At 63.6% G+C, this 57,230-nt stretch carries 47 protein-coding genes and 7 tRNA genes (1 of these 54 running past the window's edge); 25 read left to right on the top strand and 29 right to left on the bottom strand.

From position 1 onward, the window contains the following. Positions 1–414: 414 nt before the first annotated feature. From HNO52_RS07160 to HNO52_RS07140, 5 genes are all read left to right on the top strand, one after another. Positions 415–1,122, top strand: coding sequence for a FadR/GntR family transcriptional regulator (locus HNO52_RS07160; RefSeq protein ID WP_197568470.1), 708 nt, complete (start codon positions 415–417; stop codon positions 1,120–1,122). Between the two features lie 82 nt (positions 1,123–1,204). Beyond that, on the top strand, positions 1,205–2,155 hold the full coding sequence (locus HNO52_RS07155) for a Bug family tripartite tricarboxylate transporter substrate binding protein (protein WP_197568469.1): 951 nt from the start codon (positions 1,205–1,207) through the stop codon (positions 2,153–2,155). Positions 2,156–2,237: 82 nt separating this feature from the next. After that, a complete protein-coding gene (locus HNO52_RS07150) occupies positions 2,238–3,776 on the top strand; it encodes a tripartite tricarboxylate transporter permease (protein WP_197568468.1) in 1,539 nt (512 codons plus the stop codon). Then, entirely contained in the window at positions 3,773–4,228 is a 456-nt protein-coding gene (locus HNO52_RS07145) for a tripartite tricarboxylate transporter TctB family protein (RefSeq protein ID WP_197568467.1), read from the top strand. Before HNO52_RS07150 ends, HNO52_RS07145 begins: the two co-directional genes overlap by 4 nt. Positions 4,229–4,251: 23 nt before the next feature. Next, positions 4,252–5,421, top strand: coding sequence for a mandelate racemase/muconate lactonizing enzyme family protein (locus HNO52_RS07140; protein WP_197568466.1), 1,170 nt, complete (start codon positions 4,252–4,254; stop codon positions 5,419–5,421). A gap of 227 nt (positions 5,422–5,648) precedes the next feature. Here the strand turns inward: HNO52_RS07140 and HNO52_RS07135 are convergent. The 12 genes from HNO52_RS07135 to HNO52_RS07080 all read right to left on the bottom strand — a co-directional run bounded on the left by HNO52_RS07135 (position 5,649) and on the right by HNO52_RS07080 (position 10,706). Next, a tRNA-Ser gene (locus HNO52_RS07135) sits at positions 5,649–5,736 on the bottom strand. Positions 5,737–5,841: 105 nt separating this feature from the next. Further along, complete coding sequence (locus HNO52_RS07130) at positions 5,842–6,345, bottom strand: YiiD C-terminal domain-containing protein (RefSeq protein WP_197568465.1); 504 nt, start codon at positions 6,343–6,345, stop codon at positions 5,842–5,844. A gap of 4 nt (positions 6,346–6,349) precedes the next feature. Continuing rightward, the gene (locus tag HNO52_RS07125) at positions 6,350–6,910 is read right to left on the bottom strand and encodes a nitroreductase family protein (protein WP_197568464.1); all 561 of its coding nucleotides are present in this window, start codon (positions 6,908–6,910) and stop codon (positions 6,350–6,352) included. Positions 6,911–6,981: 71 nt separating this feature from the next. Next, positions 6,982–7,815, bottom strand: coding sequence for an NADPH-dependent 7-cyano-7-deazaguanine reductase QueF (gene queF / locus HNO52_RS07120; protein WP_197568463.1), 834 nt, complete (start codon positions 7,813–7,815; stop codon positions 6,982–6,984). Beyond that, positions 7,812–8,585 carry an ABC transporter permease gene (locus HNO52_RS07115; protein WP_197568462.1) on the bottom strand — a complete coding sequence of 258 codons (774 nt, stop codon included), beginning with the start codon at positions 8,583–8,585 and terminating at the stop codon, positions 7,812–7,814. Before HNO52_RS07115 ends, queF begins: the two co-directional genes overlap by 4 nt. Next, complete coding sequence (locus tag HNO52_RS07110) at positions 8,582–9,544, bottom strand: ABC transporter ATP-binding protein (RefSeq protein ID WP_197568461.1); 963 nt, start codon at positions 9,542–9,544, stop codon at positions 8,582–8,584. The genes HNO52_RS07115 and HNO52_RS07110 overlap by 4 nt, the downstream gene beginning before the upstream one ends. 456 nt (positions 9,545–10,000) lie before the next feature. Next, a tRNA-Gly gene (locus HNO52_RS07105) sits at positions 10,001–10,075 on the bottom strand. Between the two features lie 45 nt (positions 10,076–10,120). Then, positions 10,121–10,196: transfer RNA gene (locus HNO52_RS07100), tRNA-Glu, on the bottom strand. A gap of 62 nt (positions 10,197–10,258) precedes the next feature. Beyond that, positions 10,259–10,333: transfer RNA gene (locus HNO52_RS07095), tRNA-Gly, on the bottom strand. Positions 10,334–10,391: 58 nt separating this feature from the next. Beyond that, positions 10,392–10,467, bottom strand: a tRNA-Glu gene (locus HNO52_RS07090). A 41-nt stretch (positions 10,468–10,508) separates the two neighbouring features. Further along, positions 10,509–10,583 (bottom strand) — tRNA-Gly (locus HNO52_RS07085). Positions 10,584–10,630: 47 nt separating this feature from the next. Next, a tRNA-Glu gene (locus HNO52_RS07080) sits at positions 10,631–10,706 on the bottom strand. Positions 10,707–10,860: 154 nt separating this feature from the next. Here HNO52_RS07080 and msrB point away from each other — a divergent pair. The 4 genes from msrB (at position 10,861) to htpX (ending at position 14,634) form a co-directional block, all read left to right on the top strand. Then, a complete protein-coding gene (gene msrB, locus HNO52_RS07075) occupies positions 10,861–11,262 on the top strand; it encodes a peptide-methionine (R)-S-oxide reductase MsrB (protein WP_197568460.1) in 402 nt (133 codons plus the stop codon). 71 nt (positions 11,263–11,333) lie between these two features. After that, positions 11,334–12,314, top strand: coding sequence for a ribosome biogenesis GTPase YlqF (gene ylqF / locus HNO52_RS07070; RefSeq protein ID WP_197568459.1), 981 nt, complete (start codon positions 11,334–11,336; stop codon positions 12,312–12,314). A gap of 66 nt (positions 12,315–12,380) precedes the next feature. Beyond that, positions 12,381–13,613, top strand: a complete 1,233-nt coding sequence (locus HNO52_RS07065) for a pyridoxal phosphate-dependent aminotransferase (RefSeq protein ID WP_197568458.1) — start codon at positions 12,381–12,383, stop codon at positions 13,611–13,613. A gap of 121 nt (positions 13,614–13,734) precedes the next feature. After that, complete coding sequence (gene htpX / locus HNO52_RS07060) at positions 13,735–14,634, top strand: protease HtpX (protein ID WP_197568457.1); 900 nt, start codon at positions 13,735–13,737, stop codon at positions 14,632–14,634. A gap of 61 nt (positions 14,635–14,695) precedes the next feature. Here htpX and pdxB read toward each other — a convergent pair whose 3' ends face one another. Beyond that, complete coding sequence (gene pdxB, locus HNO52_RS07055; RefSeq protein ID WP_197568456.1) at positions 14,696–15,862, bottom strand: 4-phosphoerythronate dehydrogenase PdxB; 1,167 nt, start codon at positions 15,860–15,862, stop codon at positions 14,696–14,698. A gap of 130 nt (positions 15,863–15,992) precedes the next feature. Here pdxB and HNO52_RS07050 point away from each other — a divergent pair, with 130 nt between their 5' ends. Then, positions 15,993–16,274 (top strand): hypothetical protein, encoded by a 282-nt coding sequence (locus HNO52_RS07050; RefSeq protein WP_197568455.1) that lies wholly within the window; start codon positions 15,993–15,995, stop codon positions 16,272–16,274. An 11-nt stretch (positions 16,275–16,285) separates the two neighbouring features. Here HNO52_RS07050 and HNO52_RS07045 read toward each other — a convergent pair whose 3' ends face one another. The 3 genes from HNO52_RS07045 to rlmKL form a co-directional block, all read right to left on the bottom strand. Next, positions 16,286–19,285 carry an EAL domain-containing protein gene (locus HNO52_RS07045; RefSeq protein WP_197568454.1) on the bottom strand — a complete coding sequence of 1,000 codons (3,000 nt, stop codon included), beginning with the start codon at positions 19,283–19,285 and terminating at the stop codon, positions 16,286–16,288. A 108-nt stretch (positions 19,286–19,393) separates the two neighbouring features. Then, entirely contained in the window at positions 19,394–19,744 is a 351-nt protein-coding gene (locus tag HNO52_RS07040; RefSeq protein ID WP_197568453.1) for a glutaredoxin family protein, read from the bottom strand. 78 nt (positions 19,745–19,822) lie between these two features. Further along, on the bottom strand, positions 19,823–22,024 hold the full coding sequence (gene rlmKL, locus HNO52_RS07035) for a bifunctional 23S rRNA (guanine(2069)-N(7))-methyltransferase RlmK/23S rRNA (guanine(2445)-N(2))-methyltransferase RlmL (protein WP_197568452.1): 2,202 nt from the start codon (positions 22,022–22,024) through the stop codon (positions 19,823–19,825). 281 nt (positions 22,025–22,305) lie between these two features. Here rlmKL and rmf point away from each other — a divergent pair, with 281 nt between their 5' ends. Next, positions 22,306–22,512: a ribosome modulation factor gene (gene rmf / locus HNO52_RS07030; RefSeq protein WP_111412507.1), complete on the top strand. Its 207-nt coding sequence runs from the start codon at positions 22,306–22,308 to the stop codon at positions 22,510–22,512. 125 nt (positions 22,513–22,637) lie between these two features. Here the strand turns inward: rmf and HNO52_RS07025 are convergent, their stop codons facing one another. The 5 genes from HNO52_RS07025 to HNO52_RS07005 all read right to left on the bottom strand — a co-directional run bounded on the left by HNO52_RS07025 (position 22,638) and on the right by HNO52_RS07005 (position 31,424). Continuing rightward, positions 22,638–23,663, bottom strand: a complete 1,026-nt coding sequence (locus tag HNO52_RS07025; protein ID WP_197568451.1) for a quinone-dependent dihydroorotate dehydrogenase — start codon at positions 23,661–23,663, stop codon at positions 22,638–22,640. A 133-nt stretch (positions 23,664–23,796) separates the two neighbouring features. Further along, positions 23,797–28,635 carry an NAD-glutamate dehydrogenase gene (locus HNO52_RS07020; protein WP_197568450.1) on the bottom strand — a complete coding sequence of 1,613 codons (4,839 nt, stop codon included), beginning with the start codon at positions 28,633–28,635 and terminating at the stop codon, positions 23,797–23,799. A gap of 207 nt (positions 28,636–28,842) precedes the next feature. Further along, on the bottom strand, positions 28,843–29,952 hold the full coding sequence (gene trmA / locus HNO52_RS07015; RefSeq protein WP_197568449.1) for a tRNA (uridine(54)-C5)-methyltransferase TrmA: 1,110 nt from the start codon (positions 29,950–29,952) through the stop codon (positions 28,843–28,845). Positions 29,953–29,989: 37 nt separating this feature from the next. Next, positions 29,990–30,766 (bottom strand): glutamate racemase, encoded by a 777-nt coding sequence (gene murI / locus HNO52_RS07010; RefSeq protein ID WP_197568448.1) that lies wholly within the window; start codon positions 30,764–30,766, stop codon positions 29,990–29,992. 112 nt (positions 30,767–30,878) lie between these two features. After that, positions 30,879–31,424 carry a hemerythrin domain-containing protein gene (locus HNO52_RS07005; protein ID WP_197569132.1) on the bottom strand — a complete coding sequence of 182 codons (546 nt, stop codon included), beginning with the start codon at positions 31,422–31,424 and terminating at the stop codon, positions 30,879–30,881. Between the two features lie 248 nt (positions 31,425–31,672). Between HNO52_RS07005 and HNO52_RS07000 the strand changes: the two genes are divergently transcribed. Beyond that, positions 31,673–33,013, top strand: a complete 1,341-nt coding sequence (locus HNO52_RS07000) for a replication-associated recombination protein A (protein ID WP_197568447.1) — start codon at positions 31,673–31,675, stop codon at positions 33,011–33,013. Positions 33,014–33,060: 47 nt separating this feature from the next. Here the strand turns inward: HNO52_RS07000 and lolA are convergent, their stop codons facing one another. Together lolA and HNO52_RS06990 are read right to left on the bottom strand one after the other, a co-directional pair. Next, positions 33,061–33,687, bottom strand: coding sequence for an outer membrane lipoprotein periplasmic chaperone LolA (gene lolA, locus HNO52_RS06995; protein WP_197568446.1), 627 nt, complete (start codon positions 33,685–33,687; stop codon positions 33,061–33,063). A gap of 127 nt (positions 33,688–33,814) precedes the next feature. Next, on the bottom strand, positions 33,815–36,913 hold the full coding sequence (locus HNO52_RS06990) for a DNA translocase FtsK (RefSeq protein ID WP_442907133.1): 3,099 nt from the start codon (positions 36,911–36,913) through the stop codon (positions 33,815–33,817). 181 nt (positions 36,914–37,094) lie between these two features. Between HNO52_RS06990 and aat the strand changes: the two genes are divergently transcribed. The 3 genes from aat to infA all read left to right on the top strand — a co-directional run bounded on the left by aat (position 37,095) and on the right by infA (position 38,966). Next, a complete protein-coding gene (gene aat, locus HNO52_RS06985) occupies positions 37,095–37,835 on the top strand; it encodes a leucyl/phenylalanyl-tRNA--protein transferase (protein WP_197568445.1) in 741 nt (246 codons plus the stop codon). Between the two features lie 12 nt (positions 37,836–37,847). Further along, on the top strand, positions 37,848–38,597 hold the full coding sequence (locus HNO52_RS06980) for an arginyltransferase (RefSeq protein WP_197568444.1): 750 nt from the start codon (positions 37,848–37,850) through the stop codon (positions 38,595–38,597). Positions 38,598–38,747: 150 nt separating this feature from the next. Next, positions 38,748–38,966 (top strand): translation initiation factor IF-1, encoded by a 219-nt coding sequence (gene infA, locus HNO52_RS06975; RefSeq protein WP_010627817.1) that lies wholly within the window; start codon positions 38,748–38,750, stop codon positions 38,964–38,966. Between the two features lie 106 nt (positions 38,967–39,072). Here infA and clpA read toward each other — a convergent pair whose 3' ends face one another. The 3 genes from clpA to icd all read right to left on the bottom strand — a co-directional run bounded on the left by clpA (position 39,073) and on the right by icd (position 43,269). Next, the gene (gene clpA, locus HNO52_RS06970) at positions 39,073–41,349 is read right to left on the bottom strand and encodes an ATP-dependent Clp protease ATP-binding subunit ClpA (protein ID WP_197568443.1); all 2,277 of its coding nucleotides are present in this window, start codon (positions 41,347–41,349) and stop codon (positions 39,073–39,075) included. 140 nt (positions 41,350–41,489) lie between these two features. Further along, positions 41,490–41,873 carry an ATP-dependent Clp protease adapter ClpS gene (clpS, locus tag HNO52_RS06965; protein WP_232090630.1) on the bottom strand — a complete coding sequence of 128 codons (384 nt, stop codon included), beginning with the start codon at positions 41,871–41,873 and terminating at the stop codon, positions 41,490–41,492. A gap of 139 nt (positions 41,874–42,012) precedes the next feature. Beyond that, entirely contained in the window at positions 42,013–43,269 is a 1,257-nt protein-coding gene (icd, locus tag HNO52_RS06960; protein WP_197568442.1) for an NADP-dependent isocitrate dehydrogenase, read from the bottom strand. Positions 43,270–43,387: 118 nt separating this feature from the next. On the opposite strand from icd, the gene HNO52_RS06955 reads away from it, so the two are divergent. Both HNO52_RS06955 and HNO52_RS06950 read left to right on the top strand, forming a co-directional pair. After that, entirely contained in the window at positions 43,388–43,996 is a 609-nt protein-coding gene (locus HNO52_RS06955) for a pseudouridine synthase (RefSeq protein WP_197568441.1), read from the top strand. Continuing rightward, positions 43,993–44,445, top strand: a complete 453-nt coding sequence (locus HNO52_RS06950; RefSeq protein ID WP_197568440.1) for an NUDIX domain-containing protein — start codon at positions 43,993–43,995, stop codon at positions 44,443–44,445. The genes HNO52_RS06955 and HNO52_RS06950 overlap by 4 nt, the downstream gene beginning before the upstream one ends. On the opposite strand, the gene HNO52_RS06945 is transcribed toward HNO52_RS06950, so the two are convergent. The 3 genes from HNO52_RS06945 to HNO52_RS06935 are packed head-to-tail and all read right to left on the bottom strand — an operon-like array spanning position 44,442 to position 49,177. Next, on the bottom strand, positions 44,442–47,444 hold the full coding sequence (locus HNO52_RS06945) for an efflux RND transporter permease subunit (protein WP_197568439.1): 3,003 nt from the start codon (positions 47,442–47,444) through the stop codon (positions 44,442–44,444). The genes HNO52_RS06950 and HNO52_RS06945 overlap by 4 nt on opposite strands. Then, positions 47,441–48,520 (bottom strand): efflux RND transporter periplasmic adaptor subunit, encoded by a 1,080-nt coding sequence (locus tag HNO52_RS06940; protein ID WP_197568438.1) that lies wholly within the window; start codon positions 48,518–48,520, stop codon positions 47,441–47,443. Before HNO52_RS06940 ends, HNO52_RS06945 begins: the two co-directional genes overlap by 4 nt. Before the next feature lie 51 nt (positions 48,521–48,571). Continuing rightward, positions 48,572–49,177: a TetR/AcrR family transcriptional regulator gene (locus HNO52_RS06935; protein ID WP_197568437.1), complete on the bottom strand. Its 606-nt coding sequence runs from the start codon at positions 49,175–49,177 to the stop codon at positions 48,572–48,574. Positions 49,178–49,327: 150 nt separating this feature from the next. Between HNO52_RS06935 and mnmA the strand changes: the two genes are divergently transcribed. The 8 genes from mnmA to HNO52_RS06895 form a co-directional block, all read left to right on the top strand. Beyond that, a complete protein-coding gene (gene mnmA / locus HNO52_RS06930; RefSeq protein ID WP_197568436.1) occupies positions 49,328–50,440 on the top strand; it encodes a tRNA 2-thiouridine(34) synthase MnmA in 1,113 nt (370 codons plus the stop codon). Next, on the top strand, positions 50,437–51,075 hold the full coding sequence (gene hflD, locus HNO52_RS06925; protein WP_197568435.1) for a high frequency lysogenization protein HflD: 639 nt from the start codon (positions 50,437–50,439) through the stop codon (positions 51,073–51,075). Before mnmA ends, hflD begins: the two co-directional genes overlap by 4 nt. Positions 51,076–51,151: 76 nt before the next feature. After that, the gene (gene purB, locus HNO52_RS06920; protein ID WP_197569129.1) at positions 51,152–52,516 is read left to right on the top strand and encodes an adenylosuccinate lyase; all 1,365 of its coding nucleotides are present in this window, start codon (positions 51,152–51,154) and stop codon (positions 52,514–52,516) included. A 24-nt stretch (positions 52,517–52,540) separates the two neighbouring features. Then, a complete protein-coding gene (locus HNO52_RS06915; RefSeq protein ID WP_197568434.1) occupies positions 52,541–53,104 on the top strand; it encodes a cob(I)yrinic acid a,c-diamide adenosyltransferase in 564 nt (187 codons plus the stop codon). Positions 53,105–53,124: 20 nt separating this feature from the next. Continuing rightward, positions 53,125–54,297, top strand: a complete 1,173-nt coding sequence (locus tag HNO52_RS06910) for a cupin domain-containing protein (RefSeq protein WP_197568433.1) — start codon at positions 53,125–53,127, stop codon at positions 54,295–54,297. A 3-nt stretch (positions 54,298–54,300) separates the two neighbouring features. Further along, positions 54,301–54,732 (top strand): GNAT family N-acetyltransferase, encoded by a 432-nt coding sequence (locus HNO52_RS06905; protein WP_197568432.1) that lies wholly within the window; start codon positions 54,301–54,303, stop codon positions 54,730–54,732. A 393-nt stretch (positions 54,733–55,125) separates the two neighbouring features. Then, positions 55,126–56,721, top strand: coding sequence for an isocitrate lyase (locus HNO52_RS06900; protein WP_197568431.1), 1,596 nt, complete (start codon positions 55,126–55,128; stop codon positions 56,719–56,721). 269 nt (positions 56,722–56,990) lie between these two features. Continuing rightward, positions 56,991–57,230: the 5' portion of an outer membrane lipoprotein gene (locus HNO52_RS06895; RefSeq protein ID WP_197568430.1), read on the top strand. The gene runs 228 nt beyond the window's last position; 240 of the gene's 468 nt are visible here — the first part of the coding sequence; the start codon lies at positions 56,991–56,993; the stop codon falls past the right edge of the window.

Genomic DNA, 57,230 nt, shown 5'->3' with positions numbered 1-57,230 from the left:
TGGAGCGCCGGGGAGCATCACTTGGGAGCGAATATTTTTTGACAGTGCCGCACTTGGGCCTCCACAAACAAAAGCCGGTCCGCTCGCGATACAGGTCGAAACGATATGAGTGGTAATAACTGATGGATAAACCCAGCACATTGACGATTCCATAACGGACTTTATTCACTTCAAAAGCCTGAATGAAGTCGGCGGTATGTTGTGGTTTTTTTTCGGTAAAAGCCTTGGCTATAGCCAGATTATGCATTCTTATTCAGAGCATCTTGAAAGCGGTCGGATGTCCACCGAACCGAGTCAAATTCAGGTAAAACTCGGACGGTTCCCGGAATAACTCTAACGTCGCCCCGTCAGGTGAGCACGCGACGGAAAAGCTGGCGTATGCTGAATGGGTACGAAGAGGCAGGGAGGTTGAAAATGGCGTTGGAAAAAGGTTCCCCGCCGGGCAATGGGCAGAAACTGAGTGATCGGGTCTACGGCGACATCATTGATCGCATCATCAACCGTGACTACGTCGAGGGCGAGCGTCTTCCGTCGGAAGAGCTGTTGGCAAACCGTTACGGCGTGTCCCGTCCGATCGTGCGCGAGGCCCTGGCCCGGCTCCGAGATGATGGGCTGGTGCGCTCGCATCGGGGCTCCGGCAGCTTTGTCCAACGCTGTCCGAATCGGGCCATGCTCGACTTCGCCCCCCTGGAGAGCCTGGCAGAAATCCAGCGCTGCTTCGAGTTTCGCATCGCCGTGGAAACCGAGGCGGCGCGCCTTGCCGCGACCAAAGCAACAGAGGATGAGCGCGTGGCACTAACCCGAGCGCTGTCGCTACTCGAGCAGCGCATTCGCGACAATGCGCTGGGTGTCGATGCTGATTTCAGCTTTCACCTGTGTGTCGCGCACGCTACGCATAACCGCTTCTTCTCCGACACTCTACTGTCGCTGCAGGCAGCGATTACCTATGGCCAGAATCTGGCGCGCGGCCTCGGCTTGCGGCGTCCTGAGCACCATTTGCCAGAAGTGCAGGTCGAACACCGCAATATCCACGATGCGATTCTCGCCGGAGACGCAGAGCGTGCCGCACAATGCATGCAGAACCACTTGAGCAATTCCCGTCGGCGCGTCTTCGAGGGATAAAAATTGACAACTTTTACAACTTGGCTAGCTTGAGTGGTGGGGTCGCTACCCCAAAGACACTACAACAACGTTGGAGCATGCCATGACCTTCACCTACAAGACGCTGGCAATGTCCGCGACGGCGGTCGCCGCCATGGGCCTTGCCGGGCTGGCCCAGGCCGAGTACCCGGAAGAAGACATCACCTACATCATTCCCTTCGATCCAGGCGGTGAATCCGATGTGACGGCGCGTTTCCAGGAGCCGATCCTGGAAGAGGAGCTTGGCGTGTCGGTCAACGTCACTCACCGGCCGGGTGGCGGGGGTGCCGTGGCCTGGAGCGAGTTCCAGAACAACGCCGAGCCTGATGGTTACGAGATCATCGGGGTCAATATTCCTCATATCATCGGCCAGCCGATCCAGCGCAATGACGCCGGTTACGAGACCGACGACTGGCGGATCGTGACCTTCTTCCACTCCACGCCCAATGCGCTGATCGTGCCCGACGACAGCCCATACGACACGCTGGAGGATCTCGTCGAGGACGCCAAGGAAAATCCCGAGGCGATCACCCTGGGCGGCAGCGGTACTTACAGCGCCAACCACCTGGACATGCTGCGCTTCGAGGAGGAAGCCGGTATCGACCTGACCTACATTCCCTTCTCCGGCACCGGGCCACTGAAAGGGGCGTTGGAAGGTGGCCATGTCGCGGGTATCTTCAATTACACCATGCTCGGTACCGAGATGGCCGATAGCGTCAAAGTACTGGCCGTGGCCGCCGAAGAGCGTGTCAAGGCACTGCCCGATGCACCGACCTTCAAGGAACAGGGCTACGACATCGTGGGCGGGGCCTATCGCGGCGTCGCGGTGCCCAAGGGGACGCCTGATGAAGTAGTGGCAACCCTGGAAGAGGCCTTCGCCGAGGCCAATCGCCAGATCACCGAAAAGCAGGAGCCGCTGGGCTTCGTGATGGAATACATCACAGGTGACGAAGTCGACGAGGTCATGGCCATGCTGCGCGAAGCCTACGGCCCGATCCTCGAAGAGGCCGAGTAACACCTCTCCCACCGCAGGGCTCCCGGGCGGAGCCCCTTTTCTTGACACCACTGCCACGCGCGCGTGGCCTCGGGGAAGGTGTATGGAGATGTTACTGGAGGCGCTGACCTCCCTTCTCACCGTTGAAAGTATCCTCACGGTTCTGTTGGGCGTCTCGGCGGGGCTCTTCATCGGCGCCATGCCGGGGCTCACGGCCACGATGGCACTCGCCATGCTGCTGCCCTTCACATTCTCGATGGAGGCCCTGCAGGGATTGATCGCACTGGGCGCGGTATACATGGGCTCCATCTACGGTGGGGCGTTCACCGCCATTCTGATCAATACCCCCGGCACCCCCTCGTCCATTGCCACCACCTTCGACGGCTACCCCATGGCACGCCAGGGCCGAGCCTACGAGGCCCTGGCCGCGGCAACCATCGCCTCGGTGGTGGGTGGCATCGTCGGGGTGATCTTCCTGTTGATCCTCGCGCCGCCGCTCGCGCGGCTGGCGGTGGCCTTCGGGCCCTCGGAGATGTTCTGGGTGGCGATGCTGGGGCTGACGTTGGTCGCCAGTCTGTCGAGCGACTCCCTGCTGAAGGGCCTGCTGGCGGGCTGTATCGGCATTCTACTGAGCACGATCGGGGTGTCGCCGGTCGGTGGTGAAAGCCGCTTCACCTTCGGCTATCCGCCGTTACAAGGCGGCATCGAGCTGATCGTGGCGCTGATCGGGCTGTTCGTGATACCCGAACTGTTGACCATGGCGGCGGAAGGGCGTGGGGCCTTACCCGGTGGTGGCGAGCTGCGCAAGAAAGAGGTCTCCATCGCCAGAATCGCGCGGCATATCTTCAGCAAGCCGGTCAATCTGATCCGCTCCTGCCTGATCGGCCAGGTCATCGCGATCATTCCGGGCGCCGGAGGCAACGTCACCAGCCTGGTGGCCTACAACGAGGCGCGACGTTTCTCCAAGGACCCCAAGAGTTTCGGCAAGGGCAACATCGATGGCGTGGTGGCGTCCGAATCGAGCAATAACGTCATGGTCGCCGGTAGCATGGTGCCGTTGCTGACGCTGGGCATTCCCGGGGCGCCTCCCGATGCCATCATCCTCGGGGTTTTGCTGATGCATGGCCTGCGACCGGGGCTCGATCTTTTCACCGAGTCCGGGGTGCTGACCAACGGTTTCATTCTCTCCATGGGGCTGGCGGCGTTGCTGCTGTTGCCCGTGGGGCTACTGGGCGGGCGCCTGATACACCGCGTGGTGATCCGCACGCCCTATTACTTCCTGGTGCCGAGCATCGCCATGGTGACCATTCTCGGCACCTTTGCGTTACGCAACAGCCTGCTGGATGTCGGGATCATGCTGATCCTGGGCACGGCCGGGTACTTCCTGCGACTGATCGGCATCCAGGCCGCACCCATCGTACTTGGCCTGATTCTGGGGGGAATTGCCGAACAGGGCTATGTGCAGACGCTGATGGCGGCGGTGGTCGATCCGATTCCCTGGCTGCGACTGGTGAGCAATCCGCTTTCCATGGTGCTGGCCGGCATGGTGCTGCTGGGCGCGGCCACGGCATTGGTGCCCAAGTGGCTGGCTCGCAAGGGGCTCCTGGACAAAGTCGAAGAGGATAGCGGAGGTTCGGCATGATTGTGCGCATCAATACCGATATCGCCGCGGGCGTCCTCGGCCTGGTATTCGGTTCCGTGCTTTGGTTCCCGCGGGCGGATATCGGCAGGCTGAGCATCATCTTTCCGCGTGCCGTCCTGCTGATCCTCACGCTCATTTCGATCGCCCTGATCGTCAAGGGATTCATCAAGCCGAGTGACCGCCAGATCGAGATCACCGGTAGCCCACGGCGCCTGGTCACGGTCATCATAGGCTTCTTTCTCTGGTGGGGCCTGGTCGAGGTGCTGGGGTTCCTGCTCACGACGCTCCTCGCCTTCTTCGCGCTTACCTGGTACCTGGCCAGGGTCGATACGGTGGTTACCTGGCAGCGCTTGCTGATGTGGAGCCCGATCATCCTGGCGCTGGTTGGCGTCTTTTACCTGGCCTTCACGGAGGTGCTCAATGTGCGCCTGCCCTCTGGCCTGTTCTTCTAGTCAATTCCAATCGGGAGTCATGCATGAGAATCACCGATATTCGTGAGGCGCGGGTGTCGATCGCCTCGGACATTGCCAACGCCTACATTTCCTTCGCCAAAATGGACGTATCGGTGCTGGCGATCTACACCGACGCACGGGTCGATGGCCGTCAAGTGGTGGGCTACGGCTTCAACTCCAATGGCCGCTATGCGCAGAGTGGCCTGCTGCGCGAACGCTTCCTGCCCCGCCTGCGCGAAGCCGACCCGCAAGTCCTGCTCGATGACAGCGGCGCCAACCTCGACCCCTTCCGGGTCTGGGACGTATTGATGGCCAACGAGAAACCCGGCGGCCATGGCGAGCGCTCGGTGGCGGTGGGCATCATCGACATGGCCGTGTGGGACATCGTCGCCAAGGTGGAGAACAAGTCGCTGGCGCAGCTGTTGGCCGAGCGTCACGGGGACGGCACAACCGACGCAAAAGTCTCGGTCTATGCGGCGGGCGGTTATTACTACCCGGGCAAGCAGGTCAGCGCCCTTAAGGACGAGATGCGCGATTATCTCGACCTGGGCTACACCTGCACCAAGATGAAGATCGGTGGGGTGCCCTTGGCGGAAGACCTCGAACGGGTCGAGGCGGCGATCGAGGTCGTCGGCGATGCCTCGCGTCTCGCCGTCGACGCCAATGGCCGTTTCGATCTCAAGACCGCGCTGGCCTTCGCCGAGGGCCTGGTCCCCTATGGGGTGCGATGGTACGAGGAGGCCGGCGACCCGCTCGACTACGCCTTGCAACAGCAGCTTGGCGAGCACTACGGCCCGCCCATGGCCACTGGCGAAAACCTGTTCTCTCATCAGGATGCCCGCAACCTGCTGCGCTATGGCGGCATGCGGGCCGACCGCGACATCCTACAGATGGACCCGGTGCTCAGCTATGGCCTGGTAGAGTACCTGCGCATGCTCGAGGTGCTGAATCAGCATGGCTGGTCATCGCGTCAGTGCATTCCTCACGGCGGTCACCAGTTCGCCCTGAATATCGCTGCCGGCCTCAAGCTGGGCGGCAACGAATCCTACCCGAGAGTCTTTGCGCCCTTCGGCGGCTTCGCGGACTCGACGCCCATCGACGCAGGCCGTGTGGCTTTGCCACAAGTGCCGGGAATCGGCTTTGAGGACAAGCGCGAGTTGATGGAGGTCTTCGACTCGCACCTGCGGCGCTAAGGCCGGGCGCACTGGCCAGACGCCCTGCTCCCGCTTCTGAAGTGCTTGATCCGCCTGCAGCGTTTCTGGGCGGCCTGAAGCAGTTTGGAGACGTCGCTAAGTCGTGTCCCGAAAACGCAGTTCCGGCTACGCTTTTTTCTCAGAAGTTAAACCCATGCGCGAAGTATGGGCTCAGTTCTTGCAGAAACAGAAAAAGCCGCTGAGATCAGCGGCTTTTTCGTAATTTTTGGCGGAGGGGGAGGGATTCGAACCCTCGAAGCCTTGCGACTTACACACTTTCCAGGCGTGCTCCTTCGACCACTCGGACACCCCTCCACATTGTGGTCCTCACGCCCGTTGGCTGTGCCTTGTGCGTCAGAACGGCGCAAAGTCTAACGGCTTAAGTGCGCGTTTGCAAGCCGGTTTTCGGCTTCGGCGCCGTCAGCTAGCGGGCAGTACGGCGTAGTCGCCGCGGGCTTCCAGGCATAGGGTGTCGCCGCACCAGAGCTGCTGCGTGAGAGCGATACGACCGCGCCCGCGGCTGGCCAAGCGCTCTGCCAGCGTTTCGGGGCCGTGCTCGCTTTCCGGGGCGCAAGTAAGCCGGTAGTCGCCGGTGACCGGTGCCAGGAAGCGCTGGCTGGCCTCGGCCACGACGACGTCGCGGGCATGGCCACGCTGGCGCAGCCACAGGGTGGTCCAGCACCAGCCCAGCAGGGTGGTCTGCGCAGTGAGCCCGCCGCCGAAGCCGGTGCCCTTGTCGTTGAGGTTGGGTACGAGAGAGAGCTCCCACACCAGACACTCCCCTTCCCAGCGCATCTCGCGGATACCCAGGTGTTCGACCATGGGAATGGCGTCACTCAACCAGGCGAGGAAGGCCTGAAGGTCGTCCCGCTTGCCGGGTGCGGGCAGCGGCAAGCGTGGATGCGGTATGCCGACGTCACGCATGGTTTCAGGTCCAGCGCTCGACGAAGTCACTGAGGCGATGCTCGGCGATGGGTTTGTGACGCCCCGCGAGCTGGCCGAGGTAGATGAAGGCGATCAGTTCGTCCTCCTCCTCCAGGCCGAGTCCCTTGCGCACGCTGGGGTCGAAGGCGTACTTACCGCTGCGCCACATGGCACCCAGACCCAGGGCGTGCGCCGCCAGCAGGATGCCATGGGCGGCGCAGCCGGCCGAGATCACCTGCTCGATCTTGGGCACCTTCTCCACATCGGGTGTCACCTTGGCGACGACCGCCACGATCATCGGCGCACGCAACGGCTTCTTGCGCGCAGCGTCCAGGGCGGCGTCCTCGATGCTCGGGTCCTCGCGATACTCGGCTTCGGCGAAGAGCTCACCCAACCGCTCGAGGCCTTCGCCGGAAAACTCGATAAAGCGCCACGGACGCAACTCCTTGTGATCGGGTGCTCGTAGCGCGGCGCGGTAGATCGCCTCCATCTGCTCGGGGCTCGGCGCCGGGCCGGTCAACTTGCCCATCGAACTGCGCTGGTGCAGCAGGGTGAGTGCGTCCATACGATTCCCTTGTCAGCCGAAGAAGTATTGATCGAACTTTACCAGTTGGAAATTTGACTGTCGTGCCAGGCCTACTGCCTCGCCAAGCGCAGCGGCTCCGGCGGGCGTTCGCCCGGCGTGGCGCGCCATGGGCTGATATCGAGCCCGCCGCGGCGCACGTAGCGTGCCAGCACCAGCAGCCGCTCAGGCTTCGCCTTGGCCATCAGGTCGGTGAAGATGTGCTCCACGCAGTGCTCGTGGAAGTCCTGATGCTGGCGATAACCGATCAGGTAGCGCAGCAGGCCCTCGCGGTCGAGCCTGCGGCCACGATAGCGGATCAGCACGCTGCCCCAGTCGGGCTGGCCGGTGACCGGGCAGTTGGACTTGAGCAGGTGCGAGTAGAGCGTCTCCTCGACCATCTCTTCGCCGACCTTCAAGTGCTCGGCGCTGGGCGTGTAATCGTCGATCTCGATGTCGAGTTCATCGAGGCACTCCCCGGGTAGCCGGCAGGCGGCAAGCGTCGTGTCATCGACACCGAACAGCTCCACCGCGACGTGCGCCCCGGCCGCCTTGGCCAAGTCGCGCTCGAGCACGTCGATCACCTGCTCGCGACTTTCGAAGCGGGTCTGATTGAAGCTATTGAGGTAGAGCTTCCACGACTTCGATTCGATCAGGTTGGGCGACTCGGCCGGCAGGCGGAAGCGCGCCACGGCCACCAGCGGCTTACCACGAGCATTGAGCCAGCTGACCTCGAAGGCGTGCCACTCGTCCTCACCGACGAAGGGCAGGCTGCCCTCCTCGATACCCAACGGCCCGCGGTTGGCAGCGCGTGGTATGGGATAGAGCAGCCCGGCATCGTAGTGCTCGGGATAAGCGGACTCGCGCCCCAGCGGGGCGTGCTCGAGCGTATCGGGGCGATGTGTCATGACCGTATTCCCTTGCCGCGTTCGAGCATCCACAGCGCGACGGTGAAGAGCACGACGATGAAAGCGACGATAGCGGCCAGCGCCCAGCCCACGGGGATGTCGGAGACACCAAGGAAGCCGTGACGGAACACGTTGACCATGTACAGGATCGGGTTGAGCAGCGAGGCATTTTGCCAGAAGGTCGGCAGCAGCGAAATCGAGTAGAACACTCCGCCCAGGTAGGTCAGCGGCGTGAGCACGAAGGTCGGCACGATCGAGACGTCGTCGAACTTGTTGGCCAGCAGCGCGTTGATGAAGCCGCCGATGGAGAACAGCGCCGCGGTGAGCACCACTACGCCGATGGTCAGCAGCGGGTGCGCCACGCTGATGCGAGTGAAGAATAGCGACACCAGGGTCACGATCAGGCCTACGCCCAATCCGCGCGACATCCCGCCGAGCACGAAGCCGGTGAGGATCACCCAGTTGGGCATCGGCGATACCATCATCTCCTCCACGCTGCGCTGGAACTTGTTGGAGAAGAAGCTCGAGGCCACGTTGGAGTAGCTGTTGGTGATTACCGCCATCATGATCAGCCCCGGAACGATGAAGTCCATGTAGCTGAAACCGTCCATCTCGCCGATGCGCGAGCCGATCAGACTGCCGAAGATGATGAAGTACATGGCCATGGTGATCGAAGGCGGCAGCAATGTCTGTGGCCAGATGCGGGTGAAGCGCTTGATCTCCTTGAAGACCAGGGTCCAGAGGGCGATGGCGATCTGGCTGGCGCTCATTTGCCCACCTCCGCCCGTTCGGCCTCGCGACGCTCATCGTTGCCCTGCTCCACCATCGACACGAACATCTCCTCCAGCCGGTTGGCGCGGTTGCGCATCGAAACCACCTCGATGTCCTGTTCACCCAAGGCAGTGAATACATCGTTCAGGCGCTGTCCGCGGTGCACCACCACGGCAAGCTGCGCGCCCTCCACCTTGTGCACCTCGAAGCCCTCGATATGAGGGGCCTGCTCAACGGGGCGAGCCAGGTCGAGCAGAAAAGTCTCGGTGTCGAGTTCTGCGAGCAGGCCACGCACGCTGGTGTTACGCACGATCTCGCCGTGGTTGATGATCGCCACGTTGCGACAGAGGCTCTCGGCCTCCTCGAGATAGTGCGTGGTGAGGATGATGGTGGTGCCCTCCTCGCGGTTGATGCGGCGCATGTACTCCCACATGCTGCGACGCAGTTCGATGTCGACCCCGGCGGTGGGTTCGTCGAGGATCAGCAGCCTGGGCCGGTGCATCAGCGCGCGGGCGATCATCAAGCGGCGCTTCATGCCGCCCGAGAGCATGCGCGCACTGCCGTTGCGCTTGTCCCACAGGCCAAGATCCTTGAGCAGCGTCTCGGCACGCGGCAGTGCCTCCCGACGCGGCATACCGTAGTAGCCCGCCTGGGCCAGCACGATGTCGACCACCTTTTCGAACTGGTTGAAGTTGAATTCCTGGGGCACCACGCCCAGGTGGTACTTGGCGCGGGCGAAATCGCGGTCGATGTCGATGCCGAAGATCGAGACCTGGCCGGCGGTCTTCTGCACCAGCGAGCAGACCACGCCCAGGGTCGTGGACTTGCCGGCCCCGTTGGGGCCCAGCAGGGCGAAGAAGTCGCCCTGTTCGACGTCGAGGTCGATACCCTTCAGGGCGTGGAAGCCGTTGCCGTAGACCTTGGTCAGGCCACGGATCGACAGCGCCGGTTCGGCCATGGGACATCCTTGCGAAGCGAAAACGAGTTCAAGAGATTAGGGCGCGAAGGAATTTTTCAAGCCTGGCCCGGGAAAAACGCAGCTGCCTCGCCCATGGGCAAGGTAATAGAAATTTTGGGGGGAGGAAAACTGGAGCGGAAAAGGAGATTCGACGGTCCGGCGCCCCGGCTTCCGGCCCGAGCCTTGGCATTCTGGAGAACGGATAAGAAACTGGAGCGGGAAAGGAGATTCGACGGTCCGGCGTTCCGGCTCCCGGGCCGAGCCTTGGCATCTTCGAAACAGGGAAAGAAACTGGAGCGGGAAAGGAGATTCGACCGGGCTGGCGCACCAGATCACGGCCCAAGCCTTGGCATCTTGGAGATTGAAAAGAAAACTGGAGCGGGAAAGGAGATTCGACCGGGCTGGCGCACCAGATCACGGCCCAAGCCTTGGCATCTTGGAGATTGAAAAGAAAACTGGAGCGGGAAAGGAGATTCGAACTCCCGACCCTCGCCTTGGCAAGGCGATGCTCTACCACTGAGCTATTCCCGCTTGATCGGTCTCGGTCATGCCTGCCCATGCAGTATAACCGAAAGGTGGCGTCCCATAGGGGGTTCGAACCCCTGTTCCCGCCGTGAAAGGGCGGTGTCCTAGGCCACTAGACGAATGGGACGCAGCAGCCAGACAATGCGCGATCACCGAGAAGGTGATCTGTACCCCTGCCGAAGCAGGATCTGGAGCGGGAAAGGAGATTCGAACTCCCGACCCTCGCCTTGGCAAGGCGATGCTCTACCACTGAGCTATTCCCGCACGTACGCAAGTCTATGCAATCAGCAATGCAACCGCTACTGCGGATGCAACCGGAAGATGGCGTCCCATAGGGGGTTCGAACCCCTGTTCCCGCCGTGAAAGGGCGGTGTCCTGGACCACTAGACGAATGGGACGCAGTAGGAGCGGAACCTGCTCATTCTGCCGAAGCAGAATTTGGAGCGGGAAAGGAGATTCGAACTCCCGACCCTCGCCTTGGCAAGGCGATGCTCTACCACTGAGCTATTCCCGCACTTCAGTCCCGCACTCCGGTACCTGCTGAACCAGCAACGAAACGAGTGGCGTCCCATAGGGGGTTCGAACCCCTGTTCCCGCCGTGAAAGGGCGGTGTCCTGGACCACTAGACGAATGGGACGCAGCCGTCTCGTTCTCTGCCTCAACGAGGTGGCGCGAATCTTACTCAAGCCCCTGGAAGCTGTCAACTGTCGGCCTGGGTTGGCCGAAGCAATGGAAAGCAGCCAAGCTATGGGTGTCTGATGAAGACGTCGCACCAGCAGGAGAGAAAGGCCATGCGCAAGAAGATCGAGAAGAGCGATGCCGAATGGCAAGCCCAGCTCACGCCGGAGCAGTACCGGGTGACTCGGCAACAGGGTACCGAGCGCCCCTTCAGCGGCGACTATCAGGTCACCGACGAGCACGGCATCTACCACTGCGTGTGCTGCAACGCGCCGCTGTTCGAGAACGAACACAAGTTCGAAGCCCATTGTGGCTGGCCCAGCTTCGACCGCCCGCTTGGCCAGGCTTGCGTCGAAGAGCGCCACGACGACTCCCACGGCATGCAGCGTACCGAGGTCGTATGCGCCCACTGCGATGCCCACCTGGGCCATGTCTTCCCCGATGGCCCACCCAAGAGCACGGGGCTGCGCTACTGCATCAACTCGGTGTCCATCGCCTTCCATCCCGGCGAATAGCCCGTCCCCTGCTCTGCCGAGGCCGCCCATCTGCTATGATGGGCGGCCTCAAACGTTTGCAGGAGTGGTACATGCTCGGCTGGTATCCGGGACACATGAACAAGGCGCGACGCCAGATACAGGAGGCGTTGCCGGAAATCGACGTGGCAATCGAAGTTCTCGACGCCCGCCTGCCTTACTCCAGCGCCAACCCCATGCTCGCCGGCCTGACCCGCCACAAGCCGGTGTTGAAGATTCTCTCGCGGGCCGACCTGGCGGACCCGGAGCGTACCCGTGAATGGGTCGAGCATTTCGACTCGCTGCCGAATACCCGGGCACTGGCCGTTACCACCACCAACGCCCGCGAACTCAAGCGCATTCCCAAGCTGTGCCATGAGCTGGCCGGGCAGGTGCGCGCCGACCGCGACGTGAGGGTGATGGTCATGGGCATCCCCAACGTGGGCAAGTCGACTTTGATCAACGGCCTGGCCGGCAAGGCCATCGCCAAGACCGGCAACGAACCGGCAGTAACCAAGCGCCAGCAGAAGGTACGCATCCAAGGTCGCGTGGCACTGATCGATACTCCCGGGGTGCTGTGGCCGAAGATCGAGGATCAGGCCAGTGCCTATCGCCTGGCCGCCACCGGTGCCATTCGCGATACCGCCATTGACTACGTCGACGTGGGTGTGGTCACTGCCGCCGAGCTGGCCCGACGTTATCCCGAGTCGCTCAAGGCTCGCTACAAACTGACCGAGCTGCCGCCCTACGCCGCCAACCCCCAGGCGGAACAGGTCGAGGCCGACGGCCCCCAGCGCATCGACCTGCTGGCCGTGGCCGGCTTCGACGGCCATGCGATTCTGACCGAGATCGCCAGCCGCCGTGGCGGCCTGCGCCCCGGTGGCGAGGTCGACCTGCACCGTGGTGCCGAGGTGCTGCTGCACGAGCTGCGCGACGGCAAGCTGGGCCGCCTGACGCTGGAGACACCCGCCGACATCCCCGTCCCGGCGGATGACGAGGAAGCGATTGGCGAGGCCGCGAACAACGATAGCGGCAACGCCGATACTTCAGCATAATCACTGAGTTCCGGCAGCTCGCGCCTGGCCGGAACCACCGGACACCACTAGAACCTCGGACACCTCATGGACACGCCCACCACGTTCAGGAAATCGCACAAGCTCGACAACGTCTGCTACGACATCCGCGGCCCCGTGCTCGAACACGCCAAGCGGCTGGAAGACGAAGGCCAGCGCATCCTCAAGCTCAACATCGGCAACCCCGCCCCGTTCGGCTTCGAGGCCCCCGAGGAGATTCTCCAGGACGTGATGCGCAACCTGCCCACCGCCCAGGGCTACTGCGATTCCAAGGGTCTCTATTCGGCGCGCAAGGCGATCATGCAGGAGTGTCAGCGCAAGGAGATTCCCAGCGTCGGCATCGAGGACATCTACATCGGCAACGGTGTCTCCGAGCTGATCGTGATGGCGCTGCAGGCGCTGCTCAACGACGGCGACGAGGTCCTGATTCCGGCACCCGACTATCCGCTGTGGACCGCCGCCGCCAACCTCGCCGGCGGCCACGCCGTGCACTACCGCTGCGACGAGCAGGCCGACTGGGCGCCGGACATCGCCGACGTGCGTGCCAAGGTGACCGGCCACACCCGTGCCATCGTGATCATCAACCCCAACAACCCCACCGGGGCGGTTTATCCCCCCGAGGTGGTGCGCGAGCTGCTGGCCATCGCTCGCGAGCACGATCTCGTCGTGTTCTCCGACGAGATCTACGACAAGATCCTCTACGACGATGCCGAACACGTCTCCACCGGGGCGCTGGCCGACGAGGACCAGTTGGTGGTGACCATGAACGGGCTGTCCAAGAGCTATCGCTGCGCCGGCTTCCGCTCCGGCTGGATGATCCTCTCCGGCGGCGTGGCGATGCAGCGGGCCAGGGACTATATCCAGGGCATCAACATGCTCGCCTCGATGCGGTTGTGTGCCAACGTACCGGCCCAGCACGCCATCCAGACGGCACTGGGCGGCTACCAGTCGATCAACGACCTGATCCTGCCCGGCGGTCGCCTGCTGGCCCAGCGCGATATCACCTATGAGAAGCTCAACGCCATTCCCGGCGTGAGCTGCACCAAGGCCAAAGGGGCGCTCTATGCCTTCCCGCGGCTCGATCCCAAGGTATATCCCATACAGGACGACCAGCGGCTGGTACTCGACCTGCTGCTGCAGGAGAAGATCCTGCTGGTGCAGGGCACGGCCTTCAACTGGCCGGAACCCGACCATGTGCGCATCGTCACCTTGCCCTGGGCCGACCAGCTCGGCGACGCCCTGGATCGCTTCGCCCGCTTCCTGTCGCGCTATCGTCAGTAAGCCCCGTTACGCTTCGATTTACGGCCTAGCCTTGAAACCTCCTTCAACGGGCCGTATCTAATCAGCAGATTTTGCAAGGGCCGCAGCGTCGGCCCGCGCCCTACGAACGGAGACTCCCCCGATGATGAGAATATTGCTCTTCCTGGGCACCAACCTGGCGGTAATCGTCGTTGCCAGCATTACGCTACGCCTGCTCGGGGTGGAGGGTTATCTGACCGAGCAGGGCATGAACTTCAACGCCCTGCTGATCTTCTGCTTCATCTTCGGCATGGCCGGTTCGATGATTTCACTGTTCATCTCCAAGTGGATGGCCAAGCGCTCCACCGGTACGGTGGTGATCACGCAGCCGAGTAACGCCACCGAGAAGTGGCTGCTCGATACCGTGGCCGAGCTTGCGCAGCAGGCCGGGATCAAGATGCCGGAAGTGGGCATCTTTCCCGCACAGCAGTCCAACGCCTTCGCCACCGGCTGGAACAAGGATGACGCCTTGGTGGCAGTCTCCGCCGGTCTGCTCAACCGCATGCGCCCTGAAGAAGTGCGTGCGGTGCTGGCCCACGAGATCGGTCACGTGGCCAACGGCGACATGGTGACCCTGGCGCTGATCCAGGGCGTGGTGAATACCTTCGTGATGTTCTTCGCCCGGGTTGTGGCCCACCTGGTGGACAACTTCCTGCGTTCGCGCAACGAAGGCGCAGGACTCGGCTTCATGGGTTACTTCGCCGTGGTGATCGTCGCCGAGATCGTATTCGGCCTGATCGCTTCGGCCATCGTCGCCTGGTTTTCGCGCTTCCGCGAATATCGTGCCGATGCGGCCGGTGCCCGGCTCGCCGGTTCCGGCGCCATGATCAACGCCCTGGCCCGGCTCAAGGCCGAGAGCAACATGCCCAACCAGATGCCGGATACCCTGACCGCCTTCGGCATCAATGCCGGGCAGACGCGCAAGATCATGGAGCGCCTGTTCGCCAGCCACCCGCCGCTGGACGACCGGATTCGAGCACTCAAGGAAGCCGCCTACCGCTGAGGCGCAGCTTCCAAACGCATCGGGCCCGTCAAATGACGGGCCCTTTTCGTTGGGGATTCGCCTATGCCAAGGACCCGGTCACACCTAGCCCCGCCCCTTGCAGGCAAGGCGCCAGCTGCATGGTATCGGGCCCAAGCTCGACCGTGAGTGTCGAAAGCTCGCGGCGCAGCGGATAGTTCGCCCGGCAGACATCGAAACCTTGGGCAATGCCGAGCCGGCGGCTCTCGCGTTGCAGGCTATCGTGATCACGTCGTACGTCATATACCGTGCGCAGGCACAGCCGCAGTGCCTCATCCGGCGTCAGCCCGCCCTGCAGTGCCAGGCGCGGCACGGGGGGATCCGGCAGCAGATCGGACAGGGCGAGTCGCGTCGACAGCCCCAGGTAGCGCGACAGAGCCGTATAGATCTGATGGGTGCCGCGCAGCTTGCCATCGAGGCTATGGCCGGCGATGTGCGGCGTAGCCAGTGAGGCTAGATCGCGCAACGCCGGATCGATCCCTGGCTCCCCCTCCCAGACATCCAGCACGGCACTGATATCGCCCTGACCCGACAGCCGCTGACGCAACGCAGCACCGTCTATGCAGTCGCCGCGTCCGGCGTTGAGCACTAACGTGCCGGGAGCCAGCTCGACGATTCGCTGGGCGTCGAGCAGGTGATGGGTCGCATGCGGGCCTTCATGTACCAGTGGGGTGTGCAGGCACAGCACGTCGCACTCGCCGATCAGTGTCTCCAGATCGGAGAAACCGTCGCTGCCCTCACGCTGTGCGCGGGGCGGGTCGCAGGCCAGGCACTCGATGCCCATGGCAGCAAAACGTTCACGTAGCCGTCCACCCACGTTGCCCACCCCAACGATGCCGATGCGGCGCTCGGCGAGTCGCCAGCCCTGGCATTCGGCGAGGGTGAGCAGGCTTCCCAGCACGTAGTCGACCACTGCTTCGGCGTTGCAGCCCGGCGCACTGGCAAATGCGATGCCGTGACGCGCCAGGGCTGCCTGGTCGACGTGGTCGGTGCCGATGGTGCAGGTGCCGACGAAGCGCAAGCGAGCACCTTGCGCCTTGGCCGCATCGATAGTTGCCGCATCGAGCCGAGTGATGGAGCGGATCACCAGCGCATCGACATCGCGCAGGGCCGCGGGGTCGATCTCACGTCCCGGCAGCCTCACCAATTCACCCAGCGGGCCGAAGCAGGCTTCTGCACCGGGTACGTTGGTATCGACGAGAATCCTCACGTTTTCTCTCCCTGAGGTAGCAGTGACAAAGGCAGCTGGCGTGGCTTGTGCCGGCGGCGTTAAGCCTTACAATACCGCACGAACCCTTTGCGCTACCTCCCGGTAGCGCCTCAATGTTGGTGGAGCCTTCGTGATCGTCCGCTGGGAAAGTGAACACGACTACGTGCTGGTGCACATTCACCAGGACATGTTCGGTGATTGGATATTCAGCCGCGCCTGGGGGCAGATCGGCACCCAGTTCGGTGGACTCAAGCACATGCTGGCCGACGATCACGATCAGGCAATGATGTGGCTGTCCGATGAGACTACCATCCAATCGTCACGTGGCCTGCGCAAGGTACTCGAAGTGGAAGCCGAGAGCGCCGAGGGCCAGGCCGCAGTGCGGCAGCTCTCGCTGCTGGATTCGCTCTAAGGCTGCGTCAATTACGGGTCCTCCTGTATGGCCTCGCTGGCATCGATCCAGTACTGCAGCAGATCCAGCAATTCCTCGCTCACTCCCGCCATTTGGCGGGTATGCTGCTCCACTTGCTCGTCGTCTTCATGCGCCTTGAGTTGCAGCGCCTCCTCGGCAAGCCGATCGTAGACGGTGCAGAGTGCGGCGATCCGCGCCGTGTGCTCGCTCCCTCTGCTCGATGATTCATCGAGAGCGGAGAGCCACTGTTCCAGTCGACTCTTGCGACTACTCACCGTCGGCGGGTCGGCCAACTCACCTTTCAAGTAGTGCAGCAGACCGGCAGCGCAGGCGCGATGGTCGACCATGGCATAAATGGCTTGCAGCTCTTCCGGCCGGGCACGCTGACGCTGACGCCAGGCCGGATCGGGGCGCCATGACTCGAGCCAGCTCCGAATCGCCTTCGCGGGCATGGGCCGGGCGATGGCGTAGCCTTGCCCCAGCTGGTAGCCCATCGCCAGCAGCATGCGCCCGTGCAGCAGCGTCTCCACCCCTTCGGCAATGATGCCCCGGCGGAACGCGACGGCCAGCCCGAGCACGCCTTCGAGTATCGTCAGATCCTCCGGGTCATCGAGCATGTCGCGTACGAAACTGCGGTCGATCTTAAGCTCGCTGGCGGGAAAATGGCGTAGGTAAGTCAACGAGGAGTAACCGGTACCGAAATCGTCCAGCGCGAACTCGACGCCAAACCCGCGACATGCCTTCATCACGGATGCCACATGAGTGACATCTTCCAGTGCATTGGTCTCGAGTACTTCAAGCATGAGATCGCCATGCTGCACACTCGGATGGCGAGCGATCTCGGCGCGCAGCCGCTCGACGAAGTCGCCCTGCTGGAGGTGAATGGCATCGATATTGACACTGACCGGTAGTCGAATGCCGGCTTTAGCCCAAGCCTCGAACTGGCCGAGTGCCTGGGACAGCACCCATTCGCCCAGGTCAATGGCCAGAGGATGCTGCTGGATGACCGGCAGGAAGGAGGCTGGGGCCAGCAGCCCTCGCTCGGGATGCTGCCAGCGAATCAGCGCCTCGACGCCGACGACCTCGCCGGTGGACATGTTGACCTTGGGTTGGTAGTAGAGCACGAACTCGTCATTGGCCAGGGCCTCGCGCATACGCTCGACGCTTTCGTGGTGCCCGCGCACTGCACGGTCGTGTTCGGCATCGAAGATGTGAAAGCGATTCTTGCCCGCCTGCTTGGCCTGATACATGGCCTGATCCGCCTGGCGAATCAACTGCTCGGGCTCGATCTCGTCTTCAGGCGAAAAATGCACCACGCCGATGCTGCCGGACACGTAAAGGTAGGTCTGCTCAATCTCGATAGGCTCGGCAATGCGGCGCAGCAGACGGGCGATGAGGACGCTCACGGTCGCCACATCGTTCTGTTCCGGCAGTACGATGATGAACTCGTCCCCTCCGAGGCGGGCCACCGTATCGGCCTCACGCAGGGCCGACGTCAGACGCTCGGCAATTACCACCAGTACCCGATCGCCAAAGTCATGCCCCAGACGATCGTTGATCTCCTTGAAACCATCCAGGTCGATGTAGGCCAACGACACTTGGCAGCCGCTGCGCCGCGCGGCCAGCATGGCCTGGCGTAGCCTGTCGGCCAACAGGATCCGGTTCGGCAGCTCGGTCAGGCTATCGAAGAATGCCATGCTCTGAAGCTGGCGCTCATGCTCTTTTTGCCGGCTGATGTCGGTGAACACGGCTACAAAGTGCGACACCTGGCCCTGCCTGTCGCAGACCTTCGAAATGGTGAGCAATTCGGGGTAGGTCTCGCCGTTCTTGCGCCGATTCCAGAGCTCACCTTCCCAGGCGCCCTTTTCCAGCAGCTCCTTCCATAGTGACTGGTAGAAGCTCTCCTCCTGTTGGCCCGACTGCAGGAGACGCGGATTCTTGCCCAGGACCTCATCGCGACGATAACCGGTGATCCGTGTGAAGGCTTCGTTGACTTCGAGGATATCGCCCTTGGCATCGGTAATGACGATGCCCTCCCGCGCATGGCTGAACACGCTCGCGGCGAGTCCGAGTTCCGCCGTCTTGTGTCGAACCGCCTGGCGCAGCCTGACGTTCCAGGCAACGATCAGGACGACCAGCAGCGCCAGGCCTCCCCCGTAGGGCCAATAGCCACGCCAGTCGACCCCGGCACCGGGCAGCTCGGCGCCGACCCACTTACCGTACAGCCGGTCGAGCGCTCCACTGCTGCGAGCATGCTCGATTCCCTTGTTCAGAATCGACTGCAGCAGGTGATTTCCTTCCGCCACCGCCATGGCATTGCGCCCCACGTACAGCGGCTCGCCGACTCGTTTCATACGCTGATGGAAGCCGCTTCTGTAAAGGTAATAGAGAACGATCTGCTCGTCGCCCACCATGGCGTCGGCATCTCCTTCCATTACGGCTCGCGCTGCGCTGGCAAAATCGTCGGTCTGGATCAGTTCGATCTCGATATCCAACGACGCCAGGTACTCCCTGGCATAGTCGCCACGCTGCGTTGCAACACGCTTGCCATCGAGGTCCGACACACGAGCAACGTCGGGGCGTTCCACTGCAACGAAGATTGCGGCGGGGACCTCGAATACCGTCTGGGTGAAATCGAACTGGCGATCGCGAGCCTCACTGTAGAAGAAACTCGTCAGGACATGGGCGTCACCGCTCATCACGCGCTCCTGAGCCTGGTGAAAGACGGTGTCGGTCAACTGCGCGTGGAAGCCGGCCTCGGTGGCAATCCATTGAGCCAGCTCCACCATGATGCCGTGGCGCTCTTCGTTGTCGTCAAGGAATTCGAATGGGGGGTAGCGGCTCTGGCTGACGAAAACGATGGGTTCGTTCTGCTCCAGGTAGCGACGCTCCTCCTCGGTCAGCCATATTCCGCCGGGGTCCGCAGCACTCTGCACCGTGTCCGCAAGCGCCAGCAGCAACGTACAGCCCAGGGCGATGTACTGCCACCGCCTTCGTTGCGGTGCACTCATTTACACCCCCTGTGCTTTCGGATCCATGCTTCATGATTGTTGCCAAGCCGAGGGTCTCACACCACTTCAAAGCGAAACCCTGGCTTACGCTGGGTCAACGTAAGCGGCTCAGCCTAGATAGCGCCGTTCCGCGGGTCGCTGGGTTGAACGCTTGCTCTCATCCTGCGCTTCTTGAGGCACGAACTGCGCTCCCAGCCGCTGCCAGGCGGCTTCGTCGAGGCAGTGGCGTTCGGACAACCACGCCGCCAGCCGCGGCGGCTCGAAGCCCATATCGAGCTCATCGCCCGCCTCGTCGACCAGCACCGGGATGCGTACGCCGTAGCGCGCCATCAGCGCCTCGTCCTCACTGATCTCGACCTTCTCCAGCCGATACTTTCCATCGTGCAGCACGGACAACATGGCCTCGAGCCGCTCGCAAAGATGGCAGCCCAAGGTGGTGTATAACGTCAGGTGCCTCATGTCACCTCTCCCTGGTAAACCGACGACACAGAGTGAATATCGGCAGAGTGGCGCAGAAATGAAGAGCGGAGAGAAACTTCATGTCGCTGCACGGTGGCGAATCCGGAATACATGATGGATGTCGGGACGGCGCTGGAAATCAGGATCGAAGGTGCGCATCGAGATATCCTCCACCGTAAAGCGTTCGGCCAGGCCCTCGTCGAGCTGAAAACGGCGCTGGTTGTTGGAGAACACCAGGGTTCCACCCGGTGCCAGACGTGCCATGGCAAGCGTCACCAGGCGTGCGTGGTCACGCTGCACATCCAGGGTACCCTCCATCTTTTTCGAATTGGAGAAGGTCGGCGGGTCGAGGAAGATCAAGTCGAACTGCGCCTTGGCGGTTTCCAGCCAGCGCAGGCAGTCGTCGCGCACCACGCGATGGCGCGCCGGATCGAGTCCATTGAGAGTGAAGTTGTCCCGCGCCCACTCCAGGTAGGTATTGGAGAGATCGACACTCACGCTGTCGCTGGCCCCACCCGCCTCCTCGGTACCGAGCGCCGCCTGCACCGTGGCGGCGGCGGTGTAGCAGAACAGGTTGAGAAAACGTTTGCCCGCTGCCATTTCGCGCAGCATGCGTCGCACCGGCCGGTGGTCGAGGAACAGACCGGTATCGAGATAGTCGCGCAGGTTGATCCACAGCCGGGCTCTGCCTTCGCGCACCTGAAAGCGCTCTCCGCTACTGGCCTGCTTGCGGTACTGCGCTTTGCCGCTCTGCTTCTCGCGACGCTTGATCACTACCTGGCCGGGGTCGACGTCGAGTACCTCGGGGATCACCTGCAGCGCATCGAACAGGCGCTTCTGCGCCTGGCCGGCATTCACCGAGCGCGGCGGCGCGTACTCCTGCACGTGGACCCGGCCGTCATAGACATCCACTGCCAAGGCATATTCGGGCATGTCGGCGTCATAGAGCCGATAGCAGGTTTCACCCGTCTGCTTGAGCCATTTCCTGAGCCGCTTGCGGTTCTTCTCCAGGCGGTTGGCGAACATCTGCGCCCCCTCGCTGCGCGACGCAGCGCTGGTGCCGGCAGCGGCACTCTCCCCCTCGCGGCTCTCGGCGGGTACGTCCATCAGCAGCAACTTGGCCTCCAGTGGGCCGTTTCTGAGCGAATACTGCTTGTCGGCACGCAGCCCGATTCGGTGGCCAAGGTCGGGGTTGGCGGTGAACACCGCCAGACGCCAGCCGGGGAAGGCTTGTCGCACGCCGTCGCCCAGATCCCGGTAGAGCGTCACCAGCTCGGGCAGCTCGCCTAGCCGTTCACCGTAAGGCGGGTTGGTAATGAGCAGCCCCCGCACCTCCTCGTCCAGTTCGGCGGGTCGACTCAATTGGGTGAGCGAGGCGCCGGTGAACTCGATCAGCGCAGGGATTCCGGCACGCATGGCATTGGACTTTGCCGCCGCCAGCGCAGGGGGACTCTCATCGAAACCGTAGAAGCGGTTGCGACAGCGCTTGCGGCCGATACTGGCACGCGCTTCGGCTTCGCGCTTGAGTTCGGCCCACACTGCCTCGTCGTGCTGCGCCCAGCCGTGAAAGCCAAAGCGTACCCGGCCCAGGTTGGGCGCCATGTCGGCGGCCATGAGCGCTGCCTCGATCAGCAGGGTACCGGCACCGCACAGCGGATCGACCAGCGGTGCGCCATCGCGCAGGCGTTGCGCCCAGCCGGCGCGGATCAACAGCGCCGCGGCCAGGTTCTCCTTGAGCGGGGCATGGCCGACGTCGCGTCGATAGCCACGCCGGTGCAGGCTGTCGCCGGAGAGGTCCACGCCCAGCGTCAGCCGGCCGCGGTGCAGGTTGGCGTAGAGTCGCAGGTCGGGGTGCTGCAGATCGACGCCGGGGCGCGGCAGCCCGCGCGCCTGCAGGGCGTCGACCACACCATCCTTGACGGTCTGGGCACCGAAGCGAGTGTGGCGAATCTGCTCGCTGCGCCCATGGAAGTCCACTGCCAGGGTGGCACCGGGGCGCAGGTGGCTGGGCCAGTCGACGCCGCAAACCGCTCGATGCAGTTCCTCGGGACGCTCGACGCCCTCCTCGCGCAGCAGGCACAGCACGATACGATTGGCCAGCCGCGACCACAGGCAGGCGCGATAGGCGGTCTCGAGATCGGCTTGGAAGTGAACGCCGGCTACCGTCGTCTTGTGCGGCTCGGCACCCAGCGAACGCAATTCGTCGGCGAGCAGCTCTTCCAGCCCCTTGGGACAGGTGGCCAGGAAAGACCGTATTTCACGTTGGGATGACTCTCTCATGAAGCGTTCCCGCCCCCTTCGGCCGGGCAATATTCCTTTCGTTACAAATTTGTCTCGATCTTATGACGAAACATAGGTCGACAATGGCCCCCATGATGGGCTAAGAGTAGTCATGGTAGCTACTGTAATGACGCATGCGTTTACTTGGCGGGTCTAGACTGGACCCGCATGGCCTCGCTCTGCTGTCGTTAAAAGGATGCAATAACGGCTTAGCGATCGGTAGAACGCCGGGGCGTGCATGTCGTACGTCCCAAATTGGTACCTTGACAAGAGGTCATCCGATGAAAAGACAGAAACGTGATCGCTTCCAACGCGCCTATCTCCATGGCTACAAGGCCGGTATTTCCGGGCGCTCTCGCGACGACTGTCCCAGTCAGGATGTCAATATACGAGAATATTGGATGAGTGGTTGGCGTGAAGGCCGAGGAGACCAGTGGGCCGGCATGACCGGCGTCTCCGGGATTCACAAGAACCCGATGGTAATGTAGCGACTTTCCCACCAACCGATCGTCCCTTTGCCACCGCCAGTGTGGCAAGGAATGAGCTAAGCCCGCGCCTTGCGCGGGCTTTCTAGTTCACGACATGAACCGCCAGCTCCCTTCCCTCCGCCCTGCTACCCCTTTGCTCCCGCCGCCTTGATCGCCCGGGCGCACTCTCCGACCAGGCTCGGCCCGCGGTAGATGAAACCTGAATAGAGCTGCACCAGGTCGGCACCGGCCTCGACCTTGGCTAGCGCCGCTGCACCGCTGTCGATGCCGCCCACCCCGATGATCGGCAGGGCGGGCAGATGGTGGCGCAGTTCGCGAATTACACGATTGGAAGGCTCGAAGACCGGACGACCCGAGAGACCACCCTGCTCGTCGGCATGGGTCACACCGGCCACCGCCTCGCGCGATACCGTGGTATTGGTGGCGATTACCGCATCGATCTCACTCCTGGCGATGCTCTCGGCCACCAGCCCCACCTCTTCGACACTCATGTCGGGTGCGATCTTGACCGCCAGCGGCACCCGCCGGCCAGCGGCCTGGTCCAGCCGAGTGCCCGCCTCGCGCAGACTGCCCAATAAGGCATCGAGGTGTTCGCCGAACTGCAGGTTGCGCAGCCCCGGCGTATTGGGCGAGGAGATGTTCACGGTCACATAGTCGGCATGGGCATGAACCTTCTCCAGGCAGATAAGATAATCATCCACGGCATGCTCCACCGGCGTGGTGAGGTTCTTACCGATGTTGATGCCGATCACGCCATCGAAACGAGCCGCCTTGACCCGCGCCACCAGGTGGTCGACGCCGGCGTTATTGAAGCCCATGCGATTGATGATCGCGCCATGCTCCGGCAAGCGGAACAGACGTGGCTTGGGATTGCCTTCCTGGGGCTTGGGCGTGACGGTACCGACCTCGACGAAACCGAAGCCGAGTGCGCCCAGCGCATCGAGATGGTCGCCATTCTTGTCCAACCCCGCGGCCAGCCCTACCCGGTTGGGAAACCGCAGCCCCATCAGTTGCACCGGATCGTCGACGCGCCCCCCCGCCACCAGCCCCGTCAGTTTCAAGCGATGAGCCAGATCCAGGGCAGTGAGCGCATGGCCGTGGGCAGTTTCGGCGTCGAGGCGAAACAGGATCGAACGGGCAAGCGCGTACATGGCGTCTCCTGGCAGTCGGCGATTGGTGGTTGGCGAGGCGGGCGGATTATAGCAGCGCCGAAGGCCCAAGACGACGCACCCCGCCACGCAGGCGGGGTGCGTCACTACGCTAACGGGAGAGTGGCGTTCTCGCTCAGGCCTCGCCGTTGCTCTCGGCCAGGTCGACCAGTTCGCGCACCGCCACGGCGAACAGCGGAAAGCTCGCCTGGCTGCCGCCACGTACCTCGGCGATCAGACGGCACCAGCGTTCGTGCAGCGAAGCGTGCATGGTCAACCAATTGTCGACGCGCTCGTCCGGCTCGCGTCCGTCCTCGGTCTTCAGCACGCTGGTGGTGAGCGCCAGCTGTTGGCGATCGATGTCGTCGCGGAAGGTCTCGCGAGCCTGAGCCTGCCAGCTGTCGCGCACCTCGAGGTTGCTCACCTGCTGGATCATCCAGGGCAGCTCGAGTCGATCGCCGATGGCAAAGAAGACCTCGGCAACACGCTGCGGCTTCTCGTCGGTCTGGCGTGCCGCCTGGATGATCCCGAGCGCACCGTAGAGACTGCCCGACGCGGCCACGGTGGCAGCCAATTCCTCGGGTACACCGGCCTCGAGCAGCTCGCCGCGCTTGTGCTCCCAGCGGCTGCACTCCTCGCCGCGCAGCAGTTCGCCGATCCCCTCCTGCAGCTGGGCCACGCGCGGCGCGAAGTACTCGATGGCATCACGCGTGGAGAGGCCCAAGCGTTGGCGAAGGAACCAACGGGTGGTGCGCCGGATCAGCCGCATCAGATCGAGCATCATCGAATACTGGACTTCGCTTGGTACTTGGTTATCCAGTGCTTCGATGCGCTCCCACAGGTCGGAAAGCTGGAAGCTGTCGCGGGCGATGATATAGGCGCGAGCGACATCGGCGGGACTGGCCCCGGTGGAGTCGATGAGGCGAAGCACGAAGACGATGCCCATGTGATCGACCAGGTCGTTGGCCACCTGAGTGGTGACGATCTCGCGCTTGAGGCGGTGAGCATACATCTCGTCATGGAAGCGCTCGACAAGGACACCCGGGAAGATCCGCTCCACGTATTGCTGGATATAGGGATCGTCAGGCACGTCGGAGGCCAGCACGTCGCCCTTTAGCACGCTCTTGGCGTAGGAGATCAACACCGAGAGTTCCGGATGGGTCATGCCCTGCTCGGTGTTGGCACGCTCCTGCAGCTCCTCGTCGGTGGGCAGGAACTCGAGCTCGCGATCGAGCTGGCCAGCGGCTTCCAGTTCGCCGATGAAGCGCCGGTAGGGGCCGATGCCATAGCGCGAAAGAATCGACGAGAGATCCAGCGCCTGGGTCTGGCGATAGTTGTCGAGAATGACCAGCTCGGCCACCTCCTCGGTCATGTCGGCAAGCAACTGATTGCGCTGCTTCTCGGTCATGTCGCCGCGCTTGACCACCTCGTCGATGAGGATCTTGATGTTGACCTCGTGGTCGGAGCAGTTGACCCCGCCGGCGTTATCGATGAAGTCGGTATTGACCAACACGCCCTTGGCGGCGGCCTCCATGCGGCCGCGCTGGGTCAGACCCAGGTTTCCGCCCTCGCCGACCACGCGGCAGTTGAGCTCACTACCGTTGATGCGCAGCGCGTCGTTGGCCTTGTCGCCGACCATGGCATCGGTTTCCAGGCTGCCCTTGACATAGGTGCCGATGCCGCCGTTCCACAGCAGGTCGTACCGCGACTTGAGCATGGCACGGATCAGATCGTTGGGCGAGAGCCGCTCCTCCTCGATATCGAATACCTCCTTCATCTGCGGCGTGATCGGGATCGACTTGGCGCTACGCTTGAACACGCCGCCGCCTTCGGAGATCAGCGAAGCGTCGAAATCCTCCCAGCTGGAGCGCGCCAACTGGAACATCCGCTGGCGTTCGGCAAAGGTGCTGGCGGCATCGGGGTGCGGGTCGACGAAGATATGCAGGTGGTTGAAGGCCCCCAACAGGCGAATCTTGTCGGAGAGCAGCATGCCGTTGCCGAACACGTCGCCGGCCATGTCGCCGATACCGAGCACGGTGAACTCTTCCTGCTGGGTATTCAGGCCCAGATTGCGGAAATGGCGCTTCACCGACTCCCAGGCGCCGCGTGCGGTGATGCCCATCTTCTTGTGGTCATAGCCATTGGCCCCGCCGGAGGCGAAAGCATCGCCCAGCCAGTGGCCGTACTCGACAGAGATCTCGTTGGCGATGTCGGAGAAGGTCGCGGTGCCCTTGTCAGCCGCCACCACCAGGTAGGCATCGTCGTCGTCGTGACGCACCACCTCCTTCGGCGGCACTACATCGCCGCCAACTAGGTTGTCGGTGACGTCGAGCAGCGCACGGATGAAGGTCTTGTAGCAGGCGATGCCCTCCTGCTGGATGGCGTCACGGTCACCGCCTTCTGGCAAGCGCTTGCAGATGAAGCCTCCCTTGGCCCCCACCGGCACGATGACCGCGTTCTTGACCTGCTGCGCCTTGACCAGGCCCAGCACCTCGGTGCGAAAGTCCTCCTGGCGGTCCGACCAGCGCAGCCCCCCGCGAGCGACCTTGCCGCCACGCAAGTGGACACCCTCGACACGCGGTGAGCAGACGAATATCTCGAAGACCGGGCGCGGTTTGGGCATGCCGGTGACCCGCTTGGGATCGAGCTTGTAGGCAATGTAGTCCTTGAACCTGCCATCGACGGTTTGCTGATAGTAATTGGTGCGCAGGGTGGCCCGAATCAGTTCCATGAAGCGGCGCAGCAGTTGATCGTCGTTGAGGCTGGCCACACCGTCGAGGTGACGGTTGATGCGCTCTATGCAGTCGGTAACCTCGTTCTCTCCAGGACGCTGCTCGGGGTCGAAGCGCAGCTTGAACAGGGCAACCAGCTCATGGGTGATCTCCGGGTAGCTCGTCAGCGTGGTGGCGATGTAATCCTGCGACATGCCGAAGCGAATCTGCTTCAGGTAGCGCGCATAGCCACGCAGCATGGCCACTTCGCGCCAGTCCAGGTTGGCGGCGATCACCAGGCGGTTGAAGGCGTCGTTCTCTGCCTCCCCGGCCCAGATGCGCTTGAACGCCTCGATGAAAGGTTCGCGCATCTTCTGCAAGCTGACTTCGGTGGCGGTATGGTGCTCGAGGTCGAAGTCATGCAGCCAGTAACGCATCTCGGGCGTGACGAACTCGTAGGGGCGCTCGCCAATCACGCGCAGCCCCAGGTTTTCCATCACCGGCAGCACGTCGGAAAGCGGAATCGGGCGGTCGCGCTGGAACAGCTTGAGGTTGACCCCGCTACCCTCCTCCTCCACCAGGCGGTAGAGGGTGAGCGCCAACGGCTCGCCGGCGTCGAGGTCGGCCAGGTGCTGCAGGTCGAAAACCGCGGTACGCGAGCCGAAATCGTCCCGGTAGCTGGCCGGGAAGGCATCGCGAAAGCGGTCCATCAGTTGGTTGGCCTGCTCCTCGCCGAAGCCCTCCACCATCGCCTCGTGCAACTCGTCGCGCCAACTGCGGGCCAGTTGGGCCACCTTGGTTTCCAGGCGCTTGAGGTTGACCTCGCGGGGGGTATCGCCGCGAAAGCGCAGGATGAACTGTATGCGGGCGAGTATCGATTCGGAGAGATAGGTATTGAAGTCGCCGAAGGTGGCGTCGAGCTCCTCGCACAACAGGTTCTGGATGCGCACGCGCAGGTCGGTGGAGAAGACGTCGCGCGGAACGAACACAAGGCAGGAGTGGAAGCGGCCGGAGCGGTCGGTGCGAATGAACAGGCGCACCCGCCGACGCTCGCGAATATCAAGAATGCCCAGTGCCGTGTCGGCGAGCTCCTGGGTGTCGATCTGGAACAGGTCGTCGCGCGGATAGACCTCGAGGATCTGCAGCAGTTGCTTGCCGTTGTGACCCTTGGGGTTGAAGCCGGCTATCTCCATCACTGCCTTGAGCTTGTGCCGCAGCAGTGGGATATTGCGCGGCGACTCATTGTAGAGGCTTGAAGTGAAGAGGCCGAGGAAGCGGTGTTCGCCGATGACCCGGCCCTGCTCGTCGTAGCGATCGATGGATATGTAATCCGGGTAGGTAGGCCGATGAACCCGCGCATGGTGCGAACTCTTGGCGAAGGAGAGCAGTTGAGGCACCAGCACGAAGCGATTACCCTCGATGCCGATCTCGGTGCGGATGCGCTCCTGGTAGCGCGGCAGGTCCAGGCGGAACACGCCGAGCTCGCTGCCCGGCTCCTTGGCCAGCCGGTCTCCGTCGGCATCGGACTCGATGCTGTAGGCGTCGTAGCCGAGGAAGGTGAAATTGTCGCGCACCAGCCACTCGAGGAAGGCAATCGCCTCTTCGTGATCGCCTGGCTCGATCTGCTCGGGGCGAGTGGCCTTGAGCTCGGTAACCACGTCGCGGGCGCGCTCGCTCATCGCCTCGTAGTCGCCCACGGCAATGCGAACGTCACGCAACACCTCCTGCAGCGACTGCTCGATATCAGCCAACACCTCGGGGCTGGAGTGACGATCGATCTCGATGGCAATCAACGACTCGCGATGATCTGGAGCATTCGCCTCACGCGGCGAACCGACCTGCAGCAGGTCGTGGCTGCGGTTGCGCTCCACCGCCAGCACGGCATTGTGGATCGCATGGACGGTCAGACCGCGCCGGTTCAGCTCGATGCGTACCGAGTCGACCAGGAACGGCATGTCCTCGTGCAGCACGGCCACGAAGGTGTGCGAGGACTGCCAGCCATGCTCCTCGAAGTCAGGATTGAAGACGCGAACCTTGGGCAAAGCGTGATCGAAGTTCTGGATGAAGTGCCATACCGACAAGGTGGCACCATAGAGGTCGTCCAGCCGACGATCGGCCAGATCCTCCAGGGGAACCGTGGCGTAGAAGTGGCGGGCGAAGGCTTCTACTTCGTCGGCCCTCGCCTTCTCGAGTCGGCTATCCAGGCGTTCGCGCAGCTGCTTGAGAATTTCCTGCCGGCCAACTTCGATCGTCTCGTATTGCATCCCTCACCTCGGCTGCCTGGGGCCGTGTCTCGGCCCTGGGAAAGAATCGGCGTGACCCACGGTCACGTGTCGGGGAAGCTTACTGCAGCCCTGCGCCACACCCCACCGACTTGCCAGTCTTCTCATGGAGCATGTCGCTTGTGCATCAAGACGGGACGTTTCGCTACTTGACAATGCCGCCCCCTTCCGAATGGGGTGGACGGCTCGTCAGTCGTAAATTCTCTCCAGCAACACTCCGCATTCACAATGATGGGTCCAGGGAAACTGGTCGAACAGCGCGAAACGGGCCAGCCGATGAGTGCGGCTCAGCGCCTCCAGGTTGCGCTCCAATGTATCGGGGTTGCATGAAATATAGACGATTCGCGGATATTCGCTCAGCTGACGGCAGCTGTCCTCGTCGAGGCCGGCACGAGGCGGGTCCACCAGCACGGTGGAGAAGTCGTACTCCCCCAGCGCCATTTCCGTCACTCGCCTGCCGCCCTTCTCGCCCTTGAGCGCGGCGCTGAACTCCTCCGCCGACATGCGCCCCACTACCGCGTTGCCGATGGCGTTGGCCGCCAGGTTCTGCTGGGCACTGGCCACTGAGGTGCGCGTAATCTCGGTCGCCAAGACGCGGCGGAAGTTCTCGGCCAGCGCCACGGTGAAGTTGCCGTTGCCGCAGTACAGTTCCACCAGGTCGCTGTCCTGGCTGCCCCGGGTCGCGTCCCGCGCCCAGGTCAGCATATCGCGGCTGATCTCGGCATTGGGCTGGGTGAAACTGTTCTCCACCTGCTGGTAGTGCAGGGTGCGGCCCTCCACCTCCAGCCGCTCCCAGACATGGTCGCGCTCGAGCACCAGCCGCTGCTTGCGCGAGCGGCCGATGATCAGAATGTCGAGCCGCTGCTGCAGGCGCCTCGCCTCCTCTTCCCAGGCCGCGTCCAGCGGGCGGTGATAGATCAAGGTAACCAAGGCCTCCCCGGACAGCGTGGTCAGGAATTCGACCTGGAACAAGCGCCGACGCAGCACGTCGCTTTCCAGCAGCGCCTGGCGCAGGCGTGGCATCAGTTCGTTGATGCGCCGACTGGCCACCGGATAGTCGTCGAGACGAATCACTCGCTTCTGCTTGGGGTCGTCGGGGTCGACGTCGAACATGGCATAAAAGAGATCGTCACCTTCATGCCACACGCGAAACTCGCAGCGCTGCCGATAATGGCTCGCCGGCGACGGGAAGACCTCGAGTTCAGGCGGACCGAAGCGTTCGAACTGCTGGCCGATACGCTCGCGCTTGGCCTCTAGCTCCTGCTCGTAGCGTGCAGGGTCGACAATGGGAATGGGCACGGCATCTCCAGTCGTGTGCAGGAAGTATGAAAGGAAATCAGCCGACGATCAGCAGGCTCGGTTCGTCGAAGCCAAAGGTCGCCATGGCCCGGGCCAGTCCGGCATCGGGAGCCGTGGCCAGGCTCTGGTCGCGCCCCATCCTCGATACCGGGCTGCTCGCCACTTGCACCGTGCGTCGGGCAATGGCGTCGCTGGAATCGACCAGGCGAATCGGTCGCGGGAACGCAGCGACGAGCCGTTCTCCGAGCAGCGGAAAGTGAGTGCAGCCAAGCACCACGGTATCGAGGTCGGGCTCACTGCTCAGAGGCTGCATGACGGCGCGGATAACGGCCCGGTCCGGCTCGCCCCCGGCGAGCAGACGTTCGGCCTCGCGCACCAAGGGGTCGGCGGCCACCCGAGTGACCCGGCAATCGGCGGCAAACGCCTCGATCAGGCGGTCGGTATAAGGCCGCATCACGGTGGCACTGGTCGCCAGCAGGCCGATATGGCGACTAGCGCTCATGGCGGCAGCAGGCTTGATCGCCGGCACCGTGCCGACCACCGGCACCGTCAACTGGGCGCGCAGGGCACCCAGCGCCAGTGTACTGGCAGTGTTGCATGCCACCACCAGCACACAACAACCGCTGGCGGCCACCGCAGCTTCGCACACCGCGAGAATGCGCTCCACCAGCCAGCCATCGGGACGCGTGCCGTAAGGCAACATGGCATTGTCACAGGCATACACCAGCGCGGCATCGGGCAGACGATGCCTGAGCGGGGGAACGACTGACAGACCGCCGACGCCTGAATCGAAGATCAGTATCGGGCCGGGCATGGCAAAACGAAGCTCATGGAAATCGCTCGGCTGCTACTAGAAAAGGCCTATTCTAGCAGCATGCCGAGCGAGCAGAAGCCTAGGTTCACCGGTCAGGATCGGCGCTTCGCTGTCAAGCCGCCGGTTCCGCTGTTTCTCGCAGTTCGGCGTAGAGCTCTGGATAAGCCTGCTGCAACCGTTCCAGCTTGGCGGCGGCCCCTTCAGGAAGCGTTTGAGCCAGAAGTTCGAGGTCGCTGTCGTTGAAATGCTGGCGAATCAGCGGGAAGAGCAGTTCGCGCTCGTCGCGCAGATAGGCGCGATGCGCATCGAGATAGGCCCTGAGATCCTCGGCGAAGCGATCCATGGGGACTACAGCATCCATCAGGATCATGTCGATATCGGTGGAAAGCCGCATCAGGCGCTGACGCAGGGCTTTGTAGTCGCTAGAGAGCTTCTCCGTCAGGTCTCGGGTCTCAGGGGCCAAGGCCTGCAGCCGCTCCGTGCAGACACGCTCCAGCGGCACGGTAAACTCCTCCATATAGTCGAGTATGTAATCGACAACCTCACGAACCAGCTGGAAATTGGGGCGCTCGCCTGCGACCAGGGCCTTTTGCTTGAGCTGAAGAACGTGCAACATGCGCGCCATATTGGCATGATCCTGACGCAACTGGGTCAGCATGGGCATGTCGAGGCCTCCTCTAACGATGAGCGGGTAATAAGGTTTGGATTCACGGGACAGAAGCAGGTTCAGTCTTGTCGCTATCAGGCTACGGACTCGTCGCTTTCAAGACACGCAATGGCAGGATGCAATCTCAACCCTAGACCCTTTGGCTCGATCCCGCACATCGCCTAAGGTCGTATTGCCAGCCTCGAGTATCTGCGAACCCCATATCTCGGCGTTGCCGGGCAGTACAAGGAGAACGCTTCATGGATCTTTTCGGCCAGGTGCCCGACGATTCCGCACCGCTGGCGTTTCGCATGCGCCCGCGGCGGTTCGACGACTATGTGGGCCAACAGGCCCTGGTCGGGCCGGGTAAACCGCTGCGGCGCATGGCCGAAACCGGCAGCGTGCGCTCGATGATCCTGTGGGGGCCGCCCGGCACCGGCAAGACAACGCTGGCCGAGATCCTCGCCGACCACTCCGGCACCCACCTGGAGCGATTGTCTGCGGTGATGGCAGGCGTCAAGGAGATACGCGCCGCGGTGGAGCGGGCCCGCGCCATGCAGGCCCAGGGGCGCGCCACCTTGCTGTTCCTCGACGAGATCCACCGGCTCAACAAGAGCCAGCAGGACGCCCTGCTGCCCCACGTGGAGTCGGGCCTGCTGACGCTGATCGGCGCCACTACCGAAAACCCCTCCTTCGAGGTCAATTCCGCCCTGCTCTCGCGTGCCCGTGTGTACGTGCTCACTGCGCTCGACGATGACGAGCTCATCGAAGTGATGCGACACGCCCTCAATGACCGGGAACGCGGCCTGGGCGAGCGCAACATCGTTGTCGAAGACGAGGTGCTGGGAATGCTGGCCCGTGCGGCCGCCGGCGACGCTCGCCGCGCTCTGGGCATGCTGGAGACCGCCTGCGACTTCACCGTACCCGAGGACGATCGCGAGCGGCTGCCGCGCGAAGCGCTGGATGCCGCGCTCGGTCATCAGGCCAGCGCCTTCGACAAGCAGGGCGATTATTACTACGACCTGCTTTCGGCAATCCACAAGTCGGTGCGCTCGTCGCGCCAGGATGCAGCCCTGCTCTATATCGCCCGCTTCATCCAGGGCGGCGGCGACCCGCTCGACGTGGTGCGCCGCCTGGCGGCGATTGCCTCCGAGGACGTCGGCAACGCCGACCCGCGCGCCCTGCCGCTGGTTATGGCGGCCTGGGACGCCTACCTGCGCCTGGGCGACTACGAGGGCCAGCGCGCCATCGCCCACGCTGCCATTCATCTCTCCATCGCGCCCAAGAGCAATGCCATCGACCAGGCATGGAAGCGGGCCAAGGCGTTTGCCACCTCCCAGCCGCGCCTGGAGGTGCCTACCTACCTGCGCAACGCCCCAACCAAGTTGATGGAGTCGCTTGGCCACGGTAGCGGCTATCGCTACGCCCACAATGAGCCGGAGGGTTACCCGGCGGGCAGCGCGCACGACTGCTGGCCCGAAGGCCTGCCACACGAGGCCTTCTACCTGCCCAGCGAGCATGGCCAGGAGAAGCGCTACGCCCAGCTAATGGCCTGGCGCGCCGAGCTGGATGCCCGCGCCGATCGGAGTGAAGGCGAGTAGAGACGAAAGCGCCGCCTCGAGGGCGGCGCTAGCGGGTACGACAGGTTTCAGTGCGCGTCACGGATGACGTCTGTCCCTTCGGGAATTTCGAACGCAAAGCGGCGATCGTCGATGGCATGATTGGTACGCACGTCGCTGAACTCGATGACGGTCTCCTGGCCGGTGCTGTCGATCATCTGCAGCGCCGCGAGCCGTTCGCCGCTGAAGGTCATCTGCAGCTCTTCGAACAAGGTGTCGGGCGATTTCGGCACCAGACGGAAGGTTTCGCTGCCGCCCTGCTGCTGACGCGATACCTCGTAGCTCTGGGTCAGCTCGCCGGCACTGCCCGAGAGAAGAAGCGCTGGCGTATGGGTCACGCGTTCATCGAGCGCCTGCACGGTGACCTGTTCCAGGTCGGGATCGTAGAGATAGACCTCGCTGCCGTCGGAAACCACTTCTTGCTGGTAGGGGGCGTCGACCTCCCAGCGGAACTTGCCTGGACGCGACAGCCACATACGGCCGTTGGCCTGTTGCAGGCGCTCGCCGCTGCCATCGAGTATTAGCTGTTCGAAGCTCGCTTCGACGGTTTCCAACGGCTCCAGCATGCTGGCCAGGCGCTCGGCACCTTCATTGGCCAAGGCGACGGCCGGCATGGCGGTCAGGGCCAGTGCAGCTAGGGTCTTCTTCATGCTCATCTTGTCTCTCCCTGGGCGGGTCCTGAATGACTCCTGTCTCTCGGACTCGCTGCGTGCCGGCGGGTTGCATGCCCGCCGGCGCTTTCATGATTCATGCATGATTGTCGCCCGACGGCGACGCCGGGAATCAGTGTCCTACCGGCGGCGGCGCCAGCACCTCGCGGCCGCCGTTGGTTCCCATCGAGGAGACCACACCGGCCGCCTCCATGGCTTCCACAAGGCGTGCGGCACGGTTGTAACCAATCTTGAAGCGGCGCTGCACTGCCGAGATGGAGGCACGCCGGCTTTCGGTGACGAACTGTACCGCCTCGTCGTAGAGCGCATCCTGCTCGGCATCGCCGCCACCCTCGCTGCCGTCGGCCTCGAGCCCGGTCAAGGCCTCGGCCGAGACGCCACCGGCAAGGATCTCGTCGATGTACTCCGGTTCCCCACGACGCTTCCAGTCCTCGACCACCCGGTGCACTTCGTCATCATCGACGAAAGCACCGTGTACACGGGTCGGCAACCCTGAGCCGGCCGGAAGGTAGAGCATGTCACCGTGACCCAGCAGATTTTCGGCGCCCCCCTGGTCGAGAATGGTGCGTGAATCGACCTTGGACGAGACCTGGAAGGCCATACGCGTGGGAATATTGGCCTTGATCAAGCCGGTGACCACGTCCACCGAGGGCCGTTGGGTCGCCAGGATCAGGTGGATACCGGCCGCACGGGCCTTCTGTGCCAGGCGCGCGATCAGCTCCTCTACCTTCTTGCCGACGATCATGAACATGTCGGCGAATTCGTCGATCACCACCACGATATAGGGCAGTTTCTCGAGCACCGGCGGCGATTCGTGCATCTCCCAAGGTTGCGGCTCCCACAGCGGGTCGGCGACCTGGGCGCCGGCGCGCTCGGCCTCGTCGAGCTTGCCATTGAAGCCGGCAATATTGCGCACGCCCATGGCGGCCATCAGTTTGTAGCGCCGCTCCATTTCGGCCACGCACCAGCGCAGCGCGTTGGCGGCCTCTTTCATGTCGGTGACCACCGGCGCCAGCAGGTGCGGGATACCGTCGTAGACCGATAGCTCCAGCATCTTGGGGTCGACCATGATCAGGCGCAGCTCCTCGGGCGTGGCCTTGAGCAGCATCGAGATGAGCATGGCGTTGACCCCCACCGATTTGCCCGAACCGGTGGTACCGGCGACCAGCAAATGAGGCATCTTGCCCAGGTTGGCCACCACCGGGCCACCGCCGATGTCCTGGCCCAGCGCCATGGTCAGCGCCGAGGCTTCCTGCTGATAGCGGTCGGAGTCGATCACCTCGCGCAAGCGGATCATCGCCCGGTGCGGGTTGGGAATCTCGATACCCACCGTGGGACGGCCCGGGATCACCTCGACCACGCGCACGCTCTTGACCATCAGCGAGCGCGCTAGATCCTTGGCCAGGTTGCTGATCTTCGACACCTTCACGCCAGCGGCGGGCTTGATCTCGAAGCGGGTGATCACCGGCCCCGGCCAGGTATTCACCACCTCGGCCTTGACCCCGTACTCGCGCAGGCGCGTCTCAAGCAGCTCAGCCATGTCGGCAAGTTGCTGCTGAGTATAATTTTGCTGGTGCGGCTCCGGCGGTGTCAGCAGGCGCAAGCTGGGCAGTTCGCCGTCCGGCTCCGGCATGTCGTCGAGTACGGGACGCTGGCTCTGCAGATGCTCCACCGTCCACAGCGTCGGGCCGTCCGGCTCCTCTGCCGCTTCGCGCGCCTGCTCCGCAGTCGCCACGCGACCTACATCGGTATTGCGGGAAGTCGATTCGTCCGGCGCGCGCGCGGCCGACTCGCGCCACGTACGCAGACCTTCGGCCTGATCGGCATAATGGTGCGCCTCCTCCTGCTCCTCGTACCGCTCGCCACTGGCCGCGGCCGGCGAGGCGCGCTCGATGGCGGCAGCATCGTCGTCCTGCTCATCGACCTCGAGGTTGCCGATATCGTTCCAGCTCAAGCGCGGCTCGGACGCGTCTACCGGTTCTTCCGCTCGCATGTCGCCCAGCCCTGGTTCGCGCCGTTCGCCCGACCGAGCCCCGCCGACCCCTTTCGTCGGCGATGTTTCGGAAGCCGCCGAGTGAGCGCTGTCCGGCTGCTCGACAAGCCCGGTTTCAGTTTCGTCATCCTTCGTTGCCCGCAGCGGCAAGCTGGTCACGGGGGACAGATCGTCATCGCGGCTGGCCTTGAGCACCGCGCCTGCCGCCAGCGGATCGGCATTGCGGGTACCGCCCGGGTCAGGCTCCGGCAGGGTCGCTGAAGCGGCTGCTGGCCGCGTCTCGGGTGCTGCCTCGCCCTGGCGCGCCGTGTAGGCGGCCTCTGGGCGCTTGGCCGAAGGCGTACGCTCCGGTACGTCCCAGGGGATATCGGTAGCGCCGTCATTGCCGAAGGACGGCTCCAGGCCCGGTTCGCGCTGTGCCGCCCGATCGATGGCCGGCGTTACACCGCGGCGGCGCCAGAAGCGCCAGCGGCGGCGCGGCTCATCCGCAGGCTTCTCTTCCAGCTCAGCCTCCGCGGGGCTTTCGTCGTCCCAGTGCGGATCTTGGCGATCACGGGACAAGCCGAAGGGCGTGGCCGCCCATTGCCACAAGTGCAGGAAACGGTGTCCGAGCTCATCCATCACCGTCAACCAGGAAACGCCGCTGAAGAGAGGGAACCCACACAGCATGGCGGCCACCGCCAGCAGGCCGGTGCCGCCCGATTCGACCAGCGGCACCAGGGCACCGACCAGCCCCTCACCGAGGATGCCTCCCGATGCGTAGGGCAGCATGCTGTCCGGGCTATAGAAATGCAGCGCCCCCATCGTGGTCGTGCCCAGCAGCAGCAACACCAGACCACCCAGGCGCACGGCCACGGCGGTCGCGTCCCATTCGATCTGCACCCGGCGCGTACGAATCAGCCGCCAGCCGGCAAAACCCAGCATGCCGGGCCACCACAGGGCGCTGGCACCGAACAGGGAGTAGAGCACATCGGCCAGCCAGGCGCCGAAGGGCCCCATCCAGTTGGCGACGGCGGTTTCCGGGCCGCGGCGGGACCAACCCGGATCCGACGGCTGATAGCTGAACAGCGCCAGCAGTAGGAATACGCATGCTGCCAACAGGATGATGATCGCCCCTTCCCGGGCCACGCCTTGCAGGTGAAGCGCCAGGCGCGTGGTCGGCTGCTGGGAGTCCTCCTCCGCTGCATGCCGAGGTACGCCCTTTTCCTTTACACTCAACTCGCCAACCCCCTCGCACCGTACCAGGACGGTGCCTTTCCAACTTACATGAAGCAGAATGAATCAGCCGCCATCATACCGGGACTACAGCCCCCGGCACAGAGGCCATGACAGTCGCTTGAGCCAAATCGACTCCGGCGTCAGACTAGTGAAACCAACGCCGACGAGGAGCGCCACTACAATGCTGTCCTGGCTTCCCGAGCGCCCTGTGCGTTTCCCTCCCGTCTCGCAGGCTCTGCGTGATCCGGAAGGCCTGTTGGCAGCAGGAGGCGAGCTCACTCCGGAATGGCTGCTGGCCGCCTACCGACGCGGTATCTTTCCCTGGTTCAGCGACGACCAACCGATCCTCTGGTGGTGTCCGAATCCGCGCATGGTACTGTTCCCCGATGAATTGCGCGTTTCCCGCAGCCTGGCCAAGCGGCTACGCAACGGCAGCTTCACGGTAACCTTCAATCGCCAGTTCAGCAGCGTGGTCCAGGCCTGCGCGGCCCCTCGCCACGGGCAGCCCGGCACCTGGATCACCACCGAGATGCATGCCGCCTACGTGACGCTGCACCGTCTCGGCTATGCCCGTTCGGTGGAAGTCTGGCAGGGCAGCGAGCTGGTCGGTGGGCTCTATGGCGTGGCCATGGGCCCGGTATTCTTCGGTGAGTCGATGTTCTCGCGTACCAGCGATGCCTCCAAGGTCGCCCTGGCGCATCTGGTGCACGCCATGCGCACCGGTGGCGGCCATCTGATCGATTGCCAGATGCGCACCCCTCATCTCGCCCGCCTGGGGGCGCGAGACATCGCCCGCGCCGATTTCATCAACTATCTTGAATCATGCCTAGCGACGCCGGGGCCCACTGACAGCCAGCACCCGCTGCCCTGTTGGTCGCTGCCCGACGACCCCTGCGTCGAGACCTTGACCGCACTCACTTAGGAGGCGAATAACGTGAGCAGCAATACGCCTCGCCACCCGATCAGGGATCTGCGCTTCTTCCTGACAGTGCCCCATGCCTGCAGTTACCTGGAGGGGCACGAAGCCACGACCCTGTTCCTCGACCCCCAAGAATCTCACGGCCAAGGAATCTACGACTCGCTCGCCCTGCTCGGATTTCGGCGTAGCGGACATCATCTCTACCGACCTCACTGCGAAGGCTGCAGCGCCTGCGTTTCGGTGCGCATACCGGTCGAGGACTTCCAGCCCAGTCGCAGCCAACGTCGGGTAACCAGGCGTAATGCCGATCTGCGCCTGATCGAGCGGCCAGCGTTGTTCGATCCCGAGCATTACACACTCTACGAACGCTACATCCGGGTGCGCCACTGGGATGGAGACATGTATCCGCCGAGCCGGGAACAATACCGCACCTTCCTGACTCTGGACGAACCCTATTCGCGGCTGCTCGAGTTACGCCTTGGCGAACGCCTGCTCGCCGTCTCCGCCTTCGACCGCCTGGAACACGGCCTCTCCGCTATCTACACCTTCTTTGACCCTTCCGACGAATGGGAACGCCGCTCGCTGGGCACTTTTGCCGTGCTGAGCCTTGTCAACGAGGCCTACCGCGAGGGGTTGCCCCACGTCTATCTGGGTTACTGGATTCGCGATTGCCGTAAAATGGCCTACAAGGAGGCCTACCGCCCCTTGGAGGTGCTGGAGGGGCGTCATTGGAGTCGCTTATTGGACACCTCGGCGTCGATATGACTCGGCCTGCTTTGCCTTGACGCCCGGCTTGCGGCACAATATCGCGCTATCCTTGGCACGGACGCGACGTAGAGCGCGTCCGATGCCGTGCTGCACATAGCCGTTGCATCAGGCACGGCACACCAACGTCATCAGCGAGGAACCGCCTATATGGCACGTGAAGACCATATCGAAATGGAAGGCGTCGTCGTCGATACCCTTCCCAACACCACCTTTCGCGTCGAGCTGGAGAACGGCCACGTCGTGACTGCCCACATCTCGGGCAAGATGCGCAAGAACTACATCCGCATTCTCACCGGCGACAAGGTCAAGGTCGAACTGACTCCCTACGACCTGACCAAGGGCCGCATCGTCTACCGCTCGCGCTGAACGGCTGATCGCATCGGCGGCACGACCAAGCGCCCCTGCTCCCGACACGACAACGCCCCGTCCGCAGACAGGGCGCTGTGTGCTGCTTCCGGAAAATCCGGCAACGTCAGGGGGCGTCGGCCATTTCCGACTCCGTGGATAGATGCAATTCGTCGTCTTCCACCGTGACGTGCACCACCCCGCCGTGTTCGGATAGTTCTCCGAACAGGATCAGCTCCGCCAAGGGCTTCTTGAGCTTCTCCTGGATCAACCTCGCCATGGGCCTTGCGCCCATGCTGGGGTCGTAGCCCTTCTCGGCCAGCCAATCGCGCGCGTCCATGTCCACATCCAGTTGAACCCGCTTCTCGTCGAGTTGCGCCTGAAGCTCCACCAGGAACTTGTCCACCACGCTACGCACCACCGAGGTGGGCAGTGAGTGGAACTGGATGATGCCATCCAGGCGGTTGCGGAACTCTGGCGAGAAGGTCTTGCGGATCACCTCCATGGCATCGGTGGAGTGGTCCTGGGTCTGGAAGCCGATGGAACGCCGCGCCTGCTGCTCGGCCCCGGCGTTCGAAGTCATGACCAGGATCACGTGGCGGAAGTCCGCCTCACGGCCGTTGTTGTCGGTCAGGCGCCCGTGGTCCATGACCTGCAGCAGCAGGTTGAAGACTTCGGGATGTGCCTTCTCGATCTCGTCGAGCAGCAATACGCAGTGCGGCTGCTTGGTGATCGCCTCGGTGAGCAGGCCACCCTGATCATAGCCGACATAGCCTGGGGGGGCGCCAATCAGCCGTGACACGGTGTGCCGCTCCATGTACTCCGACATGTCGAAGCGCACCAGCTCGATGCCCATGATCCGCGACAACTGACGGGCCACCTCGGTCTTGCCCACCCCGGTGGGGCCGGCGAAGAGGAAACTCCCCACCGGCTTGTCGGGTGACTTGAGCCCGGCCCGCGACAGCTTGATGGCGGCCGAGAGGCTGTCGATGGCCTCGTCCTGGCCGAATACCAGCATCTTGAGGTCGCGATCGAGATTCTCGAGCAGCTTGCGATCGGAGCTGGAGACACTCTTCGGCGGTATCCGCGCAATGGAGGCCACTACCGCCTCGACCTGATCGACGTCGATAGTGTCGACCCGCACCTCCGGCGGCAGCAGCCGCTGGTGGGCACCGGCCTCATCGATCACATCGATGGCCTTGTCGGGCAGATGACGATCGTTGATGTAACGGTCCGCCAGACGCGCCGCACTGTCCAGCGCCGCGTCGGTGTACTTGAGACGATGGTGCTCCTCGAAGCGCGAGCGCAGCCCTTTCAAAATGCGGATGGTATCATCCACCGAGGGCGCCATGACATCGACCTTCTGGAAGCGGCGCGCCAGCGCACGATCCTTCTCGAAGATGCCACGGAACTCCTGGAAGGTGGTGGAACCGATGCAACGCAGGTCCCCCGAGGAGAGCAACGGTTTGAGCAGGTTGGAAGCATCCATCACTCCACCGGAGGCCGCCCCGGCACCGATCACCGTATGGATCTCGTCGATGAACAGGATGGCGTTGGGCTGCTTCTTGAGCTCCGCCAACAGGCTCTTCAAGCGCTTCTCGAAATCGCCGCGGTACTTGGTACCGGCCAGCAGCGCGCCCATGTCGAGGGAGTAGACCACGGCGTCACCGATCACCTCGGGCACGTCCTCCTCCACGATCCGCTTGGCCAAGCCTTCGGCAATGGCGGTCTTGCCTACGCCGGCTTCGCCTACCAGCAGCGGATTGTTCTTGCGCCGCCGGGCCAGTATCTGAATCACCCGCTCGAGCTCGTGCTCACGGCCGATCAGCGGATCGATCTTGCCCATCCGCGCCTGCTCGTTGAGGTTGGTGGCATAGCCGGTCAGCGGGTTGGCGCTGGTTTCGCCGCTCCCCTCCTCGGCTTCCTCGGCATCGCTGGGCGAGGACGAGGGATTCTGGCCGTGGCCGGCCACCTTGGAAATACCGTGGGCGATGTAATTCACCGCATCGACTCGGGCCACGTTCTGCTGCTTCAGGAAGTAGACCGCCTGGCTTTCCTGCTCGGAGAAGATGGCGACAAGCACGTTGGCCCCGGTGACCTCGCTCTTGCCTGAGGACTGCACGTGGAATACGGCACGCTGCAACACACGCTGAAAGCCCAGTGTCGGCTGGGTCTCGCGGTCGCTCTGGTCCTCTGGAATCAGAGGGGTGGTGGAGTTGATGAAATCCTGCAGGTCGGACCGCAACTTGTCGAGGTTGGCCCCACAGGCTCTCAGCACGTCTGCCGCTGATGCGTTATCGAGCAGTGCCAGCAGCAGGTGCTCCACGGTCATGAACTCGTGGCGCTTGGAGCGGGCCACGGTAAACGCCGTGTTCAGGGTCAGTTCAAGTTCTTTGCTCAGCATGGCAGTCCCCTTCTCGCCGCTTAGGGCTTGCATCGGATCTTTCGTGGTCCGGCACCTTCAACATCGGGCACAAACGCTGCCGTTGCAAGTCTCTTCACTCAACGACTGCCATTCCCACCCCGTCTCTAGCAGACCGGGAGTCAGTCCGCCGCCTCGATGTCGCAGAGCAGCGGATGCTGACACTCTCTTGCATATTGATTGACTTGGTGGCTTTTGGTTTCCGCGATGTCACGGGTGAAGATGCCGCAGGTGGCCTTGCCCTGGGTGTGTACCGTGAGCATGACCTGCACGGCGGTCTCGCTGTCCATGAGAAAGAAGCTCTGCAGCACTTCCACCACGAACTCCATGGGGGTGTAGTCGTCGTTATGCAACACCACCTTGTACATCGGCGGGCGGGCCACCTCGGGATCGGCCGGCTGCACCGCCAGATCTCCATCGTCCTCCTGCTCGGGACGCGGAGGCCGCGTCATGCCTGCCGCGACACCGACCGACTCCCACACGTTCGGGTCTTCTGTCTTGAACATAAAAGCCACACACCATCTCGGCAAGCCGGCCATCTCGAATCAACGGTTAGACGTTGAAGGGCCGGCAGGGTTCAGGTTGATACGCAAAAGGCCCCCGTCCGCGTGGCGAACGGGGGCCCCGTTGGATCCGGCGAGCCGCTTACATGTTGTCCGCGACGGCCTGACCAAACTCGGAGCACTTGAGCAGCTTGGCATCGTCCATCAGGCGATGGAAGTCATAGGTGACCTCGCCCTTGGAAATCGCCTTCTCCATGCCCTTGAGCACCAGATCGGCAGCTTCGACCCAGCCCATGTGACGCAGCATCATCTCGGCGGAGAGGATGAGCGAGCCGGGGTTGACCTTGTCCTGGCCGGCATACTTCGGCGCGGTGCCGTGGGTAGCCTCGAACATGGCCACGGCGTCGGCCAGGTTGGCACCCGGAGCGATACCGATGCCGCCCACTTCGGCCGCCAGGGCGTCGGACAGGTAATCACCGTTGAGGTTCAACGTGGCGATGACGTCGTACTCGGCTGGACGCAGCAGGATCTGCTGCAGCATGGCATCAGCGATGACGTCCTTGACCACGATGTTCTTGCCGGTCCTGGGATTCTTGAACTGCATCCACGGGCCGCCGTCGAGCAGCTCGGCACCGAACTCCTCCTTGGCGATCTCGTAACCCCAATCCTTGAAGGCACCTTCGGTGAATTTCATGATGTTGCCCTTGTGCACCAGGGTCAGCGACTCGCGGTCGTTGTCCACGGTGTACTGCAGGGCCTGACGCACCAGACGCTTGGTGCCTTCCACGGAAACCGGCTTGACCCCGATGCCACAGTTCTCGGGGAAGCGGATGTTGGTGACACCCATTTCCTCACGCAGAAACTTGATCACCTTGTCGGCTTCGGCGCTACCGGCCTTCCACTCGATGCCGGCGTAGATGTCTTCGGAGTTCTCGCGGAAGATCACCATGTCGACGTCGGCAGGCTTCTTCACCGGGCTCGGCACGCCCTCGAACCAACGCACCGGACGCAGGCAGGTGTACAGGTCGAGCTTCTGGCGCAGCGCCACGTTCAGGGAGCGAATGCCACCGCCCACGGGGGTGGTCAGCGGGCCCTTGATGGAAACCACGTAATCCTTGACGGCTTCGAGAGTCTCTTCGGGCAGCCAGGTATCGGCGTCGTAGACCTGAGTGGCCTTCTCACCGGCGTAGACTTCCATCCACTCGATCTTGCGCTCGCCGTTGTAAGCTTTCTGCACGGCGGCATCGATGGCGATCTTCATCGCCGGCGTCACATCAACACCGATACCGTCACCCTCGATAAACGGGATGATGGGATTGTTCGGCACGTTCAGGGTGTTGTCAGCGTTGACGGTAATCTTCTCGCCGCCTTCAGGGACGACAATTTTCTGGAACCCCATTGAGAACTCCCCTGTCTGGTCTATTCAGTGGAGCGCGGAGTATAGCATTCACCCCGACTCCCGGAGTAGGCTTGCCCCATAATTTGTCGACAATCTATGGTAGCAAGACCTTCGTCGAATGAGTTCCATCTATCTATTGCACAAACCCTACCGCATGCTTTCCCAGTTCACCGACCGCCGCAGCGCGGGGGAAACGCCGCGGGCCACACTGGCCGAGATCCTCGACGTGCCGGGCGTCTACGCGGCCGGGCGGCTGGACTATGATTCAGAAGGACTGCTGCTGCTGACCGACGATGGCACGCTGATCCAGCGCATCAGCGACCCACGGCACAAGCAGCCAAAGACCTATCGCGTCCAGGTGGAGGGTAACCCCGACGAGAACGCCTTGGCCGCCCTGCGCCAAGGTATCGAGCTCAACGATGGCCGCACCCGGCCGGCCAAGGTTCGGCGCTTGGCGTCAAGCGGCCTACCAGAGCGCACGCCGCCGTTGGACCCGAAGCGACATCCGGTCACGACCTGGCTGGAACTGACCATCAGCGAGGGTCGCAACCGCCAGGTCCGACGCATGACGGCTCATGTCGGCTACCCCACGCTGCGCCTGGTTCGCGTCGCCATCGGCCCCTGGCGCCTGGATGGGCTGGCCCCGGGGAACTGGCGCCGGGAAACCCTGCACGCCCCGCGCAACACGCCAAGGCGCTCGCCGCGCCGCCAAGGAGGTCACCGATGAGCCGCTGGCACCCGCACGTTACCGTGGCCACCGTCGTAGAGCGCGCAGGCCGCTTTCTGATGGTGGAGGAATCCCCGAGAGGCAGCCAGACCACCCTGTTCAATCAGCCTGCGGGACATCTCGAACCCGGTGAGCGGATTCAGGAAGCGGCACTGCGCGAGCTGCGCGAAGAGACCGCCTGGCAGGTCGGCATCACCGACTACCTCGGGCTCTACGTGTACCGGACACCCAGTGGCGAGACCTTTCATAGCCATGGTTTCTTCGGCATGGCCCTGGCTCACCTGGGCAACCCCCTCGACCCGGCCGTTGTCGCCGTGCACTGGCTGACTCTGGAGGAGGTCGAGGAGCTGGAACGCCTGGGACGAATGCGCAGCCCGCTGGTACTCAAGCGCATTCGCGATGCCTTGGCCGAGCGCTTCTATCCCATGGATGTCGTCCACGAGCGCTAACTTCTGATCAGCAGGCGGTACAGCGCCGGAATCACCAGCAACGTCAACAGCGTGGAGGCGACCAGCCCGGAGATGATCGCCCAGGCCATCGGCGGCCACAGCGTCGATTGCGTGAGAGTCAGCGGCACCAGGCCGGCGACGGTAGTCGCGGTAGTGAGCAACACCGGTCGCGTGCGCCGGGCCACGGCGGTGACTACGGCCTCGCCCACGTCGAGCCCTTGGCGACGATTGGCATTCATCAGGTCGATCAGCACGATGGCGTTGTTGACCACGATGCCGACCAGTGCCACCACGCCGAGCATGGCGGTGAAACCGAACGGCTGCCCGGTCAGCCACAATCCCGGCACCACACCGATGATCGACAGCGGCACCGTGGTCAACACGATGAGCAGTTGGCGGAAGGAGTTGAACTGCGCCAGCAGGAAAATCACCAGCAGCAGGCCACCGAACGGTAGGGTCTGGAACAGCGCGGTGTTGGCATCGCCGGCCGACTCCGCCGCTCCGCCGACGGTATAGCTCGCCCCTGCGGGAAGCTCGAGCGCCTCGAGGCGCGGCAGGATCTCGCCGAGCACGCCGTCGTAGGTCCAGCCATCGGCGACCTCTGCCAGCACCGCCGTCATGCGGCGCAGCCCGCGATGCTGTACCACCGCCGGGCGCCAGGCCAGCTCCAGGCTGGCGATCTCACCGAGCGGCACCGCGCGCCCGTCGTCGGCGGCAAGGCGCAGCCCCTCCAGCCCGTCGACCGAGAAGCGCTCGCCCTCGGGTGCACGTACCAGCAGCGGCGCCGGATCGCGTCCGGCACGCCAGGTGCTGACCTCGACCCCACGGCTGGCACCGGCAAGGGTCGTGGCCACATCGCGCCGCGAGAGCCCGTACTCGGCGGCTCGGGCGTCATCGGTCTCGACGCGTAGCGTGGCAAGCCCCTCGCCCAGGCGATGGCGCGCATCGCGTGCCCCCTCGGCCTGACGCACTACGCTGAGGATCCTGCCGGCGGCTTCCGCCAGCGCGGTGCGATCCTCGGCATAGACGCGAATCTCCACCGGAGCTTCCAGGGGCGGCCCCTGACCCAGGCGTCGGGCCACGACCTCGGCTTCGGGCAGCCGTTCCGGTGTCACGGCTCGCACCCAAGCCATCAATTGTCCCAGGTCGTCGGCTGATTCGGCCTCGACCACCAGCCTCGCCAGGTGCGGCTGGCGGGGCTGCTCGACCAGGTTGTAATAGAAGCGCGGACCACTGAAACCGACGAAGCGGTGCACGGCCTGCACGGCCGGTCGCTCAGCCAGCGCGGTAGCCAGCACCTCAGCCTGATGCGCGGTGGTATCGAGGTGGGTGCCCTCGGGGAAATTGAGATCGACGACCAACTGGTTGCGATCGGTGTCGGGAAAGAAATTCTGGTCAAGCAGCGGCATCATCGCCACGGCACCCACCAACAGCACACCAGCCCCACCAAGCACCCAGGCCGGCCAGCGCACCGCGAATCGACCAATGCCCGCGCCCCACGCCTGCAGCCGCTCCCGCCGAGCACCCAGGCGCGGCTTGAGAATACCCGCGGCGAACACCGGCGTGACGAACACGGCATAAACATAGCTCACCGCCAGCGTCAGCATCACCATGATAGGAATGGCGCGAGTGAAGTCGGCGGTATTGCCGCTGGAGAGCAGCAGCGGAACGAAAGCTGCCAGGGTGGTGCCCGTGGCGGCCAGCAGTGGCGTGGCGAGTTCACGCACGGAGCGGGTCACGGCCTGAGCCGCCGAGCGCCCCTGGTCGCGGTGCCACTGAATGTTCTCGACCATGACGATGGCGTTGTCCACCAACATGCCCAGCGCGATCACCATGCCGGCCACAGCAATCTGGTGCAGTACACCGCCGCCCATGGCGTAGAGCGCCAGGGAGGAGAAGGTGACCAGCGGCACCACCACCATCACCGCGAGCCCCAGCCGTATGCCCATGGCCAGGAACAACAGCACGCCGAGAATGCCGATACCCAGCAGCAGCGAGAAGCCGAGCTCCGCCAGCCGCTGCTCGACCCAGCGCGGCTGGTAGAAGGTCTCCTCGATGCTCAACGGTGCATAGGCGGGGCGCAACTCCTCCACCAGCTCACGCAGTCGCTTGCCGAAGCGCACGGCGTTGACCCGATCGTTGGAGAGCACCAGCCCCAGCGCCACCGCCGGCCGGCCATCGTGCCACAGGCGCTCGGTGGCGGGTTCACGGGGCGCGAGATGGACGTCGGCCAGCTCACCGAGCGGCAGCTGTTCGCCTCGCAGGGTCCGTATCGGCGTATTGGCCAGTTCCTTCAGCGAGCCGAACTCGGAGTGCGGATCGAGTACCAGCGAGCGTCCACCTATCGACAGGCTTCCGCCAGGCGAGGTCAGGTTGCGAGCGGCGAGCTGTTCGCCCAAGGCGCGGGCATCGAGGCCGGTCAGCTCGGCCAGGGTATCGTCCCAGCCGATCACCACCTGTTGTCCGGGGTCGGCCAGCATGTCGATGCGCGCGATCGCCTTGAGTCGAAACAGGTCCCGGCGCAACCGCTTGGCCGCCTCGCGCAGCTCGAGCAGGTCGTCAGAGCCAGTCACCGACAGCACGATGCCGTGAGCATCCGAGTCCCGGTCGCTGATCTCGGCCTCGCCTACGCCATCGGGAAACTCCCGGCTCGCCCGGTCAACGGCAATTCGCACCCGCTCCCAGGCGGCGTCGGTGTCGTAGACGTGCTCGTGCATCTCGACCGTGACGTGAGCCACACCGAGGCGGGCGGTGCCGATAATGTCGTTGACCTGCTCGATCTGGGCCAGCTCCTCCTCCAGCGGATTGAGCACCAGCCGCTCGACCTGTTCGGGCTCCGCGCCGGGATAGGGCACCAGCACCTGGCCGAAGCGATAGGGAAAAAAGGGGTCTTCCTGGCGGTCCATCGCCAGCCAGGCCGCCAGGCCGAGCAGGGCCAGCAGCAGCGTAATGCTGAGAATGAGCCGCTTGTAGCGCAGCGAGGAGAGCAGCCAGCTCATGGTAGAACCCTCACCTGGTCGCCCTCTTCGAGACGCCCCTGACCTGCCGTTACCACCCGCTCACCCGAGACGAGCGACGCGGCCGATACCGTAACCCAGCCACCGGTCAGACGCCCCGGCGTCACGGACACACGCACGATCGTCTCGTCGTCGGTCAGTACCAGCACATGCGGGTCTTGCCCGCTGGAGTCGACCACCGCTGCCAGCGGCACCTGCATCTCCGGCTGGGCAGTCAGGGCAAGCTGCACGCGCAACGACGCCCCCAGCGCCGGGGCAGGCTCAGTCTCTATGTCGAAGATGACGGGTGCCATGGCGTCATCCGCGCGGCCCACATGAGCGACCCGGCCCGCAAGGCGCTGCGCCCCGGACAGCGACATCAAGCTTGCCTCTTGCCCCACTTCCAACTGAGCGACAAGGCGCCCCGGCACACGAATCTCCACCTCACGTCCACTGAGCCCAGCCAGACCCAGCACGGACTGGCCCGCCGCGACGAAATCGCCGGGCTCGACCCGCAAGTCGGTCACTTCGGCATCGAAGGGTGCGCGCAGGGTCAGCTCGTCGAGCTGTGCCTGGGCCTCGTCGCGCTGCGCCAAGGCCTGCTCACGGGCTTGGGAAAGGGCCTCGTGCTCCGAGCGCAGGCGGTCCAGCTCCTCCTCGGCGCTGAGGTTGCGCTCACGCAACATACGCGAACGCTCGACGTCCCGCCCCAGGCGGCTCAAGCTGGCATCGAGCTCGCGCACGCGTGCCTCGGCAGCTGCCAGCGCCGGGGCCATCGCCGGATTGTGCAGCGTCGCCAGTGGCTCGCCCCGCTCGACCCGCTGCCCATGCTCCACGTACCGTTCCTGCAAGACACCCCCGTGCAGGAAGGCGGGGGCTGCACGCTCACTGGCCTGCACCGTGCCGGGAAAGCGATAGCTCACCACGTCACGGGACAGGCGCACCGCTTCAGCGCGCACGCTGGGCAGCGGTTCCTCGCCCCGTTCGAGCTGTGCGGGGGCTGCGTCGCAGCCCGCCAGCAACGCCGCCGACAGCATCAGCGAAGTCGCTAGCACCCCTTTCACTATCACCCTGCACATTGGCTACCCCCTACAAACTGGCCGGCCGGTCAATTATTGATGCAAAAAAACTCATGCGCGGGGCGTTACCCCCTCCATGAAGATCTTCAGGAAATCCTCAAGAAACGCTTCGTCGGACCCCATGCCCGGCCAGTGTTCATGATGACATTTGGCCTCGAACCACTGGGTGCATGTCATCACGAAGATGGCTATCACGTGGGTAGGGTTGATGTCCTGGCGCAGCAGACCCCGCCTCTGGGCCTGGCGAACCCACTCGGCCCCCGCTCCGACGAGCTGGTTGTCGAGCTCGCCACAGTGGCTGTCTCCCTCTAGGTGGGTCCAGGCGAACAGCCGCACCACGCCGGGGTTGTCGCGCAGGAAATGGAAGTAGGCTTCCACCGAGCTGCGCAGCAGGGCGGCATCCGGCTCACCGGCCTCCTCGAGCATCGCCATCTGAGCCGTGAAGTAGCGTTCGAAGGCACGATTCTTGACTGCCTCCCACAACTGCTCCTTGCTACCGAAATGGTGGTGAATCAGGCTCTTGGTCACATCCGCCGAGCGCGCCAACGCGCTGAGCTTGACGGCCGAGAAGCCCTGCTCGACGAACATTGCCTCTGCCGCATCGAGAATGCGGGCGCGGGTCAGTTCGGGGTCTCTGGTCTGGATTCGGTTGGTCATGTCGCGACGATAAACTTAACTGGTCGGCCGGTCAATTAAATCCCACCCTTTACACATCGCTCTCCACGAAGCCGCAGCACGTGATGAAGCCCTTGGGCAAGATAGGGTATAATTTCCGCCCATTTGCGGCCACCCAACTCGAGAGCGCCCATGACCGCCACCTCAGCCAAGGTGATCGTCGGCATGTCCGGCGGCGTCGACTCCTCCGTTTCCGCCCTGCTGCTGCTCGAGCAGGGCTATCGGGTCGAAGGCCTGTTCATGAAGAACTGGGACGAGGACGACGGCACCGAGTACTGCACCGCCAAGGCCGACCTGGCGGATGCCCAGGACGTGTGCGAAAAGCTCGGCATCAAGCTGCACAGCGCCAACTTCGCCGCCGAGTACTGGGACAATGTGTTCGAGCACTTCTTGGCCGAATACAAGGCCGGACGGACGCCGAATCCTGACATCCTGTGTAACCGCGAGATCAAGTTCAAAGTGTTCCTCGAGTACGCCGAGATGCTCGGCGCCGAGAAGATCGCCACCGGCCATTACGTACGCGGTGGTGAGCGCGGCGGACGGCCGCGACTGCTCCAGGGACTCGATGCCAACAAGGACCAGAGCTATTTTCTGCACGCCGTGCCGGAGGCAGCCATCGCACGCACGCTGTTCCCCGTCGGTGAACTGGAGAAGCCCGAGGTGCGTGCCATCGCCGAACGCCATGGCCTGGCCACCGCGCGCAAGAAGGATTCCACCGGCATCTGCTTCATCGGCGAGCGACGCTTCCGCGACTTCCTGCAGCAATACCTGCCGGCCCAGCCGGGCGTGATCGAGACGCCCGAGGGCGAAATCATCGGTGAGCACATGGGCTTGATGTACTACACCCTGGGCCAGCGCCAGGGACTCGGCATCGGCGGCCTGGCCAACCACCCCGAGGAGCCGTGGTACGTGGCAGGCAAGGATCTCGAACGCAACGTGCTGACCGCCGTACAGGGCAAGCACCACCCGTTGCTGTATACCGACTCCCTGGCCACCGAGGCGATGGACTGGGTAGCCGGGGAACCGCCCGCGGACGAGGGTCACTACACCGCCAAGACCCGCTATCGCCAGAGCGACGTACCCTGCCACATGCACACGCTGCCCGACGGCGGCGTCGAGGTACGCTTCGTCGATCCCCAGCGCGCCGTCACCCCAGGCCAGTCGCTGGTGCTCTACGACGGCGACATCTGCCTCGGCGGCGGCGTAATCCGCACCACTTGGAATGCCACGGAGAGCGGCGCATGAACACCACTCCGATCCATCGTGCCCCCGACTCCGCCGCGGCGCGCCAGACGCTGGCGCTCGCCGGCGTCTTTCAGGCCGCCAGCCTGGTTGACGAGCTGGCCCGCACCGGACAGGTGGACAACCGCCCCTGGGAGACGCTGATACGTGCCACTCTGGACACCGATCCGGAAAGCTTCGAGGCGATTTACGGCGGCCACCCCAACAACTTGCGCCGCGGCCTGGAGGTGCTCGAAGCGGTGGTGGGACGCAAACAGGCCAACCCGGCGGTACTGCGCTACGGTTTCTCGCTGCTGCTGCTGATGAACAAGCTGCGCAGCGACAACGACATGATGGCCGCCCTCGGTCAGCAACTGAACCGCATTCAGGGCCAGGCCGAGCACTTCGGCGCCACCCATGAGAACGTCATCGCCAGCCTCGGCGAGGCCTACCAGGAAACACTTTCGACACTCAAGACACGCATCGTGGTGCAGGGCGATCCCTCGCTGCTGCAGAGCCGCATGATGCCCGAGCGAGTGCGCGCCATCCTGCTCGGCGGCATTCGCTTCGCCCTGCTCTGGCATCAGCAGGGCGGCCGCCGCTGGAAGCTGGTATTCCAGCGCGGCGCCCTGAAGCACGCCCTGGACCAACTGGGCTGAACCCTGCTGCCCTATGCCCTTTCCTACACGCCTTTCCCTTCCACGTATTGGATAAACGACCATGCAAGCCGACTCCCTGCCCCTCTCCGCTCTCACCGCCCTCTCTCCCGTCGATGGCCGCTACGGCAGCAAGGCAGCGGCCCTGCGCGAGCACTTCAGCGAGTTCGGCCTGATCCGTGCCCGGGTGATCGTCGAGGTCCGCTGGCTGCAGCGCCTCGCCGAACAAGGCGGCATCGTCGAGGTCCCGCCGCTCTCCGCCGAAGCCACTGCCTTCCTCGAGACGCTGATTCGCGACTTCTCGCTGGCCGACGCCGAGCGTATCAAGGAGATCGAGCGCACCACCAACCACGACGTCAAGGCAGTGGAGTACTTCCTCAAGGAGAAAATCGCGGCCCAGCCGGAGTTGCATGCGATCACCGAGTTCGTGCATTTCGCCTGCACCAGCGAAGACATCAACAACCTCTCCCACGGCGTCATGCTGACCGATGGCCTCAAGTCCCTGCTGCCGGTGATGCATCAGGTGGCCGACGAGGTGGCGCGTCTGGCTCACGCGCATGCCGATCAACCGATGTTGTCACGTACCCACGGCCAGACCGCCAGCCCGACGACGCTGGGCAAGGAGATGGCCAACGTCGCCTACCGCCTGCGCCGCCAGCTCGCGCAGATCGAGAGCGTCGAGATACTCGGCAAGATCAACGGTGCGGTGGGCAACTACAACGCCCACCTGGCCACCTACCCCGAGGTCGACTGGGAGGCCAACGCACGCACCTTCGTCGAAGGCCTGGGACTGACTTTCAACCCCTACACCACCCAGATCGAGCCCCACGACTACATCGCCGAGCTGTTCGATGCCGTGTGCCGCTTCAACACCGTGTTGATCGACTTCGACCGCGACGTGTGGGGTTACATCTCGCTGGGCTACTTCAAGCAGAAGACCGTCGAGGGCGAGATCGGCTCCTCGACCATGCCGCACAAGGTCAACCCCATCGACTTCGAGAACTCCGAAGGCAACCTGGGCCTGGCCAACGCCGTACTCGGCCACCTGGCACAGAAGCTGCCGATCTCTCGCTGGCAGCGTGATCTGACCGACTCCACGGTTCTGCGCAACCTCGGCGTGGGCCTGGCCTACGGCCTGATCGCCTACCAGGCCGCGCTCAAGGGCATCGGCAAGCTCGAGGCCAATCCGGCGCGTCTGGCCGAGGACCTCGACAACAGCTGGGAGGTACTTGCCGAACCGATCCAGACAGTGATGCGCCGCTACGGCATCGAGAAACCCTACGAGAAGCTCAAGGAGCTGACCCGCGGAAAGCGCATCGACCAGGCCGGTTTTGCAGCGTTCATCGATACGCTGGAACTGCCGGCCGAGGTGAAGAGCGAGCTCAAGGCGCTGACGCCGGCGACCTACATCGGCAACGCCGAGGCCCAGGCTCGCCGGCTCTGATCCCGACGCCTCCAGGAGCGCAGCATGGTTAAGCTGACCAAGATCTACACCCGCACCGGTGACAAGGGCGATACCGGCCTGGGCGACGGCAGCCGGGTAGCTAAACACGACCTGCGCGTGGAAGCGTTCGGCACGGTGGACGAGACCAACGCGGTCATCGGCCTGGCGCAACTGTACGCCGAGGACGAACTGCACGAGGTTCTGGCCCGGGTGCAGAACGACCTGTTCGATGTCGGAGCCGACCTGTGCACACCCGAGCAGGAAAACCCGGAATACCCCCCGCTGCGGGTCACAGCTGGCCAGGTGGAGTATCTCGAAGGCAGGATCGATGCTTACAACGCCGAACTCGCCACCCTGCGCTCGTTCATCCTTCCCGGAGGCACCGCGCTTGCCGCCCACCTGCACCTGGCGCGTACCGTCACCCGACGGGCCGAGCGCCTGGTCACGGCATTGATGATCGAGCAGTCGGTGAATCCCGAGGTGCTACGCTACCTCAACCGGCTCTCCGACCTGCTGTTCGTGCTTGCCCGCCGAGCCAATGGCAACGGCGATAACGACGTGCTATGGGTGCCCGGCGCCAATCGATGAGCTTTCTCCAGGAGAACACCATGGCGAGCGACACGCCCCTCCCCCTGCTCGGCGGCCTCACGCCTGCCGAGTTCCTGCGCGACTACTGGCAGCGCCAGCCGTTGCTGATCCGCGGAGCCCTTGCCGACTTCGAGAGCCCGCTCGATCCCGACGAGCTCGCTGGCCTCGCCTGCGAGGAAGGCGTCGAGGCACGCCTGGTGGAAGAGCAAGGCCCCGATGGCCCCTGGCAGGTCAGCCATGGCCCCTTCGACGAGGCCGTGTTCGGCGAGCTGCCGGAGCGCGACTGGACCCTGCTGGTACAGGCCGTGGACCACTACGTGCCCGAGGTGGCCGAGCTACTCGACCGCTTCGACTTCCTGCCCCGCTGGCGGCTCGACGACGTCATGATCAGCTACGCCCCGCCAGGCGGCAGCGTCGGGCCGCATGTCGACCAGTATGACGTTTTCCTGCTGCAGGTCAGCGGCCGGCGACGCTGGCAGCTCGGTGGCAAGGTGGCCGACGACGCCCCCATCATTCCCGGCATCGATCTGCGCATCCTCGAGCGCTTCGAAGTCGAGCCGGGCGACGACTGGGTGCTGGAGCCCGGCGACATGCTCTACCTGCCACCGGGCTGGGCACACCACGGCGCCAGCCAATCCGACGACTGCATGACCTACTCGGTGGGCTTCCGCGCGCCTTCGGCCGACGAGGCGATCACCTCGTATGCCGACTACCTCGGCGAACAGCTTCCCTCCTCGCTGCGCTACGGCGATGCCGGCATGGTCCCGCCCAGCGACCCGACGGAGCTCGACGATGCCGCACTCGAGCGCATGCGTCGCCTGATCCTCGGCACTCTCGACGATCCGGCCCAGCTCGCCCAGTGGTTCGGTCGTGTGATGACCCAGCCCAAGTACGTCGACCAACTGGTGCCCAGCGAGGCTCCTACCGATGTCGACCAGCTTGTCGCTCTACTACAGGAAGGCGAGGAGCTGCTGCGTAGCCCCGGTTCACGCTTCGCCTGGCGCAGTTTGAACGGGAGCCGCGCCACCCTGTACGTCGATGGCGATGGCATCGACTGCGTGCTGCCTCTGGCTCGCGCCGTTGCCGCGGACGCCCTGCTGAATGCCGATCTCCTCGAGTTCCCCGGCGCCGCTGAGTTGCTGGCCGCCCTGCTAGATGCCGGAAGCCTTACCTGGCCCGACGAGGAGGAGTAACGCATGACCGGCCACATCGAAATACGCGAAGGCAGTTGGGCCGAACTCGGCGAAATCGCCAGCGAGATACGTCGCGTGGTATTCATCGATGAGCAGCAAGTGCCCCTAGAAGAGGAGTGGGACGGCCGCGACGACACATGCCGCCACTTCCTCGCCGTGCACGGCGACACGGCTCTCGGCACCGCCAGACTGCTGCCCGACGGGCATATCGGCCGCGTGGCCGTGCTGCGCGAAGCGCGTGGCCTGGGTATTGGTGCGGCGCTGATGCAGGCCGCCATCGCCTCGGCACGCCGCCTGGGCCATGCCCAGGTCGAACTGGCCGCCCAGACCCACGCCCTCGCCTTCTACGAAAATTTTGGCTTCACGGCGTTCGGTGACGTTTTCATGGATGCCGGCATTCCGCATCGCAACATGCGGCTTTCATTGCCTGGCTAGCGCCTCCAGATTTGGCCACCCCGACCGGAATATGACTACAGGAATGGCCTCTCCCCTGCCCTTCTTGTAGTCGAGTTACAACGCTTCTTCCCCCCAAGTGATGATTGTCCAGGCCTGATTGCATGGGGCATAGTGGTGTCATGACGACGTTAAAACGGTTGTTCGGTAACTGACAAGAAAACCACTCGACCAGGATTGTTTTAGCGTTCGCCCAGATTCGACCAAGGCCGTAGAGACATATTGCTCCCTGTGGTTGAACCTGACATTACTTCGCAGTTGCAGCATGCAACCCGAAAGCGCCCGGCAAATGCATCAGGCGACCGACGAGGCAACGAGCGCCGCCGCATGGCAATCGAGGCCGACGACATCACCTCAGATCGGAAGGATGGCACCATGTCATACAAAGACGACATCAAGGCACTGGCTCAACTGCGCGAGGCTCAGCAGGGCAAGTGGGCGAGCATCAGCCCCGAGAATGCCGCCCGCATGCGCGCCCAGAACCGCTTCAGGACTGGCCTGGATATCGCTCGCTATACTGCCAAGATCATGCGCGAAGACATGGCCGCCTATGATGCCGACAGCTCCCAGTACACCCAGTCGCTGGGTTGCTGGCACGGCTTCATCGGTCAGCAGAAGCTGATTTCCATCAAGAAGCACTTCGGTACCACCAAGCGCCGCTACCTGTATCTTTCCGGCTGGATGGTCGCCGCGCTGCGCTCCGAGTTCGGTCCGCTGCCCGACCAGTCGATGCACGAGAAGACTTCCGTATCGGGCCTGATCGGCGAGCTCTACACCTTTCTGCGCCAAGCCGACGCCTGGGAACTCAACCATCTGTTCCGCGACCTCGAAGCCGCCCAGGAGGCAGGCGACAAGGCCAAGGCCGACGAGCTGATTGCCAAGATCGACAACCACGAAACCCACGTGGTGCCGATCATCGCCGATATCGATGCCGGTTTCGGCAACGCCGAAGCCACCTACCTGCTGGCCAAGCAGATGATCGAAGCCGGTGCCTGCTGTATCCAGCTCGAGAACCAGGTCTCCGACGAGAAGCAGTGCGGTCACCAAGACGGCAAGGTTACCGTGCCGCATGAGGACTTCCTGGCCAAGATCAACGCCGTGCGCTACGCCTTCCTCGAACTGGGCGTGGACGACGGCGTAATCGTCGCCCGCACCGACTCCCTGGGTGCCGGCCTGACTCAGAAGATCGCCGTGACCAAGGAGCCGGGTGACCTGGGCGACCAGTACAACAGCTTCCTGGACGGCGAGGAGATCACCTCAGCTTCCGATATCGACAACGGCGATGTGGTCATCAAGCAGAACGGCAAGCTGGTCAAGGTCAAGCGCCTGGCCTCCGGCCTCTACCAGTTCAAGCCGGGTACCGGCGAGGATCGCGTGGTGCTTGATTGCATCACCAGCCTGCAGAACGGCGCCGACCTGCTGTGGATCGAGACCGAAAAGCCTCACGTCGGCCAGATCGCCAGCATGGTCAACCGCATTCGTGAAGTGGTGCCGGACGCCAAGCTGGTCTACAACAACTCGCCCTCCTTTAACTGGACCCTGAACTTCCGCCAGCAAGTGTTCGACGCCTGGGAGAAGGAAGGCAAGGACGTTTCCGCCTACGACCGCGCCGGCCTGATGAGCGCCGAGTACGACGATACCGAACTCGGCAAGTTGGCCGACGAGTGGACACGCAACTTCCAGCGCGACGCCGCACGCGAAGCGGGCATCTTCCATCACCTGATCACGCTGCCGACCTACCATACCGCCGCCCTGTCCACCGACAATCTGGCCAAGGGTTACTTCGGCGACGAAGGCATGCTGGCCTACGTGGAGGGCGTGCAGCGCCGCGAGATTCGCGAAGGCATCGCCACCGTCAAGCATCAGGACATGGCCGGCTCGAACATCGGCGACGACCACAAGGAGTTCTTCCACGGCGAAGCGGCGCTGAAAGCCGGCGGCAAGGACAACACCATGAACCAGTTCGGCTGAGCATGGCGACACGGTAGAACGACTGGAACCCTTGGGAGGCCTCGTGCCTCCCTTTTTTCGTTCGCTACGGGCAACGCTGATGATAGCTCTCGCCCTGAACAAGTATTTTCACATTCTTTACCCGCTTTGCCTGGCTGTTGAGCGGCACCAGCACAGCGATGCGCTGGTCAAATGCCATATGAGTGGTTAAGCTGATTAGCAAACAGTGTTTCCCTAAACTTGGCAACGATGATTCTCAGCCCCGCATCGGCTTGCCACAGGAGGTATATATGAAGCGTCTTCTCCCCGTACTAGCCATCGGCATGCTGGCCCTGGCCGGTTGCGCCAATACCTCGACCATGGGTGGCGACGTCTACCGTGGCAATCAGGCCCAGACCGCCCAGACCGTGACTTTCGGCACCATCACTGCGCTGCGCCAGGTACAGATACAGGCCGACAGCCGCATGGGCGGTATCATCGGTACCGGGGGCGGCGCCGTGATCGGCGGGCTGCTCGGCAACCAGGTGGGG

Origin of the sequence: Halomonas sp. MCCC 1A13316, assembly GCF_014931605.1 — a bacterium.
Lineage (GTDB): Bacteria > Pseudomonadota > Gammaproteobacteria > Pseudomonadales > Halomonadaceae > Halomonas.
Note: the sequence above shows the minus strand (reverse complement) of the source record. Positions and strands in the feature narration are given on the sequence as shown.

Excerpts from the sequence above, each read along its gene's own strand:
- HNO52_RS07160 (WP_197568470.1), top strand. The coding sequence starts at position 415 with ATGGCGTTGGAAAAAGGTTCCCCGCCGGGCAATGGGCAGAAACTGAGT.
- HNO52_RS07155 (WP_197568469.1), top strand. The coding sequence starts at position 1,205 with ATGACCTTCACCTACAAGACGCTGGCAATGTCCGCGACGGCGGTCGCC.
- HNO52_RS07150 (WP_197568468.1), top strand. The coding sequence starts at position 2,238 with ATGGAGATGTTACTGGAGGCGCTGACCTCCCTTCTCACCGTTGAAAGT.
- HNO52_RS07145 (WP_197568467.1), top strand. The coding sequence starts at position 3,773 with ATGATTGTGCGCATCAATACCGATATCGCCGCGGGCGTCCTCGGCCTG.
- HNO52_RS07140 (WP_197568466.1), top strand. The coding sequence starts at position 4,252 with ATGAGAATCACCGATATTCGTGAGGCGCGGGTGTCGATCGCCTCGGAC.
- HNO52_RS07130 (WP_197568465.1), bottom strand. The coding sequence starts at position 6,345 with ATGCGTGACGTCGGCATACCGCATCCACGCTTGCCGCTGCCCGCACCC.
- HNO52_RS07125 (WP_197568464.1), bottom strand. The coding sequence starts at position 6,910 with ATGGACGCACTCACCCTGCTGCACCAGCGCAGTTCGATGGGCAAGTTG.
- queF (WP_197568463.1), bottom strand. The coding sequence starts at position 7,815 with ATGACACATCGCCCCGATACGCTCGAGCACGCCCCGCTGGGGCGCGAG.
- HNO52_RS07115 (WP_197568462.1), bottom strand. The coding sequence starts at position 8,585 with ATGAGCGCCAGCCAGATCGCCATCGCCCTCTGGACCCTGGTCTTCAAG.
- HNO52_RS07110 (WP_197568461.1), bottom strand. The coding sequence starts at position 9,544 with ATGGCCGAACCGGCGCTGTCGATCCGTGGCCTGACCAAGGTCTACGGC.
- msrB (WP_197568460.1), top strand. The coding sequence starts at position 10,861 with ATGCGCAAGAAGATCGAGAAGAGCGATGCCGAATGGCAAGCCCAGCTC.
- ylqF (WP_197568459.1), top strand. The coding sequence starts at position 11,334 with ATGCTCGGCTGGTATCCGGGACACATGAACAAGGCGCGACGCCAGATA.
- HNO52_RS07065 (WP_197568458.1), top strand. The coding sequence starts at position 12,381 with ATGGACACGCCCACCACGTTCAGGAAATCGCACAAGCTCGACAACGTC.
- htpX (WP_197568457.1), top strand. The coding sequence starts at position 13,735 with ATGATGAGAATATTGCTCTTCCTGGGCACCAACCTGGCGGTAATCGTC.
- HNO52_RS07045 (WP_197568454.1), bottom strand. The coding sequence starts at position 19,285 with ATGAGTGCACCGCAACGAAGGCGGTGGCAGTACATCGCCCTGGGCTGT.
- HNO52_RS07040 (WP_197568453.1), bottom strand. The coding sequence starts at position 19,744 with ATGAGGCACCTGACGTTATACACCACCTTGGGCTGCCATCTTTGCGAG.
- rlmKL (WP_197568452.1), bottom strand. The coding sequence starts at position 22,024 with ATGAGAGAGTCATCCCAACGTGAAATACGGTCTTTCCTGGCCACCTGT.
- rmf (WP_111412507.1), top strand. The coding sequence starts at position 22,306 with ATGAAAAGACAGAAACGTGATCGCTTCCAACGCGCCTATCTCCATGGC.
- HNO52_RS07025 (WP_197568451.1), bottom strand. The coding sequence starts at position 23,663 with ATGTACGCGCTTGCCCGTTCGATCCTGTTTCGCCTCGACGCCGAAACT.
- HNO52_RS07020 (WP_197568450.1), bottom strand. The coding sequence starts at position 28,635 with ATGCAATACGAGACGATCGAAGTTGGCCGGCAGGAAATTCTCAAGCAG.
- murI (WP_197568448.1), bottom strand. The coding sequence starts at position 30,766 with ATGCCCGGCCCGATACTGATCTTCGATTCAGGCGTCGGCGGTCTGTCA.
- HNO52_RS07005 (WP_197569132.1), bottom strand. The coding sequence starts at position 31,424 with ATGCTGACCCAGTTGCGTCAGGATCATGCCAATATGGCGCGCATGTTG.
- HNO52_RS07000 (WP_197568447.1), top strand. The coding sequence starts at position 31,673 with ATGGATCTTTTCGGCCAGGTGCCCGACGATTCCGCACCGCTGGCGTTT.
- lolA (WP_197568446.1), bottom strand. The coding sequence starts at position 33,687 with ATGAGCATGAAGAAGACCCTAGCTGCACTGGCCCTGACCGCCATGCCG.
- aat (WP_197568445.1), top strand. The coding sequence starts at position 37,095 with ATGCTGTCCTGGCTTCCCGAGCGCCCTGTGCGTTTCCCTCCCGTCTCG.
- infA (WP_010627817.1), top strand. The coding sequence starts at position 38,748 with ATGGCACGTGAAGACCATATCGAAATGGAAGGCGTCGTCGTCGATACC.
- clpA (WP_197568443.1), bottom strand. The coding sequence starts at position 41,349 with ATGCTGAGCAAAGAACTTGAACTGACCCTGAACACGGCGTTTACCGTG.
- clpS (WP_232090630.1), bottom strand. The coding sequence starts at position 41,873 with ATGTTCAAGACAGAAGACCCGAACGTGTGGGAGTCGGTCGGTGTCGCG.
- icd (WP_197568442.1), bottom strand. The coding sequence starts at position 43,269 with ATGGGGTTCCAGAAAATTGTCGTCCCTGAAGGCGGCGAGAAGATTACC.
- HNO52_RS06955 (WP_197568441.1), top strand. The coding sequence starts at position 43,388 with ATGAGTTCCATCTATCTATTGCACAAACCCTACCGCATGCTTTCCCAG.
- HNO52_RS06950 (WP_197568440.1), top strand. The coding sequence starts at position 43,993 with ATGAGCCGCTGGCACCCGCACGTTACCGTGGCCACCGTCGTAGAGCGC.
- HNO52_RS06945 (WP_197568439.1), bottom strand. The coding sequence starts at position 47,444 with ATGAGCTGGCTGCTCTCCTCGCTGCGCTACAAGCGGCTCATTCTCAGC.
- HNO52_RS06940 (WP_197568438.1), bottom strand. The coding sequence starts at position 48,520 with ATGTGCAGGGTGATAGTGAAAGGGGTGCTAGCGACTTCGCTGATGCTG.
- HNO52_RS06935 (WP_197568437.1), bottom strand. The coding sequence starts at position 49,177 with ATGACCAACCGAATCCAGACCAGAGACCCCGAACTGACCCGCGCCCGC.
- mnmA (WP_197568436.1), top strand. The coding sequence starts at position 49,328 with ATGACCGCCACCTCAGCCAAGGTGATCGTCGGCATGTCCGGCGGCGTC.
- hflD (WP_197568435.1), top strand. The coding sequence starts at position 50,437 with ATGAACACCACTCCGATCCATCGTGCCCCCGACTCCGCCGCGGCGCGC.
- HNO52_RS06915 (WP_197568434.1), top strand. The coding sequence starts at position 52,541 with ATGGTTAAGCTGACCAAGATCTACACCCGCACCGGTGACAAGGGCGAT.
- HNO52_RS06910 (WP_197568433.1), top strand. The coding sequence starts at position 53,125 with ATGGCGAGCGACACGCCCCTCCCCCTGCTCGGCGGCCTCACGCCTGCC.
- HNO52_RS06905 (WP_197568432.1), top strand. The coding sequence starts at position 54,301 with ATGACCGGCCACATCGAAATACGCGAAGGCAGTTGGGCCGAACTCGGC.
- HNO52_RS06900 (WP_197568431.1), top strand. The coding sequence starts at position 55,126 with ATGTCATACAAAGACGACATCAAGGCACTGGCTCAACTGCGCGAGGCT.